Consider the following 53,174-nt stretch of genomic DNA (forward strand, 5'->3'; position numbering starts at 1 on the left):
CTCAAATGTGACTCTAGTCACAGCACACTCGAAACCGGGATGTTACTTTGAATTAAATGACAGAGAAATATGACTGGATACCATACTCTGCCATTCGTATTCAAATCTTGCCTTTCGTTTCGTAAAACAAGCCGCAGCCATTAGACATCACCGATGATGAATCTACAAGCCTTATTGCGTTAAGGCTGGAAGCTTAAATTCGGTTGGTGTCTATTGTGCTCAGGGCAAAATAAAACTGCGCCGGCACTACATTATGCGGGCAGAGTTATAATTGATTGAGTTATTAAAGCTGTTAGGCTGTTACTCGCGCTATTGACCGATAACTTCAGGACAATACCATCGGTAAAGGCTAATCATACATTTTTGTCACAAAACGTTACAATGATTTCTGAAATTTTTAGGATGACTATTGAACGCTACGGGATATCTGGAAAACAGTTATCCAAGTTTTCAGGCGTTAGCGAGAATCATATTTCTGAGTTTCGGCGGGGCAAGACTGGCATCTCTACGGAGGTGCTGTGGAAATTAATCGAGGCAATGGACGAGATTAAGCCGGGAACCCGCGTTTACTTCTGTAATCGGCTGACGGGGGGAGAGGGATATGGCCACAGCCGCCAAATGTCAGTGCCAAAGCAACTAGAGTCTTTGTTAGATATGCAGATATTGGTTGATGGACTCTCTGACGACAGTTTGGCCTTGCTACTGATGGTCGTAGCAGCGCGGATTAAAAATGGTGTTTCCTCTCATGCGAAGGGTTTGGAGCTAATTGGCTAATAATTTAACCGCTCATTTGTACGGGCAAGAATTCTACAGTTCTTGCCCTATTTCTGAAACCATTTCTGAACACGGATTAAGAGAGATTACGCTGATTTCACTAATTTTTTTATCGCTTCTAAACCTTGCCATCTGGTTAGTGGCTCTGGTAACTATCGCCTTGGCTTTGGACATTATTATAGCAAGTCTTTTCCTGGTTAAAATTTTATTATAATTAAGTAAAAATATCATTTTTATAAAGCGGTCTGAAAAACTTGGATTCTGTAATATAATTTTGAAATCTATGCCTGAGAGCAAGATTGCATCATGCCGCCAATACCAACAGTCACAGTCAAATCAGGATACAAGCCACAATCTATCGATACCAGCATTGAGGCGGATGTGCTGATGTTTCAGCTATTACGACAGTTAACGCCCCAACAAAAAGTACAACGGACTTGCGCTTTCAATCAAGCGGTGCGAAGGTTGGCAATATCTGGAATAAAGAACCAGTATCCCAATGCTACTGAGCCAAAAGTTCGGCAAGAATTTATTAAAAGATGTTTGGGTGCTGAGTGGATAGAAGTTTTATCAGACAGTAAAGATTGGGGTGAACTCGTGATTGCAGATCCGATCGAATTAGCACAAAAAATAGCCAGCATCTTGCTACCGCTGAATATTCCCTATGTGGTGGGAGGTTCGGTGGCAAGTTCGCTGTTGGGAGAAAACAGATCTACGCAAGATTTGGACTTAGTGATTGACCTGGAAGCGCAAACAGCACAGAGACTAATTGATGCCATGTCAGGCGAGTTTTACATCAGCGACTCGGCTGTGACTGAAGCAATTGCCAAGTCCAAAGTAGCACCCCGCGAATCATCGTTCAATGTCATCTATTTGCCTTCTATGGAGAAAGCAGACATTTTTGTGATGGGCAGCGATGACCCTTTTTCGGCTTCGGTGATGAGGCGACGCCAACTTTACCCTGTTAGTGGCTTAACAGAGCAGGGAATCTACATTTATTCGCCCGAAGATATCGTCCTACAAAAACTCAGTTGGTACAAACTAACTCCCGGCGGTTCTCAAAAACAGTGGAGGGATGTATTGGGAGTTTTGAAGGTGCAAGGGGAACGACTCGATCTTGTTTATATGAACCAGTGGGCTGTTACACTCAAAGTAACAGATTTGCTCTCTGGAGCGTTGCTTCAATCAGGATATTAACAGTCGGCCATTACTTGTGACCCCAGGAAATGACAAATTCAAAACCCAAAATTTGCATTGAGCATCTCATCAAAATTTATGGAGAAAAACCTCATGCTGCTCTCAAAATGTTTCGAGACGGCAAGTCTAAAGATGATATTTTGCAAGCAACTCTTCATGTGCTGGGCATTGCCGATGTATCTCTTACAGTTAATCAAGGGGAATTGTTCGTAGTGATGGGGTTATCCGGTTCGGGAAAATCTACCTTGGTTCGCTGCATCAACCGTCTGATTAATCCCACCAGCGGTCATATTTACATTGATGGTGAAGATGTTGCCCATGTGGGCGAGAAACGGATGCGGGAGATTCGCCTGACGAAAGTGTCGATGGTTTTTCAGCGATTTGGGCTGTTTCCCCACAAAACTGTTGTTGAAAATGTAGAGTACGGTCTTTTGGTGCGGGGAATGGACAAAGCCGATCGTCGCCAAAAAGCCCTGGAAACCTTAGAAATGGTTGGTTTAGCGCAATGGGCGGATTATTTGCCCGACTCGCTGAGTGGTGGGATGCAGCAACGGGTGGGTTTAGCCCGTGCTTTGGCGACAGATGCGGAGATTTTACTCATGGATGAGCCATTTAGCGCCCTCGATCCGCTGATTCGCCGGGAAATGCAGGATGAATTGCTGCGTCTCCAAAAAGAACTGCACAAAACTATTATATTTATCAGCCACGATATTCATGAGGCGCTGAAAATTGGCGATCGCATTGCTGTAATGAAAGATGGCTGTATCGTTCAAGTCGGTACTCCCTCCGAACTGATTACCCAACCCGCCTCCGACTACATCCGCGCGTTTACTAAGGATGTCAACCGCGCCCAAGTCCTCAAAGTAGGGTCAATTGCCCGTCAAACCGTTACCTTGATTCTCGGTCAAAACTCCCCTACAGAGGCACTGGAGCAAATGTTACACCATAACCTCGAACAAATGTACGTGGTCGATCGCGGTGATAAACTGGTTGGCATGGTTAAGAAAAAATTTCTTTCTGAAGCAATCCAACAAGGAAATGAAGACCTTACTTCTGTGATGCTTCAAAACTTTCCTAAAGCCAATGCTTCAACCAGTCTCGAAAATATTTTTCACCTCTACCAACAAGGACGGACGGTTGCTGTGGTTAATGCCGAAGAAAAATTCAAAGGTGTGGTTGAAGCGGATGATGTTCTTGCTAGTATTAGCAGCATTTGATTAGACTGTTACCTTAAGTAAGTTAAGTTAACTCCTCGATCTTTTGGCCATCTGTATCAGGACGCTCTCTATTTTGTTAAATTCCTTAACTCTACGCGCTAATCTCATTGCCAAGAGCCAATCCGGGCTGGATGTTATCCTAAACCCCTTTGAGCTTTATACTATACCTCTGGATAATTGGATTAACGCTGGGGTTAATTTTCTCGTTGACAACTTTCGTCCGTTCTTTCAAGCGATTCGCATCCCGATTAAATTCGCGCTTGACTCTATAGAGGCGATGTTCCAATCCATTCCTCCCCTAATTTTCCTGATGATTATCGGGTTGATGGCATGGCAACTCGCAGGGAGAAAAATTGCGATTTATAGCATCTGGGCCTTGACGTTAATTGGTTTTCTTGGGGCATGGAAGGAGGCAATGGTGACGCTTTCCCTAGTGGTGACTGCGGTGGCATTTTGCGTGGCGATCGGCATTCCTCTCGGTATTGCCTGTGCTAGGAGCGATCGCCTAGAGGGATTTGTCCGACCCCTCCTCGATGTCATGCAAACCATCCCCATCTTCGTCTATCTGGTTCCTGTCGTCATGCTATTTGGTATTGGTAAAGTTCCTGGAGTGATGGCCACCATCGTTTTTGCACTGCCGCCTCTGATTCGCCTCACGAACCTGGGTATCCGGCAAGTCTCTGAAGAGGTGGTGGAAGCGGCGATCGCTTTTGGGTCAACTCCTTGGCAAGTCCTGTGGGAAGCGCAAATTCCCCTAGCTATGCCGACGATTCTGACTGGGTTAAACCAAACTATCCTGTTTGCATTGGGAATGTCGGTGGTAACATCAATGATTGCCGTGCCAGGACTAGGATTGATGGTGTTGCAGGGCGTTGGTCGTCTGGATGTGGGACTGGCTGCTGTTGGAGGGTTGTGTATTGTCTTGCTGGCGATTATGCTCGATCGGATTACTCAGGCTGTGGGGAAAAACAACAGCAAAGGTTCTTGGTTGCAAAGAGGGGCGATCGGTTTTCTGCTTTCGAGGTTAAGAGTTAAAAGTCGCGATCGATCTCAACAAACAGGATGAGAAACTTTTTTTCCCTACACCCCACACCTGATTTTCAGTACAGATATCATTCAAAGTTGAGTAAGCAAATGATAATGAAACTACACCGAAAAAAACAGACTTTTGCTATAGTAGTAGCCTTATTTGTAGGTTTGATTTCCTGCCAATCAACTCTCGAAAGTTCTACAAAATTACCAGGTAGTAGTCAATCGACCGAAGTAGCATTACCTGGTAAGGGAGTGAAAATACGCCCAGCTTCAGGCGGGACAGCAGGAGGACATTTTGTTTCAGAAGTCCTTCGCATTGGGTTAGAAAATCTTGGTTATGAAGTTGAAGAATTAAAGCAACTTAATACAACTACTATATTTCTTGCTCTCGGTAATGACGAAATAGATGTTGCTCCAACTTTAGAAAAGTTGTTTGCCAACTTCTTTGAAAAGGCTGGTGGTGAAAAGAAACTGGAGATTTTGGGGATGTTGGTTTCCAGTGATATTCTTCAAGGTTATTCGATTGATAAAAAGACTGCCGAGCAATATAAAATTACGAACCTTGTACAACTTAAAGACCCAAAAATTGCCAAACTGTTTGACTCAGACGGAGATGGCAAGGCAAATTTAACGGGTTGCAATCCTGGTTTGTCCTGTGAGTTGATTATCGATCATCACTTGAAAGTTTACGGATTAGAGGATACCGTCAAACAGGATAAGGGAGAATTTGAAGTTCTCCAGGCAGATATCATTACTCGCTATAAACAAGAAAAACCCGTACTTTATTACAGTCGGAATCTTGATTGGTTGACTTTCGTGTTACAGAATGGTAGAGATGTGGTTTGGTTAGAAGTTCCCTTTACCTCTTTACCAGGAGAAAAGGGAAAAGAGGTGACAGAAAAAGATACCACGGTAGGCGGGAAAAATCTTGGATTTGCTGTGGATAGAGGGCGTTTTGTAGCTTCTCGGCAATTTTTAGAGGCTAACCCAGCCGCCAGACGTTGGTTTGAACTGGTTCGGGTTCCTCTTGAGGATTATATCACCCAAGAAAAACTCGCCAATGAGGGTCAAAATCGCTCAAAAGATATCCGTCGTAATGCCGAAGTGTGGGTGAAAAACCATCAAGCGCTGGTTGATGGCTGGCTAGAAGAAGCAAGAATTGCTGGAAAAGCTTCCAAATAATTTTAACTCCTCTGATGGACAGAAGGTCGGATGCCTCGAACACTGTGGATAGGCGACTAAATCGAGTCGAACAGATTGTGGAGAGAGGGCAGTTGAGAGCGATCGCCCCAACAGAGGTGAAACGGCTGCTGACGCTGGTATCTATAACTCGTCATCGCGCCTTTTGGAATCAACCTGTAGCTCGAGTTGGAGAATTAATTAGCCAATTTAGTATATTGACAAAAGCCACTAATTGTGAAATTCGGGATTCACAGCAATATAATTTTACAGAAACATACCAACTTTATCTATTTATCGTTGAGCTAAAGAAGTGCATAATTAGGAGGTAACGTGGAAAGGAAATTGCTTGAGTGCTAGCTCAAGCGTTTGCTCCAACACACTTTATCTAGAAAATATAGAAGACTTACATATGGCAACGACAACAAATTCTTCCTTATTTGATTGGAAGTTTTCTCTGAAACTGGCTGTCCTTTATATCCTGGCCAAACTCAAGTTTGTTCATGGTTGGTTGCCAGAAACCTTGAGAGAATAATTACCGATTGCCTGGAATAAGACCGGCTGGGGCGCTCGCAAGCAACTTATACCCCCTTGGTCTACCGGACTAAGGGGCGTTACTACTCTACCTATAGGGTAAAGGATTTTTTGCCGCCAACATATCATAAATAAGTGAAAGCCATGTTAGATATAATCAATCGTTACGCCCACGGATTTGTTGCTGTTCCAGTAATTTTGGCTTGTAAAGAAAAGGGTCTGTTTAAACTTTTACAGCATCATGGTTCGCTGATTTTGGAGCAAATCGTTGAGCGACTAGGGGCAAACGCTGGTCATCTGCAAGTGGCTTTGAGGATGATGCAATCGTTAAATTGGCTTTCACAAAATGAGGTTGGGGCTTATTCCCTAACGGATGAGGCAGAAATTCACAAAAAGATACCAGAAGAAATCCTCGACTTATACCACCTGCCCATAGAATCCTACTTGATGGGAGAACAGCAGTTGGGTCTTCTCAAAGATTGGATCGATCGCTCCCGCCAACGGTGGAATGTTGACGACCCGATGATAGCAGACTTTTTAGATGGAATTCTGCTCATCCCTATCTTACTTGCGCTCCACAAGCATAACTTACTTGTAGAAGACGAACATAAACCGTTGTTCTCACAATTGAGTGACCCTGTGCGCGAGGAGTTGTACGAACTATTTGCAAGCCTTGGGTGGGCCCATCAGAAAGAAGGTCGTTTCTGTCTTACCGATGTAGGTCAATTTATAGTAGATCGGGCGTTGATTACCGGAACCACAGCTTCCTACACTCCAATTTTATGTCGCATGACAGATGTGCTATTTGCCGATTGTCAGGCTGTGTTCCGTAGAGATGCTTCAGGTCAAGAAAGCCACATAGCTCGCACGCTTAATGTGGTAGCTAGTGGATTTCAACACGAAAAATATTTTGCTGATGTAGAGGATATCATCCTATCTATTTTCAATCGGTTGCCCATTGAAGAGCAGCCGAAATACGTTGTTGATATGGGATGTGGGGATGGAACACTTTTAAAGCGGGTGTATGAAGCCATTCGGTCAAAGTCTGCTAGAGGTAAATTACTCGATCGGTATCCCCTGTGCGCGATCGGCGTAGATTATAACGAAGCGTCAATAAATGCGACGGCACGCACACTAGCCGATATTCCCCATCTAGTTTTGAAGGGAGATATTGGCGATCCGGAGCAAATGATAAATTCTTTGAAGGTTCATGGCATTCACGACCCAGAAAACATCCTTCACATTCGCTCCTTTCTCGATCATGACCGCCCCTTTATTCCCCCTCAGAATTTAGACAAGTTGCAGGAGCGTTCTTTCCTGCCATACCAAGGTGTTTATGTAGCTGCTTCAGGAGAGCAAATTCCTCCCCATATAATGGTGCAGAGTTTGGTAGAACATCTCGACCGATGGTCTAAAGTGGTTACCAAGCATGGTCTGATTATTTTAGAAGTCCACTGTCTAGAACCTTTCGTGGTAAATAGGTTTTTAGACAAAAGCAAGAATTTGCATTTCGATGCTTTTCAAGCATTCTCAATGAAACATCTGGTAGAAGCAGACGTTTTTCTCATGGTGGCGGCGGAAGTCGGCTTATTCCCGAAGGTAGGGCTCGCATCACGATACCCAAAGACATTTCATTTCACTCGCATAACCCTAAATTGTTTTGAGAAAAGACCCTACAGAATTCGTCACCCACACTCATCAGACCTAGACGCCTTAGTCAACTTGGAAGTAAAGTGCTGGCCCGAAGAAATCCGGGCATCCGCTGATGAAATCCGACAAAGAATCGAACGCTTTCCAAACGGGCACTGTGTTCTGGAAATGGACTCAATAGTTGTGGGAGTCATTTATTCCCAAAAGATTTCCAGTGCGGAGCTAGTGAAGAACACGAATTATCGGAAAGTTTCGTCTTTGCATACAAAGCAAGGACCAATCATTCAACTTCTTGCCATCAATATTCTCCCGGAAATGCAGGATAGGGGATTAGGTGACCAAATCCGAGAATTTATGCTTCAGTTGTGTACCCTAAAAGGTGGCATTGAGCGCGTGGTGGGCGTAACTCGCTGCAAAAACTATGTCAACCACACCCATATTCCAATAGAAGAATACATTCATCAGCACAATGAGCTAGGGCAGCTTCTCGATCCAATTTTGTGCTTCCACGAGCAGGGTGGAGCCACAATTAAGGGAATAATTCCTAACTACCGTCCAGAAGATGTGGATAATCTGGGGAATGGGGTTTTAATTGAATATGACATTCACAATCGCCTTCAATCCCATTCTCCCACGGCTTTTAAAATGGAGTCCGTGCAAAAGCGCAAGAAAATCGGACTCCAGGAAAACGAAACCTTAGATGACGTTATCGAAGAATGTGTCCGTTTTGTGTTGGGCGAGCAACGCATAGCTGCTTTTGCTCGCTCTAGACCTCTGATGGAGATGGGATTAGATTCCCTAGAGCTTTTGGAACTTAGAGCGCTCATGAGCCAGCGCCTGGGAGTAGAACTAGAACCAACTTTCTTCTTTCAGTATGGAACAGCTGATGCGATCGCCCGTTATTTTAAAGGTCAGGAAGGTGAGGATGTTCGCACACCATTGCCTGGGCTAAATGAGATAGAAAAAAGCAGCGGGTATGATTCTGAAGAATTTGAAATTATACATCAGTCAGAAGATTTAATTGCTATTATTGGCATGTCCTGCCGTTTTCCCGGTGGCATCAACAGCCCCGATCAATATTGGTCAGTGCTGCGTAATGGCATCGACACCATTGTTGAAGTTCCTAAAGACCGCTGGGAGAACGAACGTTATTACGCTCCAGAGCCAGAACGACCGGGGAAGATATCGAGCAAGTATGGGGGATTTTTAGACCAAGTAGACCAATTTGATGCTCAGTTTTTCCGAATTTCGCCTCGTGAAGCTGCTTCTATCGATCCGCAGCAGCGAATTCTGCTCGAAGAAACATGGATTGCGCTGGAAAATGCAGGCATAAACCCCGAATCCCTAGCCGGAACCCAAACAGGAGTTTTTGTCGGGATTTTTTCTCATGACTATGAACTCCTCCAAGTCAAATACAACTCCCCGGATGACTTTGATGCCTATTTTGGCACGGGAAACTCAGCTTCGATAGCAGCAGGACGATTGTCCTACTTTTTCGGCTTTACTGGACCAGCGCTTGCTGTGGATACTGCCTGCTCGTCATCATTAGTGGCTGTCCATTTAGCCTGCCATAGCTTGCTGAGGGGCGAATGCAAGCTAGCTGTGGCATCAGGCGTGAACCTTTTATTATCACCGGAGTTGAGTATTACTTTTTCTCAGGCGGGAATGCTCTCACCGGACGGGCAATGTAAGACTTTTGATGCTTCAGCCAATGGGTATGTTCGCTCTGAAGGCTGTGGCGTTGTTGTCCTTAAACGTCTTTCACAGGCACTTGCTGATAATGACAACATTTTAGCTGTGGTACGGGGAACGGCGATTAATCAAGACGGCACCAGTAGCGGACTGACTGCACCAAATGAACTTTCTCAAAAAGCAGTTATCCAGAGGGCGTTATCTATGGCAAAAGTGTCACCTAATGAGGTATCTTACGTAGAAGCCCACGGCACTGGCACATCTCTGGGAGACCCGATTGAGGTGAAAGCCATAGAGGCAGTATATGGGCAACAACGGGATGAAGATAATACCCTGGTAATTGGCTCGGTGAAGACAAATATTGGTCACACGGAAGCGGCATCTGGTATGGCTGGGCTGATTAAAGTTGTTTTGTCGATGCAAAACAAGTACATCCCGCCGCACCTGCATTTTAAACAATTGAATCCACACATGACTCTTTCTGGAATTCCTGCGGTGATTCCTACTGTTGGCATGGAATGGAAACCTTCTCAATCGGGACGCTGTTTAGCTGGGGTGAGTTCGTTCGGTTTCAGCGGTACTAATGCTCACGTTGTTCTGGAGTCAGCCCCAGCGCGTTCTGGAGTACGGGTGTCCTTTGAACGTTCTCGTCACTTATTGACTCTCTCAGGAAAAAGTGAGAAAGCACTGCGGGCACTAGCACAAAGTTATGAAGATTTCTTTACAACTAATACAGAGTCATCTCTAACGGATATTTGCTTTACGGCTAATACGGGGCGATCGCATTTTGAACATCGCCTTGTCTTAGCGGCTGAATCTATCGTGGAGTTGCGCGAACATCTTTTGGCTTTCACCTCTGGGGACGAGACGATTGGACTGGTGAATAGGCTATCGAGCAGCAATCCAAAAATAGCCTTTCTCTTCACAGGTCAAGGGTCACAGTATGCAGGTATGGGACGTTTGCTCTACGAAACCCAACCCACCTTCCGCGCAGCGATTGATCGCAGCGATGAAATCCTGCGACCCTATCTAGAGCTACCCCTGCTATCTGTTCTTTATCCCCAAGCAGGAGAAACTTCCCCTTTAGATGAAACCGCCTACACCCAACCAGCCTTATTTGCCCTGGAATATGCTCTTTTCCATCTGTGGAAATCCTGGGGCATTCAGCCGGATGCGGTCATGGGTCATAGTGTGGGAGAATATGTAGCCGCCTGTGTAGCTGGGGTTTTTAGCTTGGAAGATGGCTTGAAGTTGATTGCTTCTAGAGGTCGTTTGATGCAGGCTTTACCCCAAGATGGTGAGATGGTAGCGGTTTTAGCATCCCAGAGCCAATTGCAAGCAGCCATTCTACCCTATGACCATTTAGTTTCCATAGCTGCCCATAACGGTTCCCGTAGTTTTGTTATTTCCGGTCAGCGTTCGGCAATCCGGGCGGTCTGCGCTACTCTAGAAATGTCTGGTGTGAAAACCAAACCTTTGCAAGTTTCCCATGCCTTCCATTCTCCCTTGATGGAGCCGATGCTCAAGGAGTTTGAGCGAGTAGCCCAAGAAATCACCTACTCACTCCCCAAAATCAGCATCATTTCTAATGTTACCGGCCAACCCGTCACTTCTGAAATAACCACTGCTCAATATTGGGTAAATCATGTGCGTTACTCAGTTAAATTTGCCACCAGCATGGAGACGCTACATCAGCAGGGTTATGAAGTGTTTGTGGAAATCGGAGCGCAAGCGACCTTATTAGGAATGGGTCGCCAATGCCTACCAGAAGACGTGGGAGTTTGGCTACCCAGTCTGCGTCAAGGGCAATCAGATTGGCAACAAATCCTTCAGAGTTTGGGTGAATTATACGTGCGTGGGGTGCCAGTAGACTGGTCTGGTTTTGACAAAGACTATCCGCGTCGCCGCGTCGTACTGCCAACCTATCCCTTCCAACGACAGCGCTATTGGATTCAAACCACTAACAGTAGAACTCAGAAAACAGCATTATCACAAAAAAGTTCGCAGAGCAAGCTCGTTCATCCTCTGCTGGGTCAGCGGCTAAAATCGGCTCTTAACCTCAAAGAGATTTTGTTTGAGTCGCATATAAGCTCCGACTTGCCAGCTTATCTAAAACACCATCGTGTCTTTGAGAGAGCTGTTGTGCCTGGGGCTGCCTACGTGGAAATGGCTGCTTCGGCTGGGGCTGCTGTATTCAAGTCTGAGAATTTGGTTGTAGAGGAAGTTCTCATCCAGCAGGCTTTAATTTTGCCTGAAGATGAAGTTCAGACTCTCCAGATGATTTTAACACCTGGGGAGGAAAATGCTTGTTCCTTCAAAATTTACAGTCTCGTAACAGATGATGAACAACAAGAGGATTCGTCCTGGAAGCTTCATACCACCGGCAAGATTGTGGTCAAAGAACGAAAATCCTCACCAGCACAAAAGGACTTAACCGTTTTAAAGACTCAAGGTATTAAAGAGATATCTGTCGAAGCTTTCTACCAAAAGTGGCGAGAGCGTGGCATCGATTATGGTTCTAGTTTCCGGGCTATTGAAGAGCTGTGGGCAGGCGATGGAGAAGCATTAGGTCAGATACAGTTGCCAGAAGGATTAGTTTTAGAAGCAACTGACTACCATCTACATCCGGTGCTGCTTGATGCCTGTTTCCAAGTTGCAATGGCTGCTTTTCCTGATTCGGTTAAGGAACAAACCTATATGCCGATCGGTATAGAGCGTCTGCGCGTTTACCGTCGTCCTGGGTTTAGCGTTTGGAGCCATGCCTTGATACGTCCTGTATTGGGAGCGAGTGAGGAAGCATTGACAGCCGATGTTTGGGTGGTTGATGAAACCGGAGTTGTAGTGGTCGAAGTAGAGGGAATCTCATTTAAGCGAACCAGGCACGAGTCTCTGCTGCTCACTGCAAAGAAACCCTGGCAAGACTGGCTGTATCAGGTCGAGTGGCGTCCCCATGTGCGTCTCGGTCTTTCACAAAACTACCTGCCCGCTTCAGAAGAGATCGCTGAACGCCTCGCACCCCAGTTAGATGAATTAATGACTCAGTTAGATCGAGTTGTCGATCGGGAATTACTGACCCAACTCGAAGCTTTAAGTCTTACCTACGTTCTGGAAGCCTTCGAGCAAATGGGATGGAAGTTTCAAATCGGCAATTACTTCTCAACAGCAACACTTGCAGAACAGTTAGGCATAGTCAGCCAACACCATCGCTTGCTGAATCGCTTGCTGGAAATGCTAATGGAAGAAGGCATCGTGCGACAGAGCAACCAAGGCTGGGAGGTGATCGAATTACTCCAAATGCAAAACACACAAGCTTTCTGGAGTAGCCTGTCAGCTCAATATCCAATTGCAGAAGCAGAGCTAACCCTACTCAATCGTTGCGGTTCAAAACTAGCGGAGGTACTTCGGGGAGTGTGTGACCCGCTCCAGTTGCTATTCCCCGAAGCAGATGTTACAACGGCAGCCACGCTTTATCAAAACTCCCCAACATTTGGGGCAATGAACGTCTTGGTACAAAAGGCAGTATTATCTGCCCTAGAGCATTTGCCTCAAGGACGAGGTGTACGAATTCTAGAAATTGGAGCTGGCACTGGAGGAACCACCGCTTATATTCTGCCGCACCTGAGTGCCGAACGAACAGAATATGTATTTACTGATATTGGAGCCTTTTTCACCACGAAAGCGCAAGAAAAGTTCCAGAATTATCCCTTTGTGAGTTATCAAGTTTTAGACATCGAACAAGACCCCAATTCTCAAAGATTTGGCTCCCATCAGTTTGATATAATTATTGCGGCGAATGTGCTGCACGCCAGCTTGGATTTGCGTCAGACTTTGCAGCACGTACAGAAGTTACTCTCCCCAGGGGGAATGGTTGTGCTCCTGGAGGGGGTTGGTCGCAGACGCTGGATAGATTTGATATTTGGGTTGACAGAAGGTTGGTGGAAATTTGCCGATCGGGATCTGCGCCCGGACTACCCGTTGCTTTCTGCATCTAGGTGGCAGCAACTGCTCAAAGAAAGTGGATTCAAAACAGCCACAGCAATTTATCCTGACCTTGAAAAGGTAGGATTTTTATTCCCACAAGCTGTAATTGTCGCTCAAGGGGTTCAGGCAACACCAGAGGTGATCCAATCTGAGCCTGGGCAATGGCTCATTTTAGCTGATAACCAAGGGATTGGTCATCAGTTGGCAGCACGACTACAGTCCAAAGGAGAAGTATGTACTCTTGTTTTCCGTGGAAAAGAGTACGAACAATTAGCAGAGCGTGAATTTAGAATTAACCCTGCTTGTGTAGCTGAATTTCAACGGCTTCTTGAAGAGATAGTAGGAACAGATAAGCCCCTACTGCACGGAGCAATCCATTTATGGAGTTTAGATACAGTAGGGACACAAGCCCTGACAGGAGAAGATTTAGAAGCTGCTTTCCAGAAAGGATGTGGCAGTACATTGCACTTAGTGCAAGCTTTGGTTAATGCAAAATTTTCTGAAGCACCAAAGCTCTGGTTGGTGTCCAGAGGTGCTGTTCCAGTAGGGTTAGAGTCAGATGTTCCCGGAATAGCACAAGCTCCCTTATGGGGAATGGGGAAAGTCATCGCCCTCGAACACCCAGAACTGAACTGCGTGCGGGTGGATTTAGACCTTGAGGCAAAAAGGGATGAGATAGAAGATTTATTTGAAGTAATATGGTCAAAAACGCCAGAAGACCAGTTAGCCTTTCGAGATAATATACTTTACATGGCAAGGCTGGCACGCTACCATTCACCTCTAAAAACTCTAGAGCAAACTAAAAACATCGCTCTTAGCAATCAACCGTTTCAACTAGAGATTGCTTCTCGGGGTATACTGGAGAATTTGAAAATAGAGCCGACAATACGCCTTCAACCCAGCGTTGGTGAGGTAGAGATTCGGGTAAGGGCAACGGGGCTGAATTTTAAAGACGTTTTGAATGTACTAGGTCTTTTAGGAGAGCAGAGTCGCCTTGGTTTGGAGTGTGCTGGCGAGGTAGTAGCTACTGGGGAAGAAGTAGAAGACTTTGACATAGGAGACCGAGTTGTAGCCTTAGTCAGTGGCGGCTTCAGCAACTATGTTACGGTCAAAGCTGGTATGGTGGCACTTTTACCAAAAGGACTCAGTTTTGAGGAGGGAACTACAATCCCAGTTGCATTTTTAACAGCTTACTATACGCTGCACCAATTAGCCAAGATATCTGCCAAAGATAGGGTGTTGATCCATGCAGGTGCTGGAGGTGTGGGTCTGGCGGCAATCCAACTAGCCCAACAAGCAGGGGCAGAGATTTTTGCCACAGCTAGCCCCAACAAATGGGAATTTCTCAAATCTCTGGGGGTGAAACACATTATGAACTCCCGAACTCTGGATTTTGCCGATGAAGTAATGACCATCACAGAGGGTCAGGGAGTAGATATTGTACTCAACTGTCTCACCGGAGAATTCATTTCTAAGAATTTGTCGGTTTTGAGAGCTAAAGGTCGTTTTTTAGAAATTGGCAAGACTGATGTTTGGGAGCCAAGTCGGGTGGCGCAAATAAACCCTAATATTTCCTACTATGTTGTCGATTTAATCCAGGTATGTCAGCAGGAGCCAGCATTAATCCAGTCAATGCTGCATTACTTGATGCAGGAGTTCCAAGAAGGTAAGCTCAAGCCCCTACCTCAAAACGTGTTTTCCATCCAGGATGTGGTCAGCGCTTTCACTTATATGCAACAAGCTAAACATATTGGCAAGATTGTAGTATCTCAGTCTCAAGAAAGCGAATCGGCGAAAAGCGCAACTATCACCTTCCGTAAAGACGGTACATACCTGATTACTGGGGGTTTAGGGGGTCTGGGTTTACTGGTGGCACAGTGGATGGTAGAACAGGGAGCAAATCACCTAGTGATGGTAGGGCGCAGTGAGCCTAACCAAGCTGTCAATGACCAGTTGAGGAAACTAGAACAGGCCGGCGCTCAAATTAAGGTAGCTCAGGCGGATGTGTCTGTTGCAGAGCAACTAGCTGGGGTGCTGGCAGAAATTGAGCAATCCCTGCCGCCGTTACGGGGTATTGTCCACGCTGCTGGGGTTCTCGATGACGGTGTCCTGCTACAACAAAATTGGGAGCGCTTTGCCTCTGTCATGGCTCCCAAGGTAGAAGGGGCTTGGAATTTACATAGTTTGACTCAGAACTTGCCAATAGATTTCTTTGTAATGTTCTCTTCTACTGCTTCTTTGCTTGGTTCTCCAGGTCAAGCAAATCATGCAGCAGCAAATGCTTTTCTAGACGCCTTGGCATATTTTCGTCGGAGTCGAGAAATGGCGGCGTTGAGTATTAATTGGGGAGCTTGGTCTGAGGTAGGAGCAGCAGCAAGACGCCAAGTAAGCGAGCAATGGAGAAGCAGGGGAATCGAGACAATTGCTCCTCAGCAGGGATTGGAAATTCTAAAGCAATTGTTTTCACAGTCTTCTGTTCAGGTTGGGGTGGCACCTATCAACTGGCCAGAGTTTCTGAAAAAATCGGCTTCACCATTCTTCGCTAATTTTGCACCTGTATCTGAACAGCCACAGAAGCAACAAGTTGAGTTTCTTCAACTGTTAGCCCAGACTCCTGTTAGCGATCGCCGGACTTATCTGATGGCTCATGTCTGGTCTCAATTAGCCAAAATTTTAGGTTTTAATCCATCTGAGGCTATAAATTTAAAGCAAGGTTTTTTTGACCTGGGAATGGATTCACTGACATCTGTGGAGTTGAGAAACCGCTTGCAGACAAGTTTGCGATGCTTCCTGCCCTCAACTTTGGTTTTTGACTATCCAACGGTTGAAGCGCTTGTGGATTATTTAGCGAGGGAAGTGCTTTCAATAGAGTTTTCATCAATATCTTCCAGTGGGGAATCTCAGCAAAGTGTGATTGAATTCGGTGATCTGTCAGCCATTTTGGAAGAACTATCAGAAGACGAACTCGCAGATTTACTTGCCCAAGAACTAGCGGCAATACAACAAAACCAAACAAAATGAATAACAACTCAGAAAATAAAGACTATCGGTCTTTGATGAAGAATGCTCTGCTTGAGCTAAAGCAAATGAAATCAAAGCTCAACGCTATAGAACAGGCCAAGACCGAACCGATTGCCATCATTGGTATGGGGTGTCGATTTCCTGGTGCCAAGAACCCGGAAGCTTTCTGGCAACTACTGCGTGACGGGATAGTAGCTATTACTGAGGTACCCCCTAATCGCTGGGATGTCGATGCCTTCTACGACCCCAATATGGATAGCCCCAATAAAATGAACACTCGATGGGGCGGCTTTTTGGAGGACGTGGACAAGTTTGACCCCTTATTTTTCGGGGTTTCCATTCGCGAGGCTTCAGCTATGGATCCACAGCAACGCTTGTTGTTGGAGGTAAGCTGGGAGGCTTTGGAAAACGCAGGACTGGCACCTGACAAGCTTGCTGGCAGTCAGACTGGTGTGTTTGTGGGTATGTGTGCTTGCGACTATCGCGAGCTGTTGCTGAACCCTCCCCTTCGAGCAGGTACAGGCGTAGTCAGAAGCATTGCTGCTAACCGCCTGTCATATTTCCTCACTTTGCGAGGGCCAAGCATGACGCTGGACACAGCTTGCTCTTCTTCCCTTGTCGCAGTTCACATGGCTTGTCAGAGCTTACGAACTAAAGAGTCAAATCTAGCCCTGGTTGGTGGAGTAAACATCATCCTGTCACCTGAGTGGACTATTGCCTTTTCTCAAGCTGGAATGATGGCATCAGATGGACTCTGCAAAACCTTCGACGCTGCTGCGGATGGTTACGTGCGAGGAGAAGGGTGTGGCGCAGTCATTCTCAAGCGCTTGTCGGACGCCCTGAAGGATGGCGATCGCATTTTAGCATTGCTGCGGGGTTCGGCAGTAAATCAAGACGGTCGCAGCGTTGGCTTGACGGCTCCCTATGGACTCGCCCAGCAGGCACTTATCCGCCAAGCTCTGGAGAACGCTGGTGTCTCACCTAGGGAGATAGACTATGTTGAGGCTCATGGGACTGGTACGCCCCTAGGTGATGCGACTGAGGTACAGTCTTTGGCTGCGGTGTTAAGACAAGGGCGCTCTCCAGAGGAGCAGTGTGCTCTCGGTACAGCTAAGACCAATATTGGTCACTTGGAAGGAGCAGCGGGGATAGCTGGATTAATCAAAGCAGTGCTATCTCTGCAACATGGCGAGATTCCTCCTCACCCGCATCTCAAAGAAATTAATCCCGACATTGCTTTAGAGAAAACCCCCTTTATAATTCCTACCAAGCAACGCCCTTGGTCACCTCAAATTAAGCCCCGTTTTGCTGGGGTAAGTTCTTTTGGCATCGGAGGTACCAACGCCCATGTAGTGCTGGAGGCAGCACCACATAATTTTGGTTTGCCGATTTTAGATTTTGGATTGGGGTCTGCTGGTGAGAAATTAGAATCTCAGGAATCTAACGAATCGCTTAATAATCTAAAATCTAAAATCCCAAATCCAAAATCGATCGATCGCCCGTTGCATCTATTGACACTATCAGCAAGAACTGATAAAGCCCTCAAACAACTAGCCGATCGCTACGAAAGTCATGTAGCAGCTAATCCGGATCAATTGCTTCCAGATATTTGCTTCACAGCCAATACTGGCAGGTCGCATTTCGACCACCGCCTAGCTATAGTAGTCGAGGAAGCTGATACTCTACGCCAGCAACTCGGTAATTTTACCTCCGGGAAGAAGACCGACGGAACCCTAGATTGCAAGGTAGGCGAGCGCAAACGCCCTAAGATCGCGTTTCTATTTACAGGACAGGGTTCTCAATACATTGGTATGGGACGCCAGCTATACGACACTCAGCCCATATTCCGTGAAGCTCTAAATCAGTGCGATGAACTGCTGCGCCCAAATCTTTCTCAATCTCTGCTGTCAATTTTATATCCAGAGTCCGGGCAATCCTCAAAGCTTGATGACACAGCCTATGCCCAACCTGCATTGTTTGCCCTAGAATATGCTCTCTTTCAATTGTGGCAGTCTTGGGGAATAGAACCCGATGCAGTCATGGGTCACAGTGTGGGACAATATGTTGCCGCCTGTATCGCTGGAGTATTCAGTTTAGAAGATGGACTCCGCTTAATCACCGAACGCGGACGACTAATGAGTTCGCTGCCAAGCGAGGGAACAATGGCTGCGGTATTTGCTGAGGAAGCATTGGTGGTAGAAGCGATCGCGCTCTATCAAAAGGCTATCTCCATTGCTGCCGTCAATGGTCCCACACAAACGGTAATTTCTGGTAAAAGGCAAGCAGTGGAGGCGGTGCTAGAACGATTGGAAGACGATTGCATTACAACCCATCTTTTAAATGTCTCCCACGCCTTCCACTCGCACCTAATGGAACCCATCCTTAACACTTTTGAGGAGACAGCTTCTCAGGTAAAGTTCTTTCCCCCTACTCTCCCCCTTATTTCCAACGTAACAGGGCAAATGGTGCAGCCTCAAGAAATACTGGATGCCAGCTACTGGCGCAATCATATTCGTCAACCAGTACGCTTCTATCAAGGAATGCAAACGCTGGCAGATGCTGGGTATGAACTCTTTTTAGAGATTGGTTCAACAGACACGATGATCGGCATGGGTAAGCGTTGCCTGCCCAAAGGAACTGGTACTTGGTTAGCGTCCTTGAAAAAGGATGAAGATGAGTGGCGATCGCTCCTTAACAGTTTAGCAACCCTGTATGTGAGTGGCTGGGACGTAAATTGGGCTGGATTTGACCGAAATTACCCGCGTCGCCGAGTTGCGCTACCCACCTATCCTTTCCAACGAAAACGGTGCTGGCTAGAGCCATCCGAGATTAAATCTTACTCAAAAAAAGGAGTTTAAATGCCTCTAGGAATTGAAAAAATAAATCTGTACGCAGGGCGATTCTATCTCGATCTAGCCGATTTAGCGAAGGCACGCGGTCAAGACCCCCAGTACATAGCTACTAATTTAATGTGCGAACAGCGATCGGTCTATCCAGTATGGGAAGATGCTGTAACCCTTGCCGTAAATGCAGCCAAAAAGCTCTTGTCACCAGAAGATATTGAGGATATAGAACTGCTCATTGTCGGCACCGAGTCGGCGGTTGATATGGGCAAGCCGATTTCAACTTGGGTGCATCGTTTTTGCAACCTAAGCCCCAATTGCCGCAACTTTGAAGTCAAACACGCCTGTTACAGTTCCACCGGGGCATTCAAAATGGCAGCATCTTGGGTAGCTTCTGGTAGCCGACCTGGGAAAAAGGCTTTAGTCATTAATACGGACTTCAGTCGCAATTTTGTCGGCACAGAACATGAACCCATAGGCGGTGGGTGCGCTGTTGCCTTCCTAGTTAGTGAAAATCCTCAGATTCTCGAAATCGAACTGGATAAAGCTGGCTACTGGACAAACGAGATTGCTGATACCTTTCGACCCACTTCCAGAACCGAAACCGTGAACGGTCAAATCAGCATTTATTCGTATTTGGATGCGTTAGAGGGGGCATACGAACATTACGAACAAATAGCTGGTAAAGTAGATTACGATGCAGATTTCAAAAAGCACATTTACCACGCTCCCTTTCCGGGAATGACGTTTCAGGCTCACCGCGACATAGTGAGTCGGTTGACTGCACCAAACAAGGCAACCATCCCGTTGAACTTCCAGCAAAAAGTAGCAGAAAGTTTGTACTTTGCCAAGCGGATTGGTAGTTGCTACGGCGGCTCTAATTTTGTTTGTTTGCTGGGGTTGTTGACTTCAGCAGAAAATCTCAATCCTGGTGATCGGATATCATTGTTTGCTTACGGTTCCGGTTGCCAAGGGGAGTTTTACAGTGGTACTATTGGTGCTGCGGCTTCAGAGATGGTGCGATCGCTCAACCTCGACCAACATCTTAACGAGCGGCTGCGTCTGTCGGTCGAGGAATATGAACTGATAGAGTCCGCCCGTGAAAAATATATCGATTGTCCAGACTACGAACCCGACCGCAACACTTTAAATGGATACTATGAGAAACTGTACGATACACAAGGTATTCTAGTGTTAAACCGGGTGGAAAACTACCAGAGGTTATACCAATGGAGTTAACCTCAAAGGCTGTTGAATACCAGCTCGATTCAGGGGTAGCTTGGATTAAATTGGCATCACCGCGATCCGGAAACGCTCTTAATTCTGCCTTAATTTCGCAGTTAAGTCTATCGCTCGAAGAGGCAATAAACGATGAATCTTGCCGGGTTATTACAATCTCAGCGATAGGTTCTGACTTTTGTAAAGGACTTGACTTAGAAGAAGCTTTCGCCACAGGTGGTTTACCCGATCAAGAGTTCTTCAAAATGTTCCTTGATTGTTTAACGCTGATCCACAGTTCCAGCCGCCCCGTAATCGCTTGTGTAGAAGGAAACGTGACAGGTGGCGGTGTCGGTTTGGTAGCTGCCTGCGATATGGTGTTAGCCAGCAATAACGCAGTCTTCATGCTATCAGAAGCGCTCGTCGGTATGATTCCAGCAATGATTGCACCTTTCCTGCTGCGTCGTTTAACACCAGCACGACTGAGGTACATGGCTCTCAGCACTCGAGGAATACCAGCACCGGAAGCACAGATATTCGGCTTAGTGGATGAAGTTGCCTCAGAGGGAATGTCCCAAACCCTAAACCGACAACTACAGCGACTGTTTTGCTGTTCACCCGAGGCTATAGCCCAGAGCAAACAGTATTTTGAGCAGTTGCATTCGGTAGACTTGCATCGGCAAACAGAAATAGCCTTAAATCAGCTAATGTCTTGGCTAAAACAGCCAGAAGTCATTGAAGGTATCGAAATTTTCACAGAGGGATTTTCTCCTCCTTGGTTCCAAAAGTACAAAGGGCAGAGTCATGTCTAAATTTTCAGTCACCAACCTTGAGGAGGGTATCTTCCAACTCCAAATCAACGACCATAAAAACCAAAATCGCCAAAAAGTAATTATTGGAAAATTATCCTGATTTTCCAATAAAATTAAAATCCACAAAAACGTAGGAGCAACCCGATAATGAATCGAGAAGAAGTGCTGAATACCGTCATCAAAAACATGAAACTCAATGTTGATGGTCTTGAGGAAACTGAAATAGACCCAAAAAAATCAATGGCGGAGTATGGAACTAACAGTTTGGACATCGTTGAAATTGTTAATTCATCGCTGCGCGAACTTAAAATTAAAGTTCCCAGGACTCAGCTAGCTGGCTTAATGAACATTAATGACTTAGTAGATATGTTAACCAAAGTAAAAAATGAGCAGGTATGATAGAGTTTACATGATAGAAAAACCCCTCTTTGTACCCACTCCACCTTTCTGTTTGGAGATATATACTCCTGGCATTTTAGATGAGTTGACGCTACAGCCAACTATACGTCAACCTCCAGCTTCCCACGAAGTTGAGATTGAAGTCTGTGCCGTTGGTCTCAACTTCAAAGAAGTTATGAAGGCTTTAGGAATATATCCTGACAATTCTGAAGGACACGTGACTTTTGGAGGAGACTTTGCTGGGAAAATTGTCGCAATTGGAGAAGACGTTAAAGAGTTTAAAATCGGCGATGAAGTTATGGGAATTGGGGCTAAGAGCTTTAGTTCATTTGCAACAGTTCCAACCCATTGCCTAGTAGCTAAGCCTGCTAATCTCAGTTTTGAAGAAGCAGTGACAATCCCTGGCACTTTCCTAACTGCTTACTATGCCCTGCAGCATTTGGGCAGGCTAAACAAAGGAGAGCGAGTTCTAATTCATGCAGCCGCTGGAGGTGTAGGTCTTGCTGCTGTTCAGCTAAGTCAGATGGTAGGTGCGGAAATATTTGCAACAGCAGGAAATTCCCAAAAGCGAGAGTTTCTACGCTCCCTCGGTATTAAGTATGTCATGGATTCAAGGTCTGTTGCTTTTGCTGATGAAGTGATGGAACTAACTGGCGGTAAAGGCGTAGACGTTATCCTCAACTCCTTGGCAGGAGAATTTATTCCTAAGAGTTTATCCGTTTTGGCAAAATTTGGACGTTTTCTGGAAATCGGCAAGCGGGACATCTACGAGAATAGCCAGTTAGGGCTATATCCTTTTCGGAATAATTTGTCGTTTTTTGCCATTAACCTGGGACAGGTGTGGCTAGAACGCCCGGATTTTACTGTCTCTCTATTTCGTGAAGTGATGCAGTGTTTCGAGGATGGGGTCTTCCAGCCACTTCCTTATAAGGTATTTCCCATTTCTGAGGTGGTGAGCGCATTTCGTTACATGAGGAAAACCAAGCATATCGGCAAGATTGTAGTGTCTCTTACAAAGTAGCGCTGGAATGTCCGCGCCTTGCCTTTTTTCTTCCACGTCTTTGGCCGTATAACCTAGAAAGCCGCCACTTTATTGATAAATCTTACCATCATTCATGGATATAAGGTTCAGATGATAGAAATCAGAAAAATTAAAGATACTACACAATCCATCTCACAACCTCCAGATTTAGTGCCAGTTTCCAGAGATGGCAAGTTACAGCTATCTTTTGCCCAACAGAGGATGTGGTTTCTCCATCAGTTAGATAACTCTAGTCCCTTTTACAATGAAAGTCTCCAAATACAGATTATCGGTGCGCTAAATGTGACAGTTTTGGAGCAGAGTGTCAACGAAATTATCCGTCGCCACGAAGCGCTGCGGACTACTTTTCCCACGATAGAGGGTGTCCCTTTCCAGGTGATCGCGCCAACTTTGACCATAACTCTGCCCCTAGTGAATTTGCAGGGTTTAACAGAAGCCTCTGTGCAACAGTTAGTTACCAGGGAAGTGCGCCAACCCTTTGACTTGGTAACGGGTCCTCTGTTGCGAGTTACCCTGCAGCAGCTTTCACCCGAAACACACTTGCTGATATTGACCATACACCACATCATTACGGATGGCGGATCAATGGGGATATTCTTCAAAGAGTTAGGAAGCCTCTATCAAGCCTTCATTAATGGTGAGCCTTCTCCCTTACCAGAGTTAACCATACAATATGCTGATTTTTCAGTTTGGCAGCGACGGTGGTTGACTGGGGAAGTTATGCAAAAGCAACTTGACTACTGGAAACAACAGTTAGCTGACACACCGCCCTTGTTGAAGTTGCCAACCGATTATCCACGTCCCCCAGTTCAGGCTTTCTGTGGTGCTACCAGGTTATTTGAACTTGACCCGGATTTGACCTTTCAACTCAAAACCCTCAGCAAAAAATCAGGCGTCACTTTGTTTATGACCCTGATGACGGCTTTTGTGACTTTAATCTATCGTTACAGCTCTCAGGAGGATATTTGTGTTGGCTTCCCCATTGCAAATAGGGAATACAGCGAACTTGATCCGGTAATTGGTTTTTTTGTCAATACCTTAGTGCTGCGTACCCAGATCGAAGGGAATGCTAGTTTCTCTGAGTTGCTCGAAAAGGTGGGGCATCTAGCCTTAGACGCATATGCTCACCAAAATGCACCGTTTGAGAAAGTAGTAGAAGCCTTACAACCGGAACGTTCCCTTGGTTACAATCCCCTGTTTCAGGTGACGTTTTCCATGCAGAATTTATCGCTGGATACATTCGAGTTACCTGGTATTAAGCTGACTCCAAGGCGGGTGGAGCGGGGTACGGCTCAGTTTGATTTGAGCCTGGGAATTCGGCAGACACAAAAGGGACTAATCGGGTCATGGGAATATAACAGCGACCTGTTTGAGCCAGATACAATTGCTCGGATGACGGGTCATTTCCAAACTTTGTTAGAAGCGATTGTTGCTAATCCCGACCAAAGAGTTGGGGAATTACCTTGGCTAACTGAGGCAGAAAGATATCAGTTATTAGTGGAATGGAACAACACCACAAAAGAGTATCCCTTCGATAAGTGTATCCATGAGTTATTTGAGGAACAGGTGACGCGATCGCCCGATGCCATTGCGGTAATTTTAGAAGGCGAACAACTAACCTACCGAGAGCTAAACCAACAGGCAAACATAATAGCACATCACCTGAGATCGCTAGGAGTCGGGCCTGAAGTTTTGGTGGGAATTTGTGTAGAGCGATCGCCCTTAATGGTAATAGGATTGTTGGGAATTCTCAAAGCGGGTGGTGCTTATGTCCCCCTAGATCCAGCCTACCCTTCTGAGCGCTTGGCTTATATGTTGAGTGATTCTCAGGTTAAAGTGCTGCTAACTCAGGAAAAATTGGCATCCTCATTACCTGTGAGTGCAGCACGGGTAATATGCTTGGATAGCAATTGGCAGAATATCGGCGCTCATAGTGAAGAAAATCCACTCACTGAGGTTAAAGCTAGTAACTTGGCTTATGTGATTTATACTTCTGGGTCTACCGGAAAGCCAAAAGGAGTGACGATCGAGCATCGGTCTATTGTCAATTTTACCTCATCTTCTATAACGATATACAACATTACACAGTCAGACCGCGTTCTCCAGTTTGCTTCCATTGCCTTTGATGCGGCGGTGATAGAAATTTTCCCTTGCCTGAGTGCAGGCGGAACACTCGTTCTACGGACAGACGATATGCTAGTGTCTGGCAGCAGATTTGTGCAACGATGCCACGAGTGGGGAATAACAATGATGGATTGGCCGACATCCCACTGGCATCAGGTGATGGTGGAACTGGCAGAGACAGAACAGACACTTCCAGAATCGTTGCGGGTGGTATCTGTTGGAGGAGATGCTGTCTTGCCAGAAGCCTTAAAGCTGTGGCAAAGTTGCGTGAAGGGATTGGCGAATCCTCCGCAATTACTCAATGGCTACGGACCGACGGAAACAACAGCCGTGAGTACATACTATGACTTGTCCGAGTTCATAGCCAATAATCCTGCTGCTTCTTGTGTACCCATCGGCACCCCCATCGGGAATCTGACTACGTATATTCTGAACCATTACCTCCAACCTGTGCCAATTGGTGTTCCAGGGGAATTGCACATTGGTGGTTTAGGCTTGGCTCGCGGTTATCTGGGTCGCCCAGATTTAACGGCAGAGAAATTCATTCCCAATCCGTTTAGCAATGAACCTGGGGCGCGCCTGTATAAAACTGGCGACCTTGTGCGCTACCTCAGCGACGGCAATATCGAGTTTCTGGGTCGAATTGACAATCAGGTAAAAATTCGCGGCTTCCGCATCGAATTGGGAGAAATTGAAGCTGTACTAACCCAGCATCCTGAGATAGACCAAGCTGTGGTTGTGGTACATGAAGACCAGCCAGGTAACAAACGCTTGGTTGCCTATGTTGTACTGAAAGGGGCATTAAATTCAAAAGAAGATTTGGCCCACAAGATTAAGGCAGATATCAGACAACAACTACCGGAATACATGGTTCCGGCAACGCTGATAATACTGAGTGTTCTGCCACTCACACCTAACGATAAAGTAGACCGTCGCGCTCTTCCACCCCCCGATCCAGTCGTGCGAGTTCTTGCTTTGGAGATACCGCAAACCAAGGTAGAGAAGCTCATTGCTGATGTTTGGCAGAAAATTCTTCTCTTAGAAAAAGTTGGGCTGGATGACAATTTCTTTGACATGGGAGGAACTTCCTTACGATTAGTCCAAGTTCGGGAGGAATTGCAAATAATTTTTACCAAAACAATATCAATGGTAGAGATGTTTCAACATCCAACAGTCAGAACCTTGGGAGAACTCTTAAGCAAACAGGAATTCCAAACACCAGATGCGATCAAATCAGAAGCAGAACGAGCCGAGCTCCGCAGCAGCAGTCAAGCTGACATGAACCAACGGAGGAATATCAGGCAACAGTATCGATCGCAGAAAAAACAGTAAATCAGGAGCAATTGAGATAATGAATTCTTCCAAAAATGATATTAGAGAATCAGACATAGCTATTATTGCCATGTCTGGGCGTTTTCCAGGAGCGAAAAATATAGATACCTTTTGGGAAAATTTGCGTCTCGGGGTCGAGTCTATTTCCTGGTTCTCCGATGAAGAACTCCTGATGAATGGAGTTCCTCCAGAACTGCTGCAAAATCCCAATTATGTTAGGGCCAGCGCCGTGCTGGATGACATCGAATTCTTCGATGCCAATTTCTTCGGATTTAATCCCAAAGATGCTGAGATTCTTGACCCGCAACAGCGCCTCTTTTTGGAATGTGCTTGGGGAGCCTTGGAACAAGCTGGTTATCACCCCCAAACCTACGCAGGGTCAATCGGCGTTTATGCTGGCTTGAGAGCAAGTGATTATCTGCTCAAAAATCTTTATCTAAATCCGGCTGTTTCCAGGACAGTCAGCGCATATCAATTAATGCTCGCTACGGACAAAGATTTGCTACCTACAAGGGTAGCCTACAAGCTAAATTTTACCGGTCCAGCAGTAAATATTCAAACAGCTTGTTCAACTTCCTTAGTCGCCGTACATATGGCCTGTCAAAGTTTGCTAAATGGCGAATGCGACATGGCTTTAGCTGGCGCTGTTACTATCAGAATTCCCCAAAAAGAGGGTTATTTATATCAAGAGGGTATGATTGCATCCCCTGATGGTCACTGTCGCGCCTTTGATGCCAAAGCACAAGGAACGCTTGCTGGCAACGGTGTAGGTATTGTGATGCTCAAGCGTGCAACAGATGCTCTCGCAGACGGAGATTATATCCACGCCATCATTAAAGGTTCCGCCATTAATAACGATGGTACGAACAAGATAGGGTTTACAGCGCCCAGTGTTGAAGGTCAAGCAGCAGTGATTGGGGAAGCACAAGCGATCGCGGGTATAGATGCTGAGACAATTACCTATATAGAAGCCCACGGTACAGGAACAGAACTTGGCGACCCGATTGAAATTGCTGCCCTCACTAAAGCTTTCTACAACAGTACCAAGAAAAAACACTTCTGCGCTATTGGTTCGGTGAAGACGAATATCGGGCATCTGGATACAGCCGCAGGTATGGCAGGTCTAATTAAGACAGTTTTGGCTCTTAAGCACAAACAAATCCCCCCAACTTTACATTTTGAAAGCCCCAATCCGACAATTGATTTCGCCAACAGTCCCTTTTATGTCAACACTAAGCTATCGGAGTGGAAAACCAATGGTGAACCCCGGCGCGCTGGGGTAAGTTCGTTCGGTATTGGGGGGACGAATGCCCATATTGTTCTGGAAGAAGCTCCTGTTTTAGATCCGAGAACACCAGACGAGACAAAGAGCAAAAGACCGTATCAGTTATTAGTGCTATCTGCTAAAACGAGTTCTGCTCTAGACACAGCAACCAAAAATCTCACTGAATATTTTAAGCAAAATCCTGAATTAAATTTGGCCGATATTGCTTCTACCCTGAGTGTCGGTCGTCAGGCTTTTGAGCATCGGCGTATTCTAGTTTGTTCTGAGTTGGATGAGGCGGTAACAACACTTCCAGAACAGCTTTTGACAAATCATACAAAATCCTCAACCCCTTCAGTCATCTTCATGTTTTCCGGTCAGGGTTCTCAATATGTCAACATGGCACGAGAAATCTACCTGACTGAAGCAATTTTTCGCGAACAGATCGATCGTTGTGCAGAATTACTGCAACCCGAATTAGGACTGGATTTGCGCGACATTATTTACCCCAGTCCCGATCGAACTGAAGAAGCAACAAAGCAACTGCAACAGACTGCAATTACTCAACCAGCCCTGTTTACCATCGAATACGCTCTAGCTAAATTATGGGAATCTTGGGGAATCCAGCCGCAAGGTTTCATTGGTCACAGTATCGGTGAATACGTCGCCGCCTGTTTAGCCGGTGTTTTCTCCCTTGAAGATGCCCTGTGCTTGGTCGCAGCGCGCGGACGGATGATGCAGCAACTTCCGCCGGGAGCAATGCTTTCAGTACCTCTGGCCCCAGAAGCACTAGAAGCGCTCCTTGGAGTAGAACTCTCTGTGGCAGCGATTAATGAGCCATGCCGCTGCGTGGTTTCCGGGACTATGGAAGCAGTTGCCAATTTGCTTCATCAGCTTGGCGAGCAGGGGATTGAGTGTATCCGCTTGCGAACATCCCATGCGTTCCATTCCCAGATGATGGAACCTATCTTGAAGCCGTTTGCACAACGAGTCAAACAAGTCAACTTAAATCCCCCACAAATTCCTTACCTGTCCAATGTCACAGGAAAATGGATTACTGCTGCCCAAGCAACAGATCCCGACTACTGGGCAGAACACTTGCGCCATACAGTGCAATTTGCACTCTCAATGGAAGAGTTGTTGAAAGAACCCGACCAAATCCTGCTGGAAGTTGGTCCGGGAAAGACTTTGAGTACATTGGTCAAACGACACCCAAATAAAGTAGCCTCACAGGTGGTACTCTCTTCAACGCGCCATCCGCAACAATCCGGCTCAGATGTAGCGTTCTTGCTGAATACATTAGGACAACTGTGGCTGGCTGGTGTCAAGGTAGATTGGTCGGGATTCTATGCCCAAGAGCAGCGTTATCGCGTCCCCTTGCCGACTTATCCCTTTGAGCGCCAGCGGTACTGGATTTCACCCCAAAAACAGGTAGATTCTATTGGCTTAGAGCAAGAGAAATTAAATGTTGCGTCTGCACTAGGCAAAAAGCCAGACATAGCAGACTGGTTTTACATCCCATCGTGGAAACGCTCCCCGCTACTAGCCCATCAACAAGGCGAGACATCAATTCTCGGCAACATACTGGCGTTTACTGATGAGTGCGGGTTAGGGGAAGAACTTGTGCAACGACTGGCACAAGAAGGTCATCCGGTAGTTGTTGTTAAAGTTGGGGAATCGTTTATCAAGCAAAGCGATTACCTTTATATCCTTAATCCCGGACAGAGCAATGACTACGACACCTTGCTTTCTGAACTTCGTGCCTTGAATTTGCTGCCAAACAGCATCATTCATTTATTGAGTGTCACCCAGAAAGATTGTGCTGAATTCAATTGGGAATGGGTTGACAAAGCGCAAGACTTTGGATTTTACAGTTTGCTGTATCTTGCACAAGCCCTAGGAAAACAGAATTTTACTGACGAGTGTCAACTCACCATCGTTTCCAACAATATGCAGGAAGTGGCGGGAGAAGAGTGGCTATGCCCGGAAAAAGCGACCCTAATCGGACCTGTTAAAGTAATTCCGCGAGAATACTCAAATATAACCTGTCTTAGCGTTGATATTGTGATGCCCCAATCAACCCATAAAAAAGAAATACTGCTCGACCAGCTACTGCATGAACTAAAAGCAAAATCAGAGGATTCGGTTATCGCCTACCGGGGAAATTATCGTTTAGTGCAAACTTACGATCCAGTACGATTGGAGCAGTCTGGCAACGAGATATCACAGTTAAGGGAAGGAGGTGTTTATCTAATTACAGGGGGACTAGGAGGTATTGGATTTGTACTGGCAGAACATTTAGCTAATACCATAAGAGCCAAACTAATTCTCACAGGGCGTTCGGGTTTTCCCGATCGTTCTGAGTGGAAACAATGGCTAGATACTCATGATGAGCAAGATGAAATCAGCCGTAAAATCCGGAAAATAGAGAAACTTGAAGCCAACGGATCTGAGGTGTTAATCGTTTGCGCTGACCTCGCCAATCAGTTGCAAATGCAAGAGAAAATCGCCAAAGCAATGGATAGCTTCGGCAAAATTAACGGCGTTATCCACACGGCGGGTGTTCCGGCTGGTGGAGTCATTCAGCTAAAAACACTCGAAATGGCGTCAGGCACTCTGGCAGCAAAAGTAAAAGGCACACTGGTTCTTGATAGTATCTTTAAGGATATGCAGTTGGATTGGTTTGTCCTGTGTTCATCACTGACCTCGATAGTAGGAGGATTTGGACAAGTAGACTATTGTGCCGCCAACGCCTTTCTAGACTCTTTTGCTCACTATAAAACCAACCGAGATGGTACAAAAACCATCTCCATCAACTGGGATACTTGGCAAGAAGTGGGTATGGCAGTAGAAGCCGCGAAGCGTTTAGCTTCGGGAGCAAAGTTTTCCCCCGCTCAGTTAAAAGAAGTCACCCACCCTTTATTTGACCAATGTATAGTCGAGGGCGAAGAGCAAGCAATCTATATTACTCAATTTAGCGTTAACAAACACTGGGTTCTGAATGAACACAGGCTCATGGGTAAGGCAACACTTCCAGGAACTGCCTATCTGGAAATGGTCAGAGCCGCTTTTGAAAACCATGCTCATACTGGAGCAATGGAACTTCGAGAAGTCTTTTTAATGAAGCCTTTAGTGGTCGAAGAGGATGAGGAAAAAGAAGTACGCACGCTCTTGAAAAAACGCGGAGATGGGTGGGAATTTTCAATTATCAGCCGCTCAGAAGCAGAGCTTACATGGCAGGAACATGCTAGGGGGGAAATCTTCACCCTAGAAGCCGAATCGCCTCAAATATATGATATCGAAGAAATTGAAGCCAGATGTAACGAGCGGGAAATCACACTCACCGAACTTGGGAAGCCTTCTCAAACAGGAGACCTAAAATTCGGACCAAGGTGGGAGATATTTAGGCACAAGAAAATAGGAGAAAACCGGGGAGTCGCTATCTTTGAGTTACCCGAAGCGTTTGTGGCTGATGTCAATTCATATAAGTTGCATCCAGCTTTACTTGATGGTGCTATCAATTTTCTAAGTGCTACAGATGAAGGATTGTATTTACCGTTTTCCTTTCAGAAGCTTCGGATAAAACAACCTCTGCCAGCCAAGGTATATAGCTACATGAGATATACCAAAAATCAGCAGTTCTCCAAAGAAACTCTGAAGTTTGACATCACAATTATGGACGAGCATGGAAGAGAATTGATGGAGATTGAAGAGTACACCTTAAGGAAGTTTGCTCCTGACCCTAAAGACAACAAAGCTAACACGGAAGAAATAGCAAGGGCAGCACTTCCTAACTTTTCTCCCTCGGAGAAGTCTTTTGGGACAGCCACACCAGCACCCTTATTTCAACAACTCCTGAAGCATGGCTTATTGCCCACAGAGGGCGTAGAGGTCTTCCATCGCATTCTGTGTAATTCAATATCTCAGATTTTGGTTTCGACACAGGGTTTAGAGACCGAAATAAAGCAAGCCAAGGGGGAGAAAAGACTTAAGCAACGTCAGGATTTAGAGGAGTCTGTGCGCTCCCAATCAAGAAGTTCACGACCAGCATTGATGAATGCTTATGTGGCTCCTAGAAACGAGATGGAGCAAATAATCGCTCAAATTTGGCAAGATTTTCTGGGGATTGAGTCGATAGGAATTTATGATGATTTCTTTGAGTTAGGTGGAGACTCCCTCTTAGGGATTCAGCTAACTTCTAAGTTAAGCAAAACTTTACAAAAGAAAATTTCTCCCAATAGTCTCTTGAATGCCCCTACTATTGCTACACTGGCTGAATTCCTTGAGATGACCAATTCTTCATCTGCTACTGCCAAGGAAAAGAATCGGCGCTTAAACTCTTCTTTACTGGTGCAACTTCATAAAGGTAGCAGCCAAAAACAACCATTCTTTTTAATTCATCCGGTTGGTGGTTCTGTTTACAGCTATCGCTATTTAGCTTACAATCTAGAAGCGGATTTACCAGTTTATGGATTACAGGCACGAGGTTTGGATGGAGAAGGGGAACCCCTGACCCAAATTGAGGAAATGGCTAAAAGCTATCTTGGCCTGCTGCAGACCGTTCAGCCAGTCGGTCCCTACCATCTCGGTGGGTGGTCTTTAGGTGGCCTCGTTGCCTTTGAGATTGCCCAACAGTTACATCAGCAAGGGCAAGAAGTATCCAACCTCGTTATGATAGATAGCTTTACCCCCACAGCCGCTAAGATCTCCTCAGAAATTGATGAGGTGAGCTTGGTAGCCGATTTCGCTAGTTATACAGGCAATGTTGTTGGTCAAGAGTTTTCAGTATCTGTAGCTGAACTCAAACAACTCAATCCAGAGGAGCAATTGCAGTATATTCTAGTACAGGCTAGAAAATTCGGAGTCTTGCCACCAGAAATTGGGTCAGAGCAAATCCGCCACAGGTTGGAAGTTTTCAAAGCAAACTCGCAAGCGATGGCTCGCTATACGCCCCAACCCTATTTAGGTCGAATTACTTTTTTCTGTGCTGACGAGTCAATGAAGCAGAATCAAGACCCAAGTCTTGGCTGGGCTTCTGTGGCAGCCGGAAGTATCATTACGCATAATATGCCTGGCAACCACTACTCCATTATTGAAAGTGAAATTCTTACTAAAAAGTTGAGAACTTATCTTAATTGATGAATGATGGAAAAACTTACCAAGAGATTAGTCATTTTTTAAATAAGGAGGTCTTGTTATTAAATGAAAATGCAAAAAGATTAAAAACAAAGGAAACTGGGATAAGCCAGTGATGCTTGCTCCAATCATAATCAAATAAAGCCAGTAATTGGAAGAATTAATATGCAGATTAAACCCGGTATTGAGACTCTCGCTGTTCACGCAGGATACCCGCTAGACCCCGGCACTGATGCTGTTACACCAGCAATTCACCTATCTACTACTTTTGCCAGACAATCAGATGGGAGTTATCAGCACCCGTATGATTACATTCGCTGTACCAACCCAGGACGCGACAACTTAGAAAAATGCCTGTGTGAGTTGGAAGGGGGAGAAGCAGCAGCCGCAGTCGCTTCCGGTTCTGCCGCAGCCGCAAGTGTGTTTCTAGCATTGGAACCAGGGGCGCATGTTGTAGCCCCTCGCGACGCTTACTGTGGCACGGGTTTATTGCTGAACACCGTGTTTGCACGCTGGCATCTGAAGTCCACCTTTGTGGATATGACCGATTTGAATCAGGTGGAGAAAGCCATCAGTATCCCTAACACCCAATTGGTTTGGCTGGAAACCCCCTCAAACCCATTGCTCAAGATATCAGATATTGCAGCGATCGCACAAATGGCTCATCAGGTAGGAGCGAGGTGTGTTTGTGATAACACCTGGGCAACGCCTGTACTACAACGTCCGTTAGAGTTAGGAGCAGATTTAGTGACCCATTCTTCCACCAAATATTTGGGGGGACACGCCGATGCGATGGGCGGGGTTATCGTATCCAAAGTGAAAGATGAGTTTTTCGAGCGGATTCGGCAGATTCAGGTTGGCATGGGGATTGGGAACGCGCCATTCGATGCTTGGTTAATTCTTAGAGGCATTCAAACTTTGCCTTTGCGGATTAAGGCAAGTTCAGAAGCAGCAAGTTACATTGCCCAATTTTTGAGTAACCACCCTAAAGTTAAGCGAGTTTACTATCCGGGGTTAGCAGAACATCGAGGTGCGGAACTAGCTGCCCGACAAATGCTCTACGGCGGTGGTATGGTTTCTTTTCAGGTAGGTAGCCGAGAGGAAGCCTTTCAAGTTGCAGGGAAATTGCAGGTGTTTACTTCAGCAACCAGCTTGGGAACAGTGAAAAGTTTGGTGGAAATCGGGGCACTCATGGAATCAATGCAAAACCTCGATACCAGCAGTGTTGAAGCCGTTATACCTGACGACTTATTGCGCTTATCAGTTGGTATTGAGGACGTAAAAACGCTGATTTGGGATCTCGAACAAGCTTTAAGCTGAAGTTCGCGTGCCAATCCCTACATTCTGTGCTTGAAGACTATGTTGGCAGAGAGAAAAAGTCATCTCCAGGACTGGCACCTGACAAACTTGCTGGCAGCCAGACTGAATTTTTTGTGGAACCAAATTTCTACTAATGAGGGTTCTATTTTCATCAAAAATACACCTAAATTTATAAATCTGTTTGGCTTGGGGAACGAAGGGTGGCGATCGCGCTTTGAATTAAAGTCGGTGTATTTTTAGCAGAAATAAATATTCCTCCTGATTGGCGATCGAATTGAGCATAGTTTTTATCCTGAAGATAAATTTGATGTGCCTTGGGAACATTCCAGAAGGGAATTGCCGGATTCAAATGGTGAACAAGATGATAACTCTCATTGTGCATTCCTGTCAAAAATTTTTCCAGCCAATGACTGTGACGATTGCGAGTATTGTAGAGATTAATGCTATTGTTCATCAAGGGATAATGTTCGCTCATCTCAATAAACCAGCCAATGATTTGGAAGGTGGTTAAATAAGGAACAATCCAAAATAGCAAAATATACTTGCCCAATCCAAACCCGATGAAAACAGATGCTATAACTCCCAGGTAAACAATCATGACAATCGTCTCTTGACGATTGCGTTTATCCAGAAGCCGATGCTGGATTAAGGAACACAAGTAGCTGGGAACTTTTGCCAATAAAAATGGCAAAACTATGTTGTGGAGCGTAAACTTTTCCACAGATTGAGGTCGAGCATACCATCCTGCTTCAATAGCAAATTTGTAATCTGGATCTAGTTCAATATCGCCGAAATGTCCGTGATGAAATCGTACATGAGATTCTCGATAAGACCCCATTGTTTGTAAAACAAAGTAGCCAGAAAAAAAAGTACCGATCGCAAAATTAAAAAATTTATTTTTGGCTAAAGTTTTATGAGATGCTTCGTGGAGAAGCGTCGCCAAGGCACGCTGACGAGACCCAATAATTAAAACTGCCACAGGGTAAAGATACCAGGAAACTGAACAAGTGGCTGCCATCAAAAAAATTATAACATAATCCTCTAGAAGAGCGAGGAAACAATGCCAGTTGTCTAATTTTGATAAAGAAGATATTTCTTGGCAAATCTCATTCTCAAACTGGTAACTTTTACACTCCATAGTCATTCTTTTTCAATTCCCAGCTTCTTCAATAATTAGAACTGAAGCTCGCTCTCAAAGATGGCAGCTTCCTTAAACAGATGCCTACAGTTGGTCTTGCTACCCATATTCGCGATACTCGTTCAGCATGGGAGTGAAATTCAACTGCCTGCTGAGATTAGCATACAACAGACCCAAAAATTGATTGAGTTCGGCAGAAAAGGTAACGTCTGCTTCCTGAAAGTCCAAGTAGAGAGTCTTGTATCCACAATGCGTGGCAAGATTCAGAATCCGGGAGAGTAGGGAATTTTTTCCCGGCAGTCTGGGTGCTTTGATGCGGAGCGATCGCCCAGATTCACTAATTTCTTTATAGGTGAGTTCTGCGATCGGGGGGCGATTAATGTAGAGAGGAGAGTCGAGCGGCAAACAACCCCTAGGAATTGTTGGTTCGCTTTGTGTGGCTGGGGCTTTTAAATTATTTTCTGCCTCTGTATTATCTGTAGAAGTTTGGTACTTCTGCTGCACTCTAAAAAGCCAGTTATCTTCTTCTATTACCAATTCGTTGCGATCGCAAATTCGTGATAATTGCTCGCCATCCCCTGAGTATGAAGCCTCCACAAAATCAGTGGCAACTGGCAACTGATTAGTGGTAGGCGTTAGTGGTGGGTCTATTACTTCTACCAACAAAAAGGTAACAGGTAACTGGTCACTATTGACTGTTTGACCTGTCCGGGAGAGCAGATATTGCTTCAGCACTAAAAACAGATTTTTTTTCGTCACCCTCTCCCCTAATGTTTTTGAAAATGCCTGCCACAACTGGGAGCCAATTTCTTTGATGTGAGCGATACTATAGGCACAATCGGGTGCCATCTCGCTATAACCGCGTCCGCGCCATGACTGACACAGGATGAAGCGTTCAAGGGAACTGAGTTTCCTAGAGAGCAGACTTTGTTCTACAGTATCTAAAACTTCATCAACATTCATGTATTCACTCCATTTGAGTAGTATGCACGCAGCAAGTTAGAATCAGACTCTTTTGCGTGATTGTGAAAATTTATGTGCGATTTGAACAAAAGCGATCGCCTTGATTTTCCAGCCAGATCATCAAACACCATGCGATCGCACTCCCTTACCCTCAAACCTAATTAAAGGGAAAAGGACATTCCAGCGCCCAGTTAGTCTGACTAAAGTGCGTTAGATCGAGCTAGAGCGATCTGCTTGCAGCAGCGCTTCGCTATCGCAGAAGTAGTATGGACAAAATAGAGGTTGGGTTTCATGAAGTCAACCCAACCTTGTATCTTAAGAGCGATCGCACTAATGTTTGGATTCCTTATCGTGTACTTGAGACACTGCAACTATCATTAGATACACACCTTCGTAGTAGGTTTTAGTGGAGTTTCTACTGGAGCTAGGAAAATGCTACTTGCTGTGCAGTAAGCTCACAGGCGTTATCACTCTCCTTAAGCCATGCGTCACATGGAAATTCAAACTTCTGCTGTTGTGTGAGATTAGTAACTACTATTTTATCCAATTCCCATGCAGCACCAGGCTTCGTGTTATTATGCCATACGCTGATTTTTTGGAGCTTACCAACATCTTCTAAATTCAGCGTCATAGTATCCACGTTCCCATTTTCAAAAGCATTTCCGTGGATTAGATGGTTAAGTTCGCCTGTATCGACTTCTCCCCGTTCTCCATAAAGTTTTAAGGAAACTTTGGCATCAGTTCCAGCACCCGAACTTGTACCAGTATGAACATCGATTTGAAAAATAGCTTGACCTGTCAAAGGAGATCCATTGAGTTCAACGGCGTTGTTGTCCCCCTTAAGCTCTGTGTAACAGGGAAACTCAAATCTCTGCTGTCTTATGAGATTGCTAACTACTATTTTATCTAAAAACCATCCAGAATAAGAACCCGTGTTATCATGCCATACTTTGAGTTTTTCGATTGTACCAACATCTGTTAAATTCAGCATCACAGTATCCACGCTTCCTCGTTCAAAACCATCTCCGTTGATCAGAGGGTTAAGTGCGCCTGTATCGACTTTTTTTTCCCCTTCTCCATCAAGTGTTAGGTAAACTTTGGCATTAGTTCCAGCATCCGAAATGTCACCAGTATGAACATCGATTTGAAAAATAGCTTGGCCGATCAAAGATGGTGGATTAAAGGCATCATCTTCGCAAGTTGCCAGCTTTCTCAAATCACAAAAAGGATTCTCATTTAAAATTGATTTCAGAGTTTCGATAGACTTCTTGCCAACAAATATCCCATCAACACCCATCCGCAAATACTTGATCATGGAGTCTTTTGACCCAAGCGTCCAAACGTAAACCTGTTTAATTTTTTTATGGCTTGCTTTGAGTCTGATGGCTTCTGCAATCGAGGGAAAAACATTTGGACCAACAAACCCATAGGAGATGCCATTGCCATAGAAGAAGTTGTTTACACCTCGACCTTCAAAATAGCTTGACACTTCATTTGGGTGATTGTGGTAGTCAATCGCTACACCTTCTCTGATCTTTAAGCAGCCTGTTCCTATTATTTCGTCAAAAAAGTTGCGTTCTTTATACGTTGCCACAGAGATGAGGATATTGATGCCAGTGTCGTTGGCAAGGTTCTCTCTGATTGTTTCTAGCAGTTTATATGCTATGTCTGGCTCATCAGAAACACTGGATTTACAATCAAAGATGATTAGTGCTAATTTGGGGTAACATTCCGCCGCATATTTTTTGACTTCCGTCAAATATTCTGTCAAATCATATCGATCAGAATCAGAGGCATCATGATTCACAATAACCTTGCCTGAAACGTATCGGAGATCGCATTCGACAGCGTTTGCGCCGTCTCTAATTGCTTCTTTAACTTTTTCTGGAGAGTTACACCGATGAGCAATGAGATAAAATGGATGTTGTGACATTGCGAATCCTGTTTTTCTAATTTATTCAAGTTCTAGAGACTATTCTAGAAGGTAAGAGAATAGTAGTTGCCCGAAGGGTAGAGTGCAATACTTATTATTAAACTGACTAACTGTTCTAAAAGAATCAACTAGCAAGCTTAACTTAAAGAGTTACCCGAGGGCTTATCTCCTCCAAGGAGACTATACCCTACCCTTCGGGAATGCTTCGGTTAGGGAAAGGCTACCCTACTGGCGAATTTTAGGTACTTTAGGACTAGCCAATGCGTCGAGCACATACTGTGGCATTGAAACTCCCTTTCGATATGTCTCAGCCTTAACCACGCTCGGACTATAAGAGATGGTTATCGTGTAGGGGAATTCTCGCCCGTTTCGTTTTATTGTGCCAACCTCATCAACTCTAAACCATTCCTCCTCTAAATAGAGGAGTATTCCAGGTTGTGGAGTGTAGGTTTGCGTCACGGAGCTGGTAGTTGTTAGGCTCGTGTTCTTCTCCTGTCGTTTAGTCAAAGCCTCTGTCATTGACGTCCCAATCGAGGCAGAAACCTGCACTTCTGAGGTACCACCAGCAACTGACACTTCCGTGTTCAATGTATTTTCAACTACCTTTTCTGTACTCTGACCTTCTGAGGCCATTGACTGTACTGAAAAAACAACATTCTGTTGATAACCAGTTACCTCAGAGTCTCGCCAATCCAGTATTTTACATTGCTTACCAATATGAATCGTCTTAGTATCTTTGATTTGAAACGTTATTTCCGGTGGACCGTCTTTTGAGGAAAGCGTTTTCTTTAATCCATTCTCTGGGTTGATCCAATCATTGTAGTTGAAAATAACCTCTTTTTTTGTGTCGATATCTTTAACTTTCACCCAATTTAAGTACCATTCTGATTTCGAGTGCTTATTGTCATGACTTATGATCACTTGTTCGGGGATACCAATGAGCTCGTCAGACGAAACTTCGTAAGTATCCTCATCCCCTTTTTCAAAATCGTCATATCCAGGTTTATCCAATTTTTCTTCCGCCGTGCTTCCCAAATCACCGATGATTTGAATGTAAACGTTTGCATCTGTTCCAGCGTCCGGGCGATCGCCGGTTTTTATTGTTACAGGATATTTGTGAGCCATTTTCTAATCTCCTTGAGTGGTCTAAAAATGCAAGTTCATCAAAAAACTTCACTATCTATTATTCAGTTTTCTAGCTCAACGAGCAATAGATAAAGTTGGTATGTTTGTGTAAAGTTATATTGCTGTAAACCACAAAACACACAATTAATGGCTTTTGTCAATATACTAAATTAGTCAATTAATGCCCCAACTAGAGCTAAAAGTTGGTTACATGAGGCGCGATGAGGAATGACTATTGACAAAGTTGCCGATCGCCCTTTTCCACCTCTGCGTTAGTCCGCAGATAATCTCGCACCCAATCGCAACCCGCTGCTACTACCCGATCTAGCTCAACAGACTGCTCTAAATTCCACAAAATTACCATTTTGTCCTCAGCAGCCGAGGCCAAAGTTTTGCCATCAGGAGCGAAAGCTAATCCCTTCACCCCACCACTATGTCCAATCAGATTGGTCAGCAATGTGCCGTCAGACTTCCAGAGTTTAATTATTCCATCATTACTCCCTGTAGCGATCGTCTGGCCCTCAGGGCTAAACGCTACACTCCAAATCCCAGAATCATGTCCCTCAAGAGTATGCAGTAACTTGCCGTCACGACTCCAAACTTTAGCCGTCCTGTCTTCACTCACCGAAGCAATCAATTCTCCATTAGGGCTGAAAGCTACGTCTATGACTGTACTATTATGACCTTGAAGAGTCTTGAATAAGCTGTCCTCACTTTTGACCTCCGATCGAGAATCTAGCTTGCGCTTCTTGTTCAAAACCTCAGCCAAACGCCAAAGCTTTACTGTCTTGTCACCACTGCTCGATGCAAGTGTCGAACCATCGGGACTAAAAGCAACCCCCCAAGTCCCCGCCGTATGCCCTCTAAAAGTAGCGATTTCGGTGCCATCGACGCGCCAAAGTTTGACGGTGCGATCGCTACTGCTCGATGCAACCATCTTACCGTCAGGGCTAAAAGCGACTCTCCTAATATTACCCTGATGCCCTTTGAGACTATGAAGCAGGGTACCGTCTAGACTCCAAAGCTTGATTGATTGGTCTGCACCAACAGTAGCGATCGTTTTCCCATCTGGACCGATCGCAACTGAGCCAAATTGAGCGTTTGGCCCTTTTAAGCGCCTATTGCTAATCCCGTCTTTTTGCCAGAGGATAGTCTCGTTCGGACTCGATGAAGCCATCAACTGTCCATCGGGACTAAAAGCCACTCCCCAAATTCCCCCTGTATGTCCCCGCAGGATTGTCAGCAAAGAATGTCGTAATTTCCAGAGTTTTACAGTGCCATCCCCAGATGCAGAAAATAGGGTGTCGCCGCTGGGACTAAATGCCAGATCTTGAATGCCACTGTTATGACCTTTAATCGCATTCAAAAAAGTACCGTCCTTGCTCCAGAATTTTAGCATCTTGTCGTCAGACCCCGAGACGATGCTCTCCCCATTCCGGCTGAAAGCTAGGGCGTTAATTGCCGCATTGTGTGCGGTGAAAGTCGTTAACAAACTGCCATCACGCTGCCACAGTTGCAGTTGACCATCTCCATTGCCTGTTGCCAGAATTTTACCGTTAGGACTAAAGGCAATTGAAAAGACAGGAGATTGAAGAGTTGAAAGTGTTTTCAGCAATGTGCCATCACGATCCCAGAATTTGATAGTGCCGTCGTCAGCAGCCGAGACAATCAGTTGTCCATCGGGGCTAAACACTACGGGTGTCAGGATCACGCCATGTTTCAAGGTCTTGAGCAATCTGCCATCGATGCGCCAGAGTTTGATTGTACCGTCCCCACTGGACGCAACAATCAGTTTTCCGTCAGGACTAAACTTGACTTTGCCCGTTGCAGCTTTAAACCCTGTCAAAGTTTTCAGGAGAGTGCCGTCACGTTGCCAGAGTTTAACAGTTGTATCTCCGCTTGATGAAGCAATGATCTGACCGTTGGGGCTGATGGCTACTCCTATCACGGGGCCTTGATGTCCTTTGATAGTGTGCAGTAACTTGCCTTCTTGCTGCCAAATTTGGATGCCATTTCCGATTGTTGCTACAGCAATCAACTTGCCATCAGAACTGACATCTAAGGCATTATTTACAGAGGCATAACCCGAAAAGCGGTTAAATTCAGCAGCTCCATAAATTGACCGCCTTAAAGCTAATTCTACCATTGTTTCTGTCGGTCGGTCGGTTGAGGACAAGTGTTTGAGTTCTCTTCTGGCTCTGAGCGCTTCCATTAACGCATCTAACCTTTGATCTAAGGCAAAGAGGGCTTGCGAATACCTAGCCATTTTTTGAATTTTTTCAATTTCCTCATTGCGTTGGCTAACGAGGGCTTGTTGGTACTGGAAGAACGCGAAGATGCCCGCTGCGATCGCGATTACTAAAGCGAACGAAAGTCCCGCAATTAAATAAGTTTGGCGTTTGGCACTTTTTTTCTTTAGCGCCAGCCTAGCTTCTACTTCTTTCAGACGTTCTGCTTCTAAAAATAATTGCAATTCTTGTCTGTCTACTTCTTGGCTAGCGGCTAAAAACTGATAGTCTAAATCGCTTAAACTTTTGCCCTGCGACCAGGTTTGAGCGTCTTTTAAAGCTTGTCCGCGCAAGAGGCGGGATTTATCCTGTTGCCGTGAAGCTACCCAAGCATCAAACACCTGCGAGTAAGGACGCAATGCCGCTAATTTTTTTTCAACCCATGGAAGATTAAATACTTGTTGATAGATGCGATTTTTTACCTTTAATATTCCCTCGTATCTAACCACTAAGCCACTAAGTAACAATTCAATTTGTTCTTGACTATCATCACTTTTTATGTTAATTCCTTGCAAAATTTTTTGATATATGCCTAGAATTCTACCAGTGCGCGGACCGTTACGTTCAATGCGATCGCGTATAGTTCTCAGGTGTTCCGGTTCATCCTGCGATTCCCAACGCTCAATGATGCGAGTTTTGACCCAGTTCTCAATCCAGAACGATTCCGTACCTGGTGGAATGCGATTTGAGCGATCGTGCCCCATTGTCTGCTGACTCAATTGCACAACTAAATGACACAACTTCTGAGTCAGGAATGGTTGTCCCGCCGTCCAGTCTAAAATTACCCTCACAACCGATGCAGGCTGTGACACTGTTTTTTCCAGCCCTGCAATTAAGGGAGTCACTTCCTCCCACTCAAACCCTTTTAGTTCTATTGCTTGCCCAATATTGAACGGTGTCTTTGTTCTGTCTCGAATTAGATCCGAGGGAGTTGCTACCCCAAAAATCGCAAAGGTAATGCGTTGATATTCTGGGTTGATTGCCCGTTGGTTATAGCAGAAGCGAATGAAGGCAAAAAAGTCATCAATCGAAAAGTTAAGACCTAGTAGACTATCAACTTCATCGACAAATATAAACAGCCGTTCTTGGGGAAACTGCACCAGTAGCAATTCCTCAATAAACAACCGCAGCCGTTGCAGTAAACCGAGATCGTTGCGTTCTTGCCACCAACTTTTCAGGTTCAAGGTTTCCAGTAGCCCCAACTGTCGCCATAAGTCACCGACGAACCCTTTGTACCATTGCAGCGGAGTAATTTGTTCGCTTCCCACCACGCTCAAATCCACGGCAGCGCAGTGAAAGCCGTCTTGCTGGAGGCGATGCTTGGTTCGCACCAACAGTGAGGATTTGCCCATTTGCCGGGAGTTGAGTACATAGCAGAATTCTCCTCGCTTCAGGGCTTCATACAGTTGGGAGTCGGCTTGCCGCTGTACGTAACTAGGTGCATCAATAGTTAAACTGCCACCTAGTTGATAGCTATCTTGGGGCATAAAAGTTGATTAATTTAGCCTGTTTTTTCGTCAAAATCCTTATTCAGGCGGGGTTTCAGAAATACCGTGCGTTTGCCCTGTTCCGAATTCCGACTTTTCCGACTTGACTTTATATTATCAAATAAGCTTTGATATTAATGCAAACAAATTACGCTAGTTAGCGAGCTAGAAGTAACCCATGCTAACTAAACTTCAGAAGAAAAAATTGAACTTTTATTTTCATACCTTTGACACGGATCAAAATACAGGGCAAACGCATCTTGTCAATAACGAGGGATTTTAGCACTGCGGACTCGGCTTTATTGTTGTTTGTTGAGAACTATCTTTTCACCTGTAGCGCTTTTGTCTCTACTCCAACGCTATATATGGGAATTTATAAATTAGATGCGTTTACCCTGCCTACTCTTTTGGCATTTTCCTAAAATTTCAGCACAGTAAGTACGGAAGAACCTATTTTTTAGGTTGATAAAGTTTATTAATTCGGAACAATAAGGGAATATTAGCAGCAATGAGTGATTTTTCTGATAAAACCATGAGCCAAACTGCACATAACTCAGAATCACTTTATTCCCAGGATAAGTGCATCCATCAGTTATTTGAAGCACAGGTAGAGCAGAATATTAATGCAGTGGCAGTGATATGCGATCGTCAGTCGTGGACTTACCGTGAACTCAACGCCAAGGCCAACCAGCTAGCTAACTATCTCAGAAAGCGAGGCGTAAAGCCAGAAGTGCGAGTGGGAATTTGCGCCGAACGCTCCCTAGACATGGTTATAGCAATTCTAGGTATTCTCAAAGCAGGTGGTGCCTATGTTCCTCTAGACCCAGCTTATCCAAAAGAGCGCCTGGACTTTATTCTTAAAGAAACTAAAGCGCCATTGCTGTTGACTCAAAAGCATCTGGTTGAAAAGTTTATCCAAGAGGAAATTCAAGTCGTTTGTCTGGACGCAGATTGTGACACTATTGCCCAAGAGAGTGAGGAAACACCTAACACCGAGGTAACAATAGAAAACTTGGCTTATATCATGTACACTTCTGGCTCCACTGGCAAGCCAAAAGGAGTACAAATTACTCATGCCAACATCTCTCATTATATTCCAGCAGTCAGCCAAGTGATGCAAATTCAGCCTGAAGATCTCTATCTCCATGTGGCATCTTTCTCGTTTTCTTCCTCAGTCAGGCAATTAATGGTACCTCTGTTTCGAGGAGCTACCAGTATTATTGCCAATAGCGAACAAACCAAAAACCCCATCAGTTTGTTCGAGCTGATCCAGAAACAAGGAGTAACTATTGTTGACAGCGTACACTCAGTTTGGCGCTATGGACTTCAGGCATTAGAAACTCTCGATCAAAGACACACAGAGGCACTCACCAAATCTAAATTACGCACGATCGTGCTTTCTGGTGACTTACCGCCAGTTCAAATTTACAAGCAGCTACAAGACCTGTTTAAAGAGCGCTTAGACATTTTCAACGTTTACGGTCAAGCAGAAACCATTGGTAACTGTGCTTATTCGGTTCCAAACGACTTTGACCCTGAACGAGGATACATTTATATACCTGTAGGGTATCCTTATTCCCATAACAAAGCCTATATCCTCGACGAAAATCTTGAGCCTGTGACACCAGGAGAAGTCGGTGAGCTTTATATGGGTGGTGCTTGTTTAGCTCGTGGCTATCTCAACAGTTTAGAGTTGAATGCCGACAAATTTATCTCAAATCCTTTCAATAGCGATCCTCTTGAGCGATTATTCAAAACTGGCGACTTAGCGCGCTACTGGTCGGATGGCGCTATTGAGTTATTAGGTCGCACAGATTTTCAAGTCAAGATTAGGGGGATGCGGGTTGAACTAGGAGAAATTGAGTCCGCACTGGGACAGCATCCCAGCATTAAAGAAGCTGTGGTCATAGCAGCAGAGAATGAACAAAAGGAAAACCACCTTGTAGCCTACGTAGTTCCCAACTCATCTTTATCCAAAATTACCCAAACAGAACTGCGCGCCTACCTCGATCGCAAGTTACCAGATTATATAGTGCCTTCTGCCTTTGTGCTGCTTGATTCTTTACCTCTAACCCCTAACGGCAAAATAGATCGGCTTGCTCTACGGAGTCGAAAAGTTATAAATCCAGAACTAGAAGCTGCTTACGTAAAACCTCAAACCGACACAGAGGAAATCATTGCTACTATTTGGCAAGAGGTACTTCTCTTAGAATATGTTGGCATTCACGACAATTTTTTTGAACTGGGCGGACATTCTTTACTGATGGCTCAGGTTCACAGTAAATTGTCAAGCATATTAGAATTGTCAAATATATTAGGACAACAACTATCAATTGTGGAACTGTATCAATACCCAACAATACACTTGTTAGCTGACTACTTAACCCACAAGCAAAATCCCCAATTAAATTCCTCCAAAAACCATGAAAAAGTACAAATGGGTCGATCGAAAAAAGCTGCTTTACAGCAACAGCGAGAACGAAGACAAAAATCAAAACTGGGATAGATGTGTTCAGTCCTGATAGCGCAGCGTGTCGTCAGCCCTAGAAATACGCTCCATTGGATACCCGAAGGGTTGTTAGCGAATAAATTTAATTAATTTAAGGACAAGCAGATGCAGGAATTAGATTCACTTGATTTAGTCGATCGGTCAGCGATCGCCATTGTGGGGATGGCAGGTCGCTTTCCAGGGGCGAACAATCTCGATGAATTTTGGCAGAATCTTAAAAATGGGGTGGAATCTATTTCCCAATTCTCTGACGATGAACTTCTAGATGCAGGGATCGACCCGACGTTGTTGAGTCAATCAAATTACGTTAAAGCTAACCCCTTTTTGTCAGATACTGAACTGTTTGATGCTCGGTTCTTTGGCTTCAACGACCAAGAAGCTGCCATCACAGATCCGCAACACCGGATATTCCTAGAATGTGCTTGGGAAGCTATTGAAAGCGCTGGCTGCAATTTAGAAACTTACGAGGGTTTGATTGGTGTTTATGCCGGTTCGTGCATGAGCACCTATATGCTCAACAACCTCTATTCAAACCCTGACCTAAAAGACTCATTTGACAGTTTCCAATCATTGAGCAGTTTCCAAATGAGGATTGGAAACGATAAAGATTCTTTGCCAACACGGGTTTCTTACAAACTGAATCTCTGTGGACCTTCTGTCAATGTTCAAACCGCCTGTTCCACTTCTTTAGTAGCTGTTCACTTGGCTTGCCAAAGCTTGTTGCAAGGCGAATGCGACATGGTTCTAGCTGGTGGAGTTACAGTCCGGTTTCCTCAAAAAGCAGGTTATCTCTATCAACAAGGAATGATTTTTTCTCCAGATGGCCATTGTCGCGCTTTTGATGCCAAAGCCCAGGGAACTGTATATGGCGATGGTGTAGGAGTTGTGGTCTTGAAACGGCTTACAGATGCGATCGCTGCGGGTGACTGCATACACGCAGTTATCAAAGGAACAGCTATTAATAATGACGGTTCTAAGAAAGTTGGCTACACAGCTCCTTCTGTCGATGGTCAAGCAGCAGTGATTTTGGAAGCTCAAAACTTAGCTGAGATTGACCCGGAAACCATTAATTATATAGAAACTCACGGCACTGGAACACCTATTGGTGACCCAATTGAAATTGCAGGTTTAACAAAAGCTTTTCGTACCAGTACCCAAAAAAAAGGTTTCTGTGCAATTGGTTCAGTGAAGACAAATGTTGGACATTTGGTTTGGGCATCTGGTGTAGCAGGGCTGATTAAGACTGTCCTAGCACTTAAACATAAATTAATTCCGCCCAGCTTGCATTTTGAACAACCATTACCGAATATTGATTTTGCCAATAGTCCTTTTTATGTCAATACTAAGCTGTCGGAATGGAAAACTAACGGGACTCCCAGACGCGCTGGAGTTAGCTCCTTTGGCGTTGGTGGCACTAATGCCCATGTAATTCTGGAAGAAGGACCTGGGGAAAATGACGAGCAAAAGGCTACTGACGAAATTAATTCTGCTTTCCAGCGTCCGTTACATCTTCTAACTCTATCAGCAAAGACCCAAAAAGCACTGCAAGAATTAGCACAACGCTATCAGGAGTTTTTAGGTAAAAATCCGATGCTCGCCCTGGCAAATGTCTGCTTTACTGCTAATACCGGGCGCACCCATTTTAATTACCGCTTATCAGTAGTGTCTGAATCGATCGCACATTTGCAAGAGCAACTTGGTGCTTTTGCGGTTGGGGAAGAAACAGTTGGACTGGTAAGCAAACAAGTAAGCAGTCAGAAGTCTGCAAAAATAGCGTTTTTATTCACGGGTCAGGGTTCCCAGTATCTCAACATGGGAAGGCAACTCTACCAGACTCAGCCTACCTTCCGCAACAGTCTCGATCGCTGTAACGAAATCCTGCGTTCCTACCTGGAGAAACCCTTGCTTGAAGTCTTATATTCAGAACCTGGAGAAACTTCACCCATCAACGAAACAGCATATACCCAACCCGCTTTATTTGCCTTGGAATATGCTCTGTTGCAATTGTGGAAGTCCTGGGGTATAGAGCCTGATGTCGTTATGGGTCATAGTGTTGGCGAATATGTAGCTGCTGTAAGTGCAGGGGTATTCAGTCTCGAAGATGGTCTAAGGCTAATTGCAGCTCGGGGACGCTTAATGCAGGCTCTACCGACTGAGGGCAAGATGGTATCACTGTTGGCTTCCGAAGCGCAGGTGCAAGCGGCAATTCAACCCTATACAGATGAAGTTGCGATCGCTGCTGTCAACGGTCAAGAGAGCATCGTCATCTCCGGTAGAAGTCAAGCTATAGAAAATGTCTGTGCCACCTTAGAAGCTCAAGGGGTGAAGACCAAAACCTTAGAAGTTTCCCATGCGTTCCATTCCCCCTTAATGGAACCAGTGCTAGCGGAATTTGCACAAGTCGCCAAAACGATCGCCTACTCGGAACCGCAAATAAAGTTAATTTCCAATGTCACGGGAGAATTGGCCACCTCTGAAATAGCAACCCCCGAATATTGGTGCCGTCACATCCGCCAACCAGTCAAATTTGCAGCGAGTATGGAAACACTCGATCGACAAAGTTTTGAAGTGTTTGTGGAAATAGGACCCAAGCCAATATTGTTGGGAATGGGTCGTCAGTGCATACCAGAAGTCGGGAGAGTTTGGCTTCCTAGTTTGGGTCAAGGACAGCAGGACTGGGAGCAAATACTCCACAGTTTGGGCGAATTATATGTGCGCGGCGTAAAGGTAGATTGGTCGGGTTTTGACAGTGATTATTGCCGCCGCAAGGTAGTATTGCCAACTTATCCCTGGCAGCGACAGCGTTATTGGATTGAACCGACACAAAAAAATGCGATCGCGCCTTCCCCATCTTCGCTACCCAATTCATATCATCCTCTGCTCGGTCAACGCCTGCGGTTACCATTTTCTCAAGAAATTCGCTTTGAATCCCTATTTAGGCTCGATCGACCTTCATATCTAAATGACCACAAGATATATGGAACAGTAGTCGTTGCTGCGGCCTCCCATATTTCAATGGTTTTATCGGCAGTTAAGGAAGCTTTTGGCACTGAATCCTGCGAAATAGAAGAGTTGTATATACCACAGCCTCTGATCCTATTAGAGCAAAGTCATCGGCTCGTGCAATTGGTTCTAACGCCTCAAGCTGAAAAAACTTCTTTCCAGCTAGTGAGCCTCAAAGCAGGGGAAGAACAAAACGATAATGATACTAATTCCTGGATGTTACACGCAACTGGAAAAGTTCGGATCGCTGAAGAAATGTCAATTACAGCACCGAGTTGGCTGATTTGGCACGAAATTAAAGAGCGATGCGATCGAGAGATGTCTGGACAAGAATTTTACGCAGCTTTTGCGAGAATTGGATTCAACATTGAAGCTTCGTTTCAATGGATGGAAACGATCTGGCGCAAAGGGGGAGAAGCTTTAGTAAAAATGCACGTTCCTGATTTACCAGAGGACGCTTTAAGTGGTTATCAGCTTCATCCAGGTTTGATTGATTCTTGTTTTCAATCGTCGGCTGTATGCTGGTTTGAGGAAAAAACCAGTAGCGATGCTATTTATGTTCCTTTTCAAATAGCGGGCTTTAAATTCTACAAACGTCCCAGTAATTTTAGTCAGCTTTGGTGTCACGCTCAAAAGCGGGAAAAAGACATAGGGAATCCTCAAAGCTTGGTTGCAGATGTCACTCTGTTCGATGAGAACGGACTGATCATCGCAGAAGTAATTGGGTACGAGTGTCGCCAAGCAAGTCGTGCTGTATTGTTACGCAGTCTCCAAAACAAGAATTTAGGGGACTGGTTGTACGAGTTTGCTTGGCAACCCCAGCCGAGCGATCGCCCTTCAGAGCCGTTATCGACGGAGGTACCGGGCAGTTGGCTGATTTTTGCCGGCGCAGCCGGGATTGGGCTGAAGCTCGCCGAACGGCTGACAGAACGGGGCGCGTCCTGTGTCCTGGTCTCTGTCGGACTCGCTTACGAGCAGGTTTCGAGAGAGCACTATCGCCTTAATCCTGCCAATCCAAACGACTTCCAGCGCTTGCTAGAGGATATCGTCGGCGACAGTCAACCTCCTTATCGTGGGGTAGTTCACCTGTGGAGTCTGGAAGAGACACAGGCAGACTCCCTGGCGGCTTTACAAAATGCTCAAGTTTTGGGTTGTGGCAGCGTGTTACCTCTCGTGCAAGCGATAATCAAAGCTGGGTGGTCTGCTCTTCCCCATTTGTGGCTAGTAACTCAAGGATCTCAGGCTGTAGAACCAGCACTAGGTTCCCTGCAAATACAACAAGCTCCTGTGTGGGGATTAGGTCGCTCCATTGCAATGGAGCATCCAGAACTGCACTGCACGTGTCTTGACTTACCGCCATTAGTCGAGGAAAGCGACATCCAACTCCTGTTAGAAGAACTGTGGTTTCCAGATTCAGAAAACCAGATTGCTTACCGTCAGGGAATTCGTCATGTTGCCAGATTAGTGCGACGTACTTCTGACAAAGTAGAAACTGCTTTGGAGCGGCTTTCTCTTCAAGAAAATGGCAGCTATCTAATTACTGGTGGTTTGGGAGCACTGGGACTGAAAGTGGCTCAGTGGATGGTACAGCAAGGAGCGAAGCATCTAGTTTTAATGGGTCGTCGTGGGGTAAGTGTGACGGTACAGGAGGCGATCGCTCAACTAGAACAAGCTGGAACTCAAGTTAATGTTGTTAAGGGCGATGTTGCTAATCCTTCAGATGTAGCTCGGATACTGGCGGAAATTCAAGCAAGCGGGATATCGCTGCGCGGGATAGTTCATGCTGCCGGAGTTCTTGACGACGGGGTGTTGTTGCAGCAGAACTGGGAGCGTTTTACTCAGGTAATGTCTCCCAAGGTGGAAGGAGCATGGAATCTGCATACCTTGACTCAGAATTTGCCCCTAGACTTCTTTGTCTGTTTTTCCTCAGTCTCCGCATTGCTGGGCACGCGAGGTCAAGGAAACTATGCCGCAGCCAATGCGTTCATGGATGCCCTAATCCATTATCGTCGGGGATTGGGACTGCCTGGATTGAGCATCAATTGGGGGGCTTGGGCAGATGCAGGAATGGCAGCCAACTTGGCGAGTCGCGACCAAATTCGCAGAGCGGCTCGCGGATCGGGCATGATTCCCCCCGAACTGGGATTGCAGGTGTTGGGAGAGTTGCTGGCACAAAATGCTGTACAAGTTGGCGTGTTTTCGTATGATTGGTCGAAATTTCTCCAGCAATTCCCAAATCATGCTTACCCAGCTTTATTCTCGGATTTAGCTCGCCAAGAGGTGCAGCAGCTAGAGAAAAGCAAGCAACTGCGAGTTAAACAACTTGAATTTTTGCGTCAAGTACAACAGGCAAGTCCAGAAACACGCCTGGAACTTTTAATTGTTCATGTTCAAGAACAAGTTGCCAAAGTTTTGGGGTTGAGTTCATGCCAACAAATAGCGATCGGACAATCATTAAATGAGTTGGGTCTCGACTCTTTGACCCTCATAGAGCTAAGAAATTTGTTGGAGAGCAGCTTGAGTATTGTGTTGCCTCCCAGAAAGCTGCTTCAAAATCCCAACATCATTGAACTGGCAGAAGAGCTGACCCAGCAATTGACACCAAAAGGTTCATTAGAATCAATTAAACACTCAGTTGTAGTTAAACAGCCTGCAAGTGACTGGATAGCTTACCGTAAATCAAAGCCAGATGCTCGTTTGCGTCTGTTCTGCTTCCATCACCTAGGAGGAGCAGCTTCCGTATTTAGCGAATGGTCAGATCAGCTACCACCAGATATTGAAGTTTGCCCGATTCAGCTACCAGGGCGGGAAAATCGCCTTAGCGAACAGCCCTTCACTCAGTTTGCGCCACTTGTGGAAACATTGACACAGGTTCTTATTCCCCATCTCGACAAACCATTTGCTTTCTACGGTCACAGCATGGGGAATTTGATTGGTTTTGAAGTTGCCCATCTACTTCGCCGACAGTATAGTTGTAGCCCAATGCACTTGCTCGTTGGTGGACTTTTCGCTCCTCAATCTGTTGCTGCTCACTGGCCCAAAAACCAGTTTTTTTCTGAAGAACGAATCCTGAAATCGATAGAAATACCTCGCTTTGTTCAGGAAGATCGACAGTTCATGGAGCATTTTATGTCTATTTGCAAATTAGACTATCAACTTGTGCAGAGTTATATCTACTCAAATAAAGAGCAATTGGACTGTCCAATTTCCGCTTGGGGTGGTGAACAAGATTCTTTGGTTAGTCAGGACGATATCTCAGGTTGGCATCAGCATACCAAGAACACATTCAAACTGCATATGATACCGGGCAAACACTTGTTCCTAACAACCAATCGAAAACTGCTTTTGAAAGCCATATCCCAAGAACTAATCTCGGATTTGTCACAAGTTAAAAAAAATCACTGGAATTAGCCAAATCTGACATGATTTAACGTAAAACAATTTCTTTAAGTCAAAGCTAATGTTGCTCAAAAATAAAAAAATAATGGCGGAAATACTCTTGATATAGCTCACAGCTAACAGTTGCTTGACTATCAACAAGATGCACCAATCCTAAACTTTTTAACTTAAATGCTACCTCCATCTCTAACTGAATTGGAGCGGTTAAAACCTGCTGAAATGCGTCAGCTAATTGAGGATGCTGTTGAAAGTTCCACAACTGATACTGAAGATGTTGTTGATAGATTCCAGTATTTCTCGTAGCATCTTGCAGTAAAGTTTGTAGAAGAATTTTTAATCTGGCAGTTTGATACAATGCCAGTCGGATTAAATATGGAAACCCGCCAGTAAGCTTCATTAACTGCTCTAATTCAGAAGCAGTGAGTTGAAGTTGGTGGCGTTGAGCTAAATCCTGCACCTGTTCTTGGTTAAAGATAGGCAGTTCGATCGCCAATCCTACATTAAACGGAGAGCGATGGGTGGGTAAGGGAATGTAAACTTCAACAGAATGAGCCATTACAACTCGTAACTTTTGCCAAACAGAAGTGTCCTTTGTTTCCTCATACCAGGAACGCAACAAAACGAAAAAATCACCAGCGAGTTCTGGATACTCAAATAATTGGTCGATACCATCTAGTGCTAAAATAATAGGCTGAGAGATTTCGTTGAGGATATAACCTTGAAAATAAATCGTGCTGTTCATCAAGGCTCCCATATCCTCATCCCAGTAGTCATTTAATCTAGATGCCAAACCCAACTGCTGAGTGATATTGGTACAGAACCAGCGTAAGAAGCGATCGCTCGAAGCAAACACCTGTGTGCCGGCGCAATGCAAGCTAAGTCTGACTGTGTGGTAATTCTGACTGCTACCATACTCTAGAATGCGTGCGATTAGGGAAGTCTTCCCCATTTTTCGGGGTGCAAAGATGCGAAGGAATGCACGGGGTTGGAGAATTTCTTGATAACAGGTTTGTTCAATAGTCGATCGCTCAATGTAAAGGCCCGAAGCAAGGGGAACCTGTCCTTCTGGAGATTCTAAAACGTAGCATTCCACAGTTAAGCTCACCCCATATATTGCTGTTGTTGTCTCAGTATTCTGAATATTATTCAGATTTATAAACTGCTGTTCTAGCAACGCCTGGAGATTCGTTTTATTAACTTTTTCACCCATCGCGTGTGAAAGCAACTGCCATAACTTAGGTGCAACTGTGAACTTAATATAGCTTTCAGAATAATTATTTTGTTCAGCAATTTGAGCGTAAGTTTTTTTGTCTTCGAGTAGAGATTCTCGCAAGATTACCTTTTGAATATAGTTAAGCGAAAATCCTGTTTTTGTAGCAACGAACTGGATCGCAAATTCAACAAGTTTTTCAAGATTTTTCATTCAAAAAACAATTTGCTAGATTGGGATGTTCCTGACTTTTCACGGCATCTATGGTTAGGGGCTGGGTGTGGAGGAATGACATTAAGAAGGAGCTGGGGGGGCTGGGAGGGCTGGGGAAGCTGAGGGCATAATGATTCAT

At 45.1% G+C, this 53,174-nt stretch carries 22 protein-coding genes; 16 read left to right on the top strand and 6 right to left on the bottom strand.

Features of this window, described 5'->3' with window-relative positions; translation table 11 throughout:
• The first annotated feature begins 402 nt into the window (after nt 1–402).
• The 14 genes from E5S67_RS12285 to E5S67_RS12350 all read left to right on the top strand — a co-directional run bounded on the left by E5S67_RS12285 (nt 403) and on the right by E5S67_RS12350 (nt 33,767).
• A complete protein-coding gene (locus tag E5S67_RS12285; protein WP_246276751.1) occupies nt 403–774 on the top strand; it encodes a helix-turn-helix domain-containing protein in 372 nt (123 codons plus the stop codon).
• Between the two features lie 306 nt (nt 775–1,080).
• Nucleotides 1,081–1,971: a hypothetical protein gene (locus tag E5S67_RS12290; RefSeq protein ID WP_172187505.1), complete on the top strand. Its 891-nt coding sequence runs from the start codon at nt 1,081–1,083 to the stop codon at nt 1,969–1,971.
• Nucleotides 1,972–2,000: 29 nt separating this feature from the next.
• Entirely contained in the window at nt 2,001–3,188 is a 1,188-nt protein-coding gene (locus E5S67_RS12295; protein WP_172187507.1) for a quaternary amine ABC transporter ATP-binding protein, read from the top strand.
• A 73-nt stretch (nt 3,189–3,261) separates the two neighbouring features.
• A complete protein-coding gene (locus E5S67_RS12300; RefSeq protein WP_172187509.1) occupies nt 3,262–4,254 on the top strand; it encodes an ABC transporter permease in 993 nt (330 codons plus the stop codon).
• A gap of 74 nt (nt 4,255–4,328) precedes the next feature.
• Nucleotides 4,329–5,402 carry a glycine betaine/L-proline ABC transporter substrate-binding protein ProX gene (gene proX / locus E5S67_RS12305; RefSeq protein WP_172187511.1) on the top strand — a complete coding sequence of 358 codons (1,074 nt, stop codon included), beginning with the start codon at nt 4,329–4,331 and terminating at the stop codon, nt 5,400–5,402.
• Nucleotides 5,403–6,077: 675 nt separating this feature from the next.
• Nucleotides 6,078–16,277: a type I polyketide synthase gene (locus tag E5S67_RS12310; RefSeq protein WP_172187513.1), complete on the top strand. Its 10,200-nt coding sequence runs from the start codon at nt 6,078–6,080 to the stop codon at nt 16,275–16,277.
• Nucleotides 16,274–19,135: a type I polyketide synthase gene (locus tag E5S67_RS12315; RefSeq protein WP_172187515.1), complete on the top strand. Its 2,862-nt coding sequence runs from the start codon at nt 16,274–16,276 to the stop codon at nt 19,133–19,135. Before E5S67_RS12310 ends, E5S67_RS12315 begins: the two co-directional genes overlap by 4 nt.
• Nucleotides 19,136–20,359, top strand: a complete 1,224-nt coding sequence (locus E5S67_RS12320; RefSeq protein ID WP_172187517.1) for a hydroxymethylglutaryl-CoA synthase family protein — start codon at nt 19,136–19,138, stop codon at nt 20,357–20,359.
• Complete coding sequence (locus tag E5S67_RS12325; protein ID WP_172187519.1) at nt 20,350–21,150, top strand: enoyl-CoA hydratase/isomerase family protein; 801 nt, start codon at nt 20,350–20,352, stop codon at nt 21,148–21,150. Before E5S67_RS12320 ends, E5S67_RS12325 begins: the two co-directional genes overlap by 10 nt.
• Nucleotides 21,151–21,297: 147 nt before the next feature.
• A complete protein-coding gene (locus E5S67_RS12330) occupies nt 21,298–21,549 on the top strand; it encodes a phosphopantetheine-binding protein (RefSeq protein WP_172187521.1) in 252 nt (83 codons plus the stop codon).
• Nucleotides 21,536–22,570, top strand: coding sequence for a zinc-binding dehydrogenase (locus tag E5S67_RS12335; RefSeq protein WP_172187523.1), 1,035 nt, complete (start codon nt 21,536–21,538; stop codon nt 22,568–22,570). The genes E5S67_RS12330 and E5S67_RS12335 overlap by 14 nt, the downstream gene beginning before the upstream one ends.
• Before the next feature lie 111 nt (nt 22,571–22,681).
• Nucleotides 22,682–26,047, top strand: a complete 3,366-nt coding sequence (locus E5S67_RS12340) for a non-ribosomal peptide synthetase (protein ID WP_172187525.1) — start codon at nt 22,682–22,684, stop codon at nt 26,045–26,047.
• Nucleotides 26,048–26,066: 19 nt separating this feature from the next.
• Nucleotides 26,067–32,450, top strand: a complete 6,384-nt coding sequence (locus tag E5S67_RS12345) for a type I polyketide synthase (RefSeq protein WP_172187527.1) — start codon at nt 26,067–26,069, stop codon at nt 32,448–32,450.
• A gap of 162 nt (nt 32,451–32,612) precedes the next feature.
• Nucleotides 32,613–33,767, top strand: coding sequence for a trans-sulfuration enzyme family protein (locus E5S67_RS12350; RefSeq protein ID WP_172187529.1), 1,155 nt, complete (start codon nt 32,613–32,615; stop codon nt 33,765–33,767).
• A 169-nt stretch (nt 33,768–33,936) separates the two neighbouring features.
• On the opposite strand, the gene gntB is transcribed toward E5S67_RS12350, so the two are convergent.
• The 5 genes from gntB to E5S67_RS12375 form a co-directional block, all read right to left on the bottom strand.
• A complete protein-coding gene (gene gntB / locus E5S67_RS12355) occupies nt 33,937–34,911 on the bottom strand; it encodes a guanitoxin biosynthesis L-arginine gamma (S) hydroxylase (RefSeq protein ID WP_339382851.1) in 975 nt (324 codons plus the stop codon).
• 93 nt (nt 34,912–35,004) lie between these two features.
• Nucleotides 35,005–35,868: an AAA-like domain-containing protein gene (locus tag E5S67_RS12360; RefSeq protein WP_172187533.1), complete on the bottom strand. Its 864-nt coding sequence runs from the start codon at nt 35,866–35,868 to the stop codon at nt 35,005–35,007.
• Nucleotides 35,869–36,292: 424 nt separating this feature from the next.
• Nucleotides 36,293–37,801 carry a PLAT/LH2 domain-containing protein gene (locus tag E5S67_RS12365; protein WP_172187535.1) on the bottom strand — a complete coding sequence of 503 codons (1,509 nt, stop codon included), beginning with the start codon at nt 37,799–37,801 and terminating at the stop codon, nt 36,293–36,295.
• A 225-nt stretch (nt 37,802–38,026) separates the two neighbouring features.
• Complete coding sequence (locus tag E5S67_RS12370) at nt 38,027–38,926, bottom strand: PLAT/LH2 domain-containing protein (protein ID WP_172187537.1); 900 nt, start codon at nt 38,924–38,926, stop codon at nt 38,027–38,029.
• 232 nt (nt 38,927–39,158) lie between these two features.
• Nucleotides 39,159–42,701 carry a WD40 domain-containing protein gene (locus E5S67_RS12375; protein ID WP_172187539.1) on the bottom strand — a complete coding sequence of 1,181 codons (3,543 nt, stop codon included), beginning with the start codon at nt 42,699–42,701 and terminating at the stop codon, nt 39,159–39,161.
• 508 nt (nt 42,702–43,209) lie between these two features.
• Here E5S67_RS12375 and E5S67_RS12380 point away from each other — a divergent pair.
• Together E5S67_RS12380 and E5S67_RS12385 are read left to right on the top strand one after the other, a co-directional pair.
• Nucleotides 43,210–45,207, top strand: a complete 1,998-nt coding sequence (locus tag E5S67_RS12380; protein ID WP_172187541.1) for a non-ribosomal peptide synthetase — start codon at nt 43,210–43,212, stop codon at nt 45,205–45,207.
• 108 nt (nt 45,208–45,315) lie between these two features.
• Nucleotides 45,316–51,624, top strand: a complete 6,309-nt coding sequence (locus E5S67_RS12385; protein WP_172187543.1) for a type I polyketide synthase — start codon at nt 45,316–45,318, stop codon at nt 51,622–51,624.
• A 46-nt stretch (nt 51,625–51,670) separates the two neighbouring features.
• Here E5S67_RS12385 and E5S67_RS12390 read toward each other — a convergent pair whose 3' ends face one another.
• The gene (locus E5S67_RS12390) at nt 51,671–53,035 is read right to left on the bottom strand and encodes an AAA-like domain-containing protein (RefSeq protein WP_172187545.1); all 1,365 of its coding nucleotides are present in this window, start codon (nt 53,033–53,035) and stop codon (nt 51,671–51,673) included.
• Nucleotides 53,036–53,174: the final 139 nt, after the last annotated feature.

Origin of the sequence: Microcoleus asticus IPMA8, assembly GCF_013179805.1 — a bacterium.
Classification (GTDB): domain Bacteria; phylum Cyanobacteriota; class Cyanobacteriia; order Cyanobacteriales; family Microcoleaceae; genus Microcoleus; species Microcoleus asticus.

Excerpts from the sequence above, each read along its gene's own strand:
- E5S67_RS12285 (WP_246276751.1), top strand. The coding sequence starts at position 403 with ATGACTATTGAACGCTACGGGATATCTGGAAAACAGTTATCCAAGTTT.
- E5S67_RS12290 (WP_172187505.1), top strand. The coding sequence starts at position 1,081 with ATGCCGCCAATACCAACAGTCACAGTCAAATCAGGATACAAGCCACAA.
- E5S67_RS12295 (WP_172187507.1), top strand. The coding sequence starts at position 2,001 with ATGACAAATTCAAAACCCAAAATTTGCATTGAGCATCTCATCAAAATT.
- proX (WP_172187511.1), top strand. The coding sequence starts at position 4,329 with ATGAAACTACACCGAAAAAAACAGACTTTTGCTATAGTAGTAGCCTTA.
- E5S67_RS12310 (WP_172187513.1), top strand. The coding sequence starts at position 6,078 with ATGTTAGATATAATCAATCGTTACGCCCACGGATTTGTTGCTGTTCCA.
- E5S67_RS12315 (WP_172187515.1), top strand. The coding sequence starts at position 16,274 with ATGAATAACAACTCAGAAAATAAAGACTATCGGTCTTTGATGAAGAAT.
- E5S67_RS12320 (WP_172187517.1), top strand. The coding sequence starts at position 19,136 with ATGCCTCTAGGAATTGAAAAAATAAATCTGTACGCAGGGCGATTCTAT.
- E5S67_RS12325 (WP_172187519.1), top strand. The coding sequence starts at position 20,350 with ATGGAGTTAACCTCAAAGGCTGTTGAATACCAGCTCGATTCAGGGGTA.
- E5S67_RS12330 (WP_172187521.1), top strand. The coding sequence starts at position 21,298 with ATGAATCGAGAAGAAGTGCTGAATACCGTCATCAAAAACATGAAACTC.
- E5S67_RS12335 (WP_172187523.1), top strand. The coding sequence starts at position 21,536 with ATGAGCAGGTATGATAGAGTTTACATGATAGAAAAACCCCTCTTTGTA.
- E5S67_RS12340 (WP_172187525.1), top strand. The coding sequence starts at position 22,682 with ATGATAGAAATCAGAAAAATTAAAGATACTACACAATCCATCTCACAA.
- E5S67_RS12345 (WP_172187527.1), top strand. The coding sequence starts at position 26,067 with ATGAATTCTTCCAAAAATGATATTAGAGAATCAGACATAGCTATTATT.
- E5S67_RS12350 (WP_172187529.1), top strand. The coding sequence starts at position 32,613 with ATGCAGATTAAACCCGGTATTGAGACTCTCGCTGTTCACGCAGGATAC.
- gntB (WP_339382851.1), bottom strand. The coding sequence starts at position 34,911 with ATGACTATGGAGTGTAAAAGTTACCAGTTTGAGAATGAGATTTGCCAA.
- E5S67_RS12360 (WP_172187533.1), bottom strand. The coding sequence starts at position 35,868 with ATGAATGTTGATGAAGTTTTAGATACTGTAGAACAAAGTCTGCTCTCT.
- E5S67_RS12365 (WP_172187535.1), bottom strand. The coding sequence starts at position 37,801 with ATGTCACAACATCCATTTTATCTCATTGCTCATCGGTGTAACTCTCCA.
- E5S67_RS12370 (WP_172187537.1), bottom strand. The coding sequence starts at position 38,926 with ATGGCTCACAAATATCCTGTAACAATAAAAACCGGCGATCGCCCGGAC.
- E5S67_RS12375 (WP_172187539.1), bottom strand. The coding sequence starts at position 42,701 with ATGCCCCAAGATAGCTATCAACTAGGTGGCAGTTTAACTATTGATGCA.
- E5S67_RS12380 (WP_172187541.1), top strand. The coding sequence starts at position 43,210 with ATGAGTGATTTTTCTGATAAAACCATGAGCCAAACTGCACATAACTCA.
- E5S67_RS12385 (WP_172187543.1), top strand. The coding sequence starts at position 45,316 with ATGCAGGAATTAGATTCACTTGATTTAGTCGATCGGTCAGCGATCGCC.
- E5S67_RS12390 (WP_172187545.1), bottom strand. The coding sequence starts at position 53,035 with ATGAAAAATCTTGAAAAACTTGTTGAATTTGCGATCCAGTTCGTTGCT.